Below are 57,671 nucleotides of genomic sequence, written 5' to 3'. Positions count from 1 at the left end.
TGGTTGCTCCCGCGTCGCGAACCACGCGATCCTCGATGATCACGCCGCCCATATCGTCGCACCCGTAAAAGAGAGCGAGCTGCCCCATCTTCAGGCCCGGCGTGAGCCAGGATGCTTGAAGGTGGGCGAAGTTGTCTAGATAGAGGCGCGAGATCGCGAGCACACGCAAGTACTCGAGCGCCGTCGCTTCCTTTCCGCGCAGCGGCGTCTTGAACGGCACGTAGAACCACGGAATGAAGGCGGTGAAGCCGCCTGTCTCATCTTGCAGGTCGCGAAGTACATGCATATGCTCGATACGTTCTTCATCGGTCTCGATCGAGCCGTACATCATCGTCGCAGTGGTCGGCATGCCGAGATGGTGCGCCTGACGCATCACGTCGAGCCATTCGGCGGGCGTCACCTTGCGCGCCGAAATCCGCTTGCGTACGCGCTCGACGAGAATTTCGGCTCCCGCGCCCGGAAGCGACTTCAGCCCGGCGGCCTTCAATCGCTCGAGCACGGCGCGAGGCGTCATTCCCTCGACTTTCGCAAGGCCCGTGATCTCGGAGACCGAGAGCGAATGAATATCCACGTTCGGAAACTCGGTCCGCACGCAGATGAAGAGTTCTTCGTACCAGCTCAGCGGTAGATCGGGATTCACGCCGCCTTGGATCATGATCTGCGTCGCGCCCTGATCGGCCGCGTATTTCACGCGCGCGAGCACCTGCTCGTGCGAGAGCGTGCGGCCTTCTTTGTGATGTTCGGGCCGGAAGAACGCGCAGAAGGTGCAATGGACGTTGCAGACGTTGGTGTAATCGATCGTCGTGTCGATCACGTAGGTCACGACGTCGGGCGCGTGGAGCTGCATCCGGCGCGCGTGCGCAGCCATACCCAATTCGTGCAAGTCGGCTTCACGGTAGAGCCGCAGCCCTTCGTCAAATGAAAGGCGGCCGCCGGCTGCGGCGTGCTCGAGCAGACTAGCGAGAGACGACACCGATGACCTCCGGAAGCGAATGCGGAACCGACGGGATCGCTCCGATCGCGTGCAGCTCGCGACAAAACGCGCTCAGACCGCTCTGAGCGGCCGAGTGGAACGTGAAGTTCAATTTGCCGTAATAGGCTTCGTAGAATCCGGGTGGGCGCGCTTTGGTCCGCTGCGCCGTGGCGATCACCTCACTCATGTGCGAACGCGACCAGGTGTAGCTATCGGTCAGCGCGTGCATGCAGGCTCGAATCGCCTCGGGATCACGCTCGTACGCGTCACGGCGCGCCGCCCAAACGGCGAAGACGGTTTGCTGTCCGGTCCACTCATGCCACAGCGTTCCCAGGTCGTAGACGTGCTCGCGCGGGAAGCGTTCGAGCGCGTCGATCGCCGAGTCGCCGATGAGCAGCGCCGGACGACCGGACGCGGCGACTTCCAACGGAAGGGCCTCGTCGGCATATCGCGGCTGCACTCCATAGCGCCGCTCGAGCAAGACCCGCAACAAATTGCGTCCGCTGGCCGACTCGCTGGTGAGCGCAACCTCGACGCCGCCGAGCAGCGCGGGAGGCGTTTGCGAAACCAGGACCACCGACACCACCTCGTCGCGCGCGCCGATGCACAGATCGGGGAGCAGCACCAGCTCCTGGGCATGTTGCGCCCAGGCGAACGCGCTGACCGGACTCAAGTCGAGGTCGCCGCCGATCAGCATCGCGTTCAGGCGCGCCGGCACGTCGGCATGCAGCGTCCCCGGATAGTCGATGACGCCCGCATCGAAGGCCGTGTAGACCGGCAAATCGTTCGTGTACACTATCCTACCGCAACGTAAGCTCATCTTGTCATCCTGAGCGTAACGAGCGCAGCGAGTGTAGTCGAAGGACGACCGCAGCGCAAACTCATCTACGCGGTCACCAGTTCTTTCGGCGGCGTCCAGTCGTACGGGAATGTTTCGTAGGTGCTGTTGCGGCGGACCGGAACGTAGCCCGCGGCTTCGATCAGACGGCGGAACTCGCGGTCGTCGACGTATTGACCCGACTGCGTGCCGGCCGAGTGATAGATCATCTCCTCGTCGGTCGACCCGTGCGTGCCGTCCATGTCGTCGGCGCCGTAGTGGAGCGCCACCTGGCAGACTTTCAAACCCTGGATCATCCAGTAGGCTTTGATGTGGTCGAAATTGTTGAGCATCAGCCGCGCGACCGCGAACGTGCGCAGATCGTCGAGGCCGCTGGTCCAGCCGCAGTACGAGAGTTCGTTGCCGTCGGGATGAAACGCGAGCGGAATGAACGCGTTGAAGCCCGGCGAGCGTTCCTGCGATTCCCGCAGCTTGATGAAGTGATCGACGCGGTCTTCGAGCGATTCGACGTGCCCGTAGAGGATGGTCGCGTTCGAGGCGATCCCCTGGCGGTGCAGTTCTTCGTGGATCACCAACCAGTTTTCGCCCGAGACTTTATTGGCGCAGATTTTCGAGCGGGTCGGCTCACCCAAGATTTCGGCTGCACCGCCGTTGACGTTGTCCAAGCCGGCTTCTTTGAGCGCTGCGATGATATCGGGGAAGCTCAGGCGATGGCGCTTGGCCATGTATTCGATCTCGGCGGCGGTGAAGAGCGAGAGCTGCACGTGCGGCAGCGCTTCCTTGAAGCGGCGCATCAGCGGCAGCCAGTAATCGAGCGAGAGCTGGCGCGGATCGTGTCCGCCGACGATGTGGAGCTGGTTGAAGTTGGTGCCGGTCTCGATCGCCTTCGTCCAGACCTGATCGGCCGTCATCCGAAAGACGCGCTCGGGCTCCTTGAACTCGTCCGCCGCAAACGAGCAGAACTTGCAGTTCGCAAAGCACACGTTGGTCGAGTTGATGTAGCGGTTGAGGACGTAGAAGACATTCTTCCCGCTCTTGCGTTCCTTGGCGCTGCGCGCGATCCGACCGAGATTGTGGATGTCGCGCGTGCGGTAGAGCGTGAGCCCGTCTTCCATCGAGAGCGGCGTGCCGGCCTCGACCTTGCGCTCGATCTCGACCAGGGCGGGATCCATCGGGTATGCCATCGTCGCCCTATTCTAAAGTTGAGCGCGCCTGCCCCTCAAGGATATTGGTGGGCCAGCAAGCGGCCAAAGCCGCCACGATCGCACAGCCCCAGAGGACCCCTCCCACGATGTCGGTGAGGTAGTGCGCGCCGAGGTCGAGCCTGGACCACATGATGGCGACCGCCAACACGGCAACGGCGGAGCCGATCCATGCTCTGCCCGGCAGAGTGCTGCGGAAGACGAAGGCCGCGAGCAAAAGATAAAACGCGGTCGCAATCGTCGCGTGCGTGCTCGGATACGAAAACGAGGCCTCGTGTTTCACCACCCAGTCCAGCCGCCGCGGCCGCGCGAAGAATCGCTGCAAGAGATCGGTGCCGCGCCAGGCGATCAGCAGGCAGAGAATCGCAAAGGTCACACGCGAGCGCCACGCCGGAAAGCGGATCGCGAGAACGACCAGCACGATGCAGAGCGGCAAGAGAACGTCGATCCAACCGAACCACGTGATCCACCACGCGATCAGCGTCGAATGATTCACCCAGGCCGCTTCGTACGTCATCAACCACGCCGGATCGGGCGCATGATCGACGGCGTGCCCCAAAACCATGACGAGAACCAAGGCAGCGAGCGCAAGCGCGATGCGCATCGCTCGACTCCGCTTCGCTACTCTCGGGATGGCAGGGGTCCTCAAAAGAGCTCTTGTTGCGCGTCCTCGGACTTTCCGAGGCGCGGGGCGATCACTTCCAACTCGGCGAGTCCAAGTAAGATCTTGCGCGGCTTCGTGCCCTCGTGCGGACCGACGACTTTGAACTCCTCGAGCTGCTTCATCACCCGCACCGCGCGCGGATGGCCGATCGAGAATTGCGATTGCAGCTGCGCTGTCGACGCATACTGCGTTTCGATGATGAATTTCGCCGCCTCGTAGCAGAGCGGGTCGGCGCCCTTGCCGTTGCGCTCGTCCTCGTCGGTAACCGGCTGAACTTCGACGTTGAGCAAGTTCTCCGGGCGCGCCTGTTTCGCCCAGAAATCGACGAGCCGGTTCACCTCGTGGCCAGTGATGAACGCGCCCTGCGCACGGATCGGTTTGGGAGCGTCGATCGGCAGGTAGAGCATGTCGCCGCGCCCCAACAACCGCTCTGCCCCGTTCATGTCGAGAATCGTGCGCGAGTCGACCTGCGAGCTGACCGCGAAGGCGATGCGCGAAGGGATGTTCGCTTTGATGAGCCCCGTGATCACGTCGACCGACGGACGCTGCGTCGCGACGATCAGATGGATGCCGGTCGCGCGCGCCAGCTGCGCCAGCCGCATGATCGTCGTCTCGACTTTCGCCGGCGCGACCAGCATCAGATCGGCAAGCTCGTCGATCACGATGACGACAAACGGAAGCTTCTCCTCCGGGAACTTGGCGTTGTACTCTTCGATCTTGCGAACGCCGGCCTTGGCGAAGCGCTCGTAACGCGAATCCATCTCCTTGGTCATCTCGAAGAGCGCGCCGGCCGCCATGCGCGCGTCGGTGATCACGTCTTTGATCAGATGCGGAATACCGTTGTACACGGTGAGCTCGACGCGTTTGGGGTCGATCATCAGGAGTTGCACTTGGTCGGGCGTTGCCGAGACCAGCAACGAAGCGATGATCGTATTCAAGCAGACCGATTTTCCCGAGCCCGTCGCGCCGGCGACGAGCAGGTGCGGCATCTTGCCGAGGTCGCCGAAGACCGGGCGCCCGGTGATGTCTTTGCCCAGCGCCATCCACAGCGGCGGGATCGTTCCGCGATTGGGCATCGCATCGAGAATCTCGCGAACGGCCACGATCGCGACGGTCGAATTCGGGACCTCGATCCCCACCGCGGACTTGCCGGGAATCGGCGCTTCGATACGCACGCTGGTGGCGGCGAGCGCAAGTGCGAGGTCGTCGGCGAGCGAGGCGATCTTCGAGATCTTCACCCCGCGTTCAGGCCGCAGTTCATAACGCGTGATCGAGGGCCCGCGCTCGATGTGCGTGACCTTTGCGCCGACGCCGAAACTCGCCAGCGTATCCTCCAGCACGTGGGCGCGATTCGAATCATCGACGATTTGCGCTTGCGGCGGATCGAAGAGCGCGAGATCGGGAAGACGGTACGAACGCGTTGCCGCGACCAGATCGGCCGATTCGTAGTCGCCGGCGACCGGCCGCGGCGCAGGTGTCGTCGGCACCAGGATCAACGGCGGTTCTTCTTCCTCCTCTACCACGTCGAACGCCGCCTGACCCGTGCCGGCCGACGTATCGAACGCGCGCGGCAGCGGCTCCGGCGGACGCGCCATGTCGGTCTTGGGCAGCGCAAAGGCGTCGCGCAGCGAGGCGTGTCCTTCAGGCAGCGCTATCTTCGGAATCTTCGGCAGACGAATGCGCGCGAACACGCCGAGGACGAGCCCGATCAGTTTCTTCAGGCTCACCTGCGTCAGCGAGAGCGCAAGCGTGAGCGCTCCGAGCCCAAGCACGACCCACGCGCCCGCGGTACCGAGCAGCGCGTGGAGCGCGAACCAAATTCCGGCTCCGACGATACCGCCGCCGCGCGGGCCCGCCGCACCCAGCGCCGCGTCGATCATCAAAAAATAAGAAAGCGCCGAGCTTCCAAGGTTGGCGACCATCCGCGGCACGTTGATCTCGAGGAAGACGATCGCGCCGAGAAGAGCGATCAGCACCGGGAATAGCGGCGCGCCCCCTCCAAAGAGACCGCGCAGCCCGCTCGCCACCGCGCGGCCGGCGTTGCCCGCGTGGCCCGGGGTTGCCAGCGCGATGCCAAGAAGGAGCGCCACGGAGAGGGCGGTGATCCCGACGATCTCGAGATTGAGCTTCCTTGCGCTCGCCTTACGGCGTACCCTGGCCATCGATTGATTTGTTTCGTCGTTCTACGAGGAGATCACTTGCAGAGTCCCACCATCGTCGTCCTCGACGGCGACCAAACCGGAGAAGAGTTGCTCGTGGAGTCGCTGCGCGTACTCGACAAGTCCGTCATCGACGTCGAGTTGACGTTCGAGCACTACGATCTTTCGCTCGAGAATCGCCGCGTCACCGACAACGCCGTCGTTCACGAGGCGGCCGGCGCCATGCTGGCGCATGGCCTCGGTCTCAAAGCTGCGACGATCACTCCCGAGCAACATGGCGACGTCGGCTCGCCCAACGCGATCCTACGCGCTGAAATCGACGGTAAGGTCATCGTGCGTACCGGACGTAAGCTGCCGCGCGTACGGCCCGTGGCCGGCATTCACGCACCGATCTCGATCGTTCGCATGGCGGTCGGAGATGCCTACGGCGCCAAAGAGTGGCGAGAAGGCGCGGGTCTCGAGGAGGTCGCTTATCGTACGGAAGCCATCTCGCGCAGCGTCTGCCGCTACGTGGCCGAATACGCATTCATTCACGCCAAAAAAATGCACGCGCGCGTCTTCGGCGGACCGAAATACACGGTCAGTCAGATTTACGAGGGCATGCTCAAGGAAGAGATGGACGCTGCGGCGGCACGACACCCCGACATTCCGTACGAACCGCAATTGATCGACGCGACCTATGCGCTCTTGATATCGAACGCCGGCGACAATCCGTTGGTCATTCCGGCGCTCAATCGCGACGGCGATTGTCTCTCCGATTTCGTCATGCAGCTCTTCGGCTCGATCGCCGGCGCGGAATCGGTGCTGCTCTCGTTCGATGAAGAACTGCGGCCGAGGGTGGTGATGGCCGAGGCGCCGCACGGCACCGCGCCGCGGCTGTTTGGAAAGAACGTCGCGAACCCGATGGCGATGATCCTCGCTGCGGCGGCGCTTCTTTCGTACATCGACGATCGTCGTGCCGCCAATGCGTCACGCGCCATCTACGAATCTGCTCTGGAAGCCGTTGCCGAAGGAATTGCGACCGCGGACCTGGGTGGACAGTCGACGACGAGCGAATTTACCGATGCGGTGATCGAAGGCGTCAAGCGTAAGCTCGACGTGTGGTCGACGCTCTAGCCGGGGACTGTAAAGTTTCGCCAAAACCAGGACTCCCGACCCATGATTCCTTCGTCTATGGTTAAGCAGCCGTCAACCAGAGACCGATTTTATCAAAAGGATGATGCTTATGGCCTGGGGACGCCGTACCGAGCAAGCGATTGAGCGAAACAATCAGCGGCGTACATATCGGCAGTCGATCGAACTCCCGATCGCGGTCGAGGTCGCGGGACTGCCTGCACCGGTATATGGAACCCTAGTCAACATTTCGGAGACCGGTTGCCGGCTGCGCTCGCTCATTCTGATCGACCGCGACCGCGATGTCAGCTTCGAACTCAAGCGCCCCGGTCACCGGGCGCTTTTGCTTCGCGGCCGTATCGTCAGCCGGAGCACCCCGCCGTCCGGCGGCGGTTTCGAGTATGGCGTCACCTTTGCGCTCCCCAAGTCCGACCGCGAGATCCTTCTGCGGGAGATCCAGGAGATGCAGCGCCGCGAGGCCGCGGCGCGAGCCGAGGCGCGCACGGCAACGCCGGCGCCCCAAGCGGCGACCGGTAAGCAACGCCGCGGCAGCGTCCGCACGTTGGTCGGGTTCCCGGTCCGCTTCCGCCTCTCGGGTAAGGCAAATGTCGCGGCCGAAGCCAACGACGTTTCGATGGGCGGGCTGCGGCTGATCACGGAAGAGAAACTGGAGCTCGGCGTGATGGTCGAGCTGCGCTTCACGCTGCCGGGCCATATGCTCTGGGTTTATCCGCCGGCCGAGGAGCGCACCGAGATTACGCCCTTTGGCCCACGCCGGATTCGCATTCCCGACAACCGCCGTCCGTTCGAAGAGATGGTCGTGCGGGGCCGGGTCGTTTCGCGTTTCGCGCCGCAGCGCGGCCGCGAAGTCTACGGCGTGCAGTTTACCGACATCGACGGCTACCAACGCGAAGAGGTCGCGCGCTTTACGCACGCGGTTCAACTCGCCAAACTCCGGCTGGAATTAGACCGGGACAACTAAGGAGAGGCTACCCACCATGAGCTGGATTCCCAAGAAGCCGACCACCGCGAGCGCATTCGTTCCGAGCGCGACCGCCGCGGCGCCCGCCGCGTTGACGCTGGCCAAGCCGCGCTTGCAAGGCTTCTCTCTCGAGATGCCGGTGGTGATGAGCGTACGCCGTCTACCCGCTCCGGTTTATGGAACGCTCATGGAAGTCAACGCGAACGGCGCCCGGATTCGCTCGCTCGTACTGATGGAGCGCGGAACGGAAGTCGAGTTCGACCTCAGCCTTGCCGGCAATGCGCCGATCACCGTCAACGGCCGCGTGGAAGGACGGCGCAACGCCTCCTCGGGCGCGCGCTTCGAATATCTTCTCTCGTTCGAAACGATGGCCGAACCGCAGGTCGACGCGCTCGCGCGCGCAGTCGGCGACCTCGATCGCCGCGCCGCCGCCACGCGCTCGATTCAACGCTCGCTCGATGCGATTCCGACGACCGATCGCGAACGGCGCGGCAGCTATCGCGCGCTCACCGCATTCCCGGTTCACTTCCGGCGCGAAGGCGATGAGTGGAATGAAGGCAAGGTCGGCGACATCTCGGCAACCGGGATCCGTTTGACCTGTGCGGAGCTGATCGCAATCGGAACCGTGCTCGACATGCGATTGACCCTACCGGCCAGCGTGCTCGACGTGTACCCCGAGGAGACCGCGGTGCTCGATATCTCGCAAGGCGTTCCGCGCCGCGTCGGCGGTCGCGCCGACATGCGCCGCCCGTTCGAAGAGATGCGGCTACGCGGACGCGTGGTCACCCGGTTCCAACCGGTGCGCGAGCGCGAAGTCTACGGCGTCGCCTTCATCGAAATCGACGGCTATCAGCGCGAAGAGATCGCGCGCTTCACCCACGCGGTTCAACTCTCGAAGATCCGCAGCAAATAGGACGGTTCGGCCGGCCTTCGGCCGGTCGCACATCCTGTGCTCCGAACCTTCAGCCGCATCGTGCGGCGGACGATTCGGCCGCGTCGTGCGGCTTACCGTATCGAGATCAGCAGGACACCGGCGAGCGCCACCGCGACGCCGGTTTTTTGCGTCCCTGACAGGCGTTCGTCGAGCACGAAGCGCGCGAGGAACACGGTGCTCGCCGGATACAGCGAGGTGAGCACGGCGGCGATCGCAAGATAGCTGTGGAAGGTCGCCAGGACGTAGAGAACGTTGGCGCTCATATCGAGTGTCCCCGCCCCGAGAATTAGCGGCCAGTCGCCGCGCGTGGGTACGAAGCTCGTCCGCGTGATCAATCCCGCGGCGATCAACAACGCAATCGAGGCGATGCGCGCGCCGACCAAATTGTGCAAGCCTGCCGCCGGGTGCGTGTAGGAAAGCAGAATGAAGAAGGCGCCGAAGGCAAAGCCGGCCACGACCGCTTCACGCACGCCGGCGGTGACGATCTCGCGTTCGCCCGAATTTTCGGTCGAAAGCGAGATCAGCACGATCGCGACGAGCGCGAAGAGCAAGCCGAGAATCTGAGCAGGCGTCAGATGCTCGCCGCGAACGATCCCCACGACGAGCGGCAATATCGGTGCGATAACCGCCGTGACCGGTGAAACGACCCCCATCTTTCCGACTGAGAGCGCGTGATAGAGCAGCGCGATCCCGAGCGCTCCGAAGATGCCGGCCAGCACGCCGAAGAGATAATCGCTCGGCACGACGTGCGCCGGCGTGAACGGCAGCACGGCCAGCAGCAACACGAAACCGAACGCCTGCGAAATGACCACGACCGCGATCATCGGCGTGCGGCGGGTCGCAAGACCGCCCAAAAAATCCGCGGCGCCATAGGTGAACGCCGCGAGCAGGCTCAGCGCAATCCCGCCGATGGCTCGCTAGACCTCCATCACCACCGGGATGACGACCGGGCGGCGCTTCGTGCGCGCGTGGATCGCGCGGGTGAGCGTGCTGCGAATGTGTTCCTTCATCGTGTTGACGTCGCGGAGGGCATCGACGGAGACTTCCGCGATCGCGCTGCGCAACTCGGCGCGCAGTTGATCGAGAACCCCATCGGATTCGGGCAAGTAGAAGACGCCCTTCGAGATGAGATCCGGTTCGCCGATGACGTGCGCTTCCTCGGCGTCGATAGCAACGACCACAATCACGATGCCGTCGTTCGAAAGTGCTTTGCGATCGCGCAACACCGCTTCACCGACGTCGCCGATGCCCGACCCGTCGACCAACACGTTGCCGCCGTACGTCTTGCCGATCTTATCGCCGTATTCACGGGTGAACTCGAGCACGTCGCCGTCCTCGGAGACGAAGACATTACCGGCTTCGACACCGGTCTGCACCGCCAGCTTCCCGTGCTGCATGAGCATGCGGTATTCGCCATGCACCGGGATGAAGAATTCCGGCCGAACGAGATTGAGCATCAGCAAGAGCTCTTCTTGCGAGCCGTGTCCGGAGACGTGCGATCGCCCGTCGGTACCGTGAATCACGGTTGCGCCGAGCTTCGAGAGGTTGTTGATCGTCCGGTAGACGCTGCGCTCGTTTCCCGGAATCGGGGTCGCGCTTACCACGACCGTGTCGCCGGGGACGATACGAAAGCGTTTGTGATCGCGCACCGACATCCGCGCGAGCCCGCTCATCGGCTCGCCCTGCGAGCCGGTCGTCATCACCGCGATGCGCTCGGGCGGAAAATTATCGACGTCCTCGATTTTGATTGCCGTGTCGGGCGGGATCCGCAGGTAGCCCAGTTCGCTCGAGAAGTGCACGACGTTCTGCATCGAACGCCCGAGGAAGGCGATCTTGCGGTCGAAGCGCACGGCGTGGTCGACGGCCTGCTGGATACGCGGGACGTTCGATGCGAAGGACGCGATGACGATGCGGCCCTTCGCGCGCTGGAAGATCGCCGTGAACGCTTCGCCCACGATCCGCTCGGAGAGCGTGTGGCCGGGCCGCTCGGCGTTGGTCGAATCGGAAAGCATGCACAAGACGCCCTCCTCTCCGACGCGCGCGATGCGCGCAAAATCGGCGGGCCGGCCATCGATCGGCGTTTGATCGAACTTGAAATCTCCGGTGTGAAAGATCGTGCCGACCGGCGTACGCAGCGCGAGCGAGCACGCCCCGGAAACCGAATGATTGATGTGGATGAATTCGGTTTCGATCGAACCGTGCCGCACGCGCGCGCCGGGTTCGACGGTTACGAATTCGATCTCGCCGAATTTGTGCTCGCGCGACTTGGCCTTGATGAGGGCGATGGTGAGCGCCGTGCCGACGATCGGAACGTGCGGAAATTCCTTGATGAAGTAGGGCAGACCGCCGATGTGATCTTCGTGACCGTGCGTCACCAGCACGGCGCGCAGCTTGTGCGCGCGCTCGCGCACGTAGGTGAAGTCGCTGATCACGATGTCGACGCCGTACATCTCCTCGTCGGGGAACATCAATCCGCAATCGACCACCACCAAGTCGTCATTGGTCTCGATCACGGTCATGTTGCGGCCGATCTCGCCGCAGCCGCCGAGCGGAACGACCCGGGTGTAGGGCTCGCCGGGCGGGGCGGGCACGATCAACGTGTCAGGATTCAAACGGAGCCACTTTCCGCGCCGGGCCCGGCGCGTGATGGGAGTTCATGCTCAACCGTTACCTCGTGCGGGTCGTCCTGACCTCGCTCGCCTTAGCCGCCTCCCTTGCGGCGGCCGCACCGGCGCCGACGTTCACACCCGGCGCGTGCTCGGGCGTGCGAACGCAGCTTTATTCCGCGCGCGCACTGCGCCGTCTGCGCACGCTGCTCCAATTGCGCCTGCTCGAAGCGCGGCGCCGGCGGCTCGCCGCCGTGCAGGCCGCGATCGAACATCGGGCGACGATCGATCAGTTACTGGCGCTGCCCGACGACGCGGCGGTGGTCGAAGGCTCGGACGACCCGCGCCTGAAACATTTGCGCATCGCGAGCACTAGCAAGTGTTTGTAGCCGATTACGACGCTTCATTGAAAGAGGTGCCAGAATGGCTGTAGAGAGTCCACCACCCGCCAACGGTCTGAAGACCGCGTGGGACACGGTCGTTGCCCCCAAGGCGGCGTTCGAATCGATTCGCATCGCGCCCACTTGGGGCTGGGCCTTGTTGATTGCACTCGTCTTATTTGGGATCGGCTATTACCTCATGGTTCCCGCCAACCAGCACGCGCTTGCAACCGATTGGCCGAACATGGTCGCCCAAAATCCGATCATCGCCGGACTGAGCAGCGCCGAGCAGCAAGAACGCCTCCAGACCGTGCTCGCGATCAGCGCCTACGGCTGGATCTTCGCGATCATCTTCGTGCCGATCGGCATCTTGATCTCGGCGGTCGTCTACTTGATTTTCGATCGGATCGGACATGGCGAGGGGTCGTTCGGCAAATACTGGGCGGCCGCGTGCAACATCGCGGTGATCCCGGGCTTGGGTATCGTCGTAAACGCGCTCATCGTGCTCATTCGCGGCGCCGACAGCTTCGCCAAGCCGATCGACGTTCCGGCGGCGATGCCCTCGCTCATCATGCTCGCACCTCAAGCCGGGCCGAAGCTCGCCGTCATCTTGGCCTCGATATCTCCGTTTTCGCTGTGGGCGACCGGCCTAGGCATCGCGGCGATCTCGTTCGTCGGCCGCGTTCCACGCGTGCCGGCCTGGCTCGGCGGTATCGCGGCCTTCCTCGTGCCGGTGCTCATAGGCGCTGCATTTGCTCGCTAGTCTCCTCGCGATCGCGATGACGCTTCCCGGCGCGATCGCGTACGCGCTCAACCACAACCCGACGGTGGCGCAGCAGTACGCGTCGGTGACGGCGGCGCAGCATGCGCTTGCTCAAGCGCGCGCCAACGCATTTCCTACCGTCAACGGCGAACTGCAGAATTACGCGCAGAAGAACTCGAATTACGGCGGTATCTACGAGATCATCGGCCAGCAGCAACAAAGTGTGTTCAGTCAAAATACCGCGCAGATCGGAACGAACTACACCCTCGATACCGGCGGCCTCTCGTTCCTGCAACTCGCGTCGGCGCGGGCACAGGCCTCACAAGCCGAAGAGACCCTCGCGAATACCGAAGACCAAGTCGCCGCCAACGTGACGAACGCGTTCTACGCAGTCGTGCAGAAACAAGCGATCGTATCGGTTGACGCGTCCGACTTGAACTATCAAAACGTCCTCGTCGAAGCCGCGAAGGCCAAAGCGCAGGCGGGCGTCGCAGCCGGCGTCGACGTTCTCAAGGCCGAGGTCGGACAGGCGAAGAGCGCCTCGACGTTGATCGGCGCACGCGCCGACGTGGCGGATGCGACCGAAGACCTGGCGCAAACGATCGGCGCACCGCTCGATCAAACCTTCGCGTTTCCGCAAACGATCGCGCAGCCGAATCTTCCGGCGCAGCCGGTGAGCACACTCGAAAACATCGCGCTGAACGAGCGTCCCGACGTCAGGGCCGCCGACGACGCGGTCCTTGCCGCGCAGGACACGCGCAAGGGATGGAACCGCGAACTCTTTCCGCAGATCCAGATCGGCGCCGCATTCGGCAATCAATTCGCTCCGACGCTGGCGGGCGAAGTGATCGGAGTTACCAGCACCGGGGCACTGGTGACGCTCCCGCGCGGCGCGCCGGGATTCTGGACGCTCTCGGCGACCTCGACGTTTACGTTGCCGCTGGTCGATTACGGACAGCGCCACGCGGAACGCGTCAACGACGACGCACAGATAACCTCGGCGGAGCGTGCGCTCGACCAGGCGCGCACGCAGGTTGAAATCGACGTCCGCCAGAGCTATCGATCGGCGCAAACGGCGCTTGCCCAGCTGAGCTATGCGCGCGACGAGTCACGGCTCGGGACGGAGTCGGCCCGCATCGCCGAACTGCAATACCAGCACGGCCTCATCGCCCTCGCGGACGTCATTCAAACCCAGCAGCAATCGGTCACGGCGCAATACGACTTGGTCAGCGCCCGGGTCAATTACGTCGAGGCCATCGTCAAGCTGCGCGTCTCGCTCGGTACGTATACGGCGACGAGCGCGGTCGCCGACCTTTAGTGTGGAAGTAAGGATCGCATGAATCGTACGCGCAACACGTTGATCGTCGTCGGAGCAATCGCCGCAATCGTCGCTCTCGCCGTCTTTGCCGGACGGCACGGCCACGACTCGGCACTTCCGGTCAAACTGCAGAAGATCGCCTATTCGGCATTCACCATAACGCTCCCCGAAGAAGGTGTCGTCATGAACCCGACGACGGTAACGGTGCCGACGCTGGTCGCCGGGAACCTCGGTCAGATTTATGTGAAGGCGGGAAGCCGCGTCAGCGCGGGCGAGTTGCTCGCGACGATCGAAAATCCGACGCTCGACTATAATGCGGCAAGTTCGCAGGCCGACTACACCAACGCGGTTGCGAACGTCTCGACCGCCCGTATCGACGAGCAGAACGCCCGCGTGCAGTATCTCGCACAGGTCGATACCACCAAGAGCGCGCTCGATGAAGCGCGCCGCGTGTACGAGGCGGACGCAGCGCTTCTCGCGCAAAAGGCGATCGCGCGCAGCCAGGTCGACGCCGACAAGGCTAAACTCGACCAAGCACAAGTCGCCTACGACCAGGCGGTGCAACAACTGCGGCTCGGCGCCGTCTCGGGATACGGTATCGACAGCGTTCAAGCGGCGCAAGCAAATGCCGAGAAGAGCAAGATCATCAACGCCCAGAACCAACAGCAGGTTGCGTTCACCCGCATCGTCGCCCCGATGAACGGTATCGTACAGACGGTGGCGGCGCAAAGCAGCAACCCGCTGCGCACGATGCAACCCGGCGACGTGGTAACAGCCGGAGAAGGCCTCTTCACGATCGCCGCCGAGAACCGCTTCGTCGTCAAGGCACAGGTCGACGAGCAGGACATCATCAACGTACATCTCGGGCAGACCGCGAAGATCAGCGGGCAAGACTTCCCCGGTCACGTCATACTCGGTCACGTGGTACGGATCGATCCGGCTGCGCAGAAGTCGACCGATGCTTCGAGCACCTCGATGCAAGTTCTGACCACGATCTCCCTCGACCGCTCGCCTTCGTTTCTCAAAGACGGCATGAACGCCGACATCGACATCCTCACGACCGATATCCCGCACGCCATCGCCGTCCCGACCGAGGCGATCCAAAAGACGGGCAAGATGTCGTTCGTCTACCTCGTGAACGACGGCGTCGCAACGAAGCGTACGATTTCGACCGGTCGCGTCGGCAACGGCATGACCCAGGTGCTCTCCGGGCTGGCACCCGGCGACGTCATCGTCGCCGCCAAGGTACCCGCTCTGGCCGCAGGCGCACGCGTCACACCGATGCCCTCCCCTTCCAGCTCACCCTGAGCGTTCGTTCGATGACTCGTCTGGCGGAATACCTGTCGGAAGCGTGTGAATCGCTGTGGCGCAACAAGGCCCGCTCGATGTTGACCATGCTCGGGATGATCATCGGGAGCGCTTCGATCATCGCGGTATTCGGCGTCAGCAAGGCGGCGACGAGCGGCATTGCCGGGACGTTTACCTCGTTTGGAACGTTCCCGATCGTCGTGCAGGTCGACGATTCGCAAGATTTTCCCGCACGCGCACAATTCCGTTACGGCGACGCGGCCGCGATTCAAGCGGCGCTGGGCAATCAGGTGCACGACGTGCAGCCGTCGTGGCAGCGAACCTGGAGGGTGCTCTACGGGACGATCAACGGCTATTATACCGTCTCGACCACCGGATCGTATCAGGACGATTCGCTGCGCATGAGCGCCGGCCGCAAGATCGACGCAGAGGACGTTGCATCGGCCGCGCGTGTCGTCGCGATCTCCCAGAGCGTCGCCGGCAAGTTCTTTCCCGGAGGCGACGCCGTCGGGAATGAGCTGACGATGAACGGTGCGCGTTACACCGTGGTCGGCGTGTACGCGCCCATCGCCTCTCCCTGGATAACCTCGATCGCCGGCTCCGATTTTATCGTCATTCCCTATTCGACATTCCATCGCGCCGTAGACGAGCCGGCCGACGACCTCGAGATCTACCCCGTCAAAGGCGCGAACGCCGACTCGCTCCGAAGTCAGATCGTGCGCGTATTGCAACACATTCATGGACCGCAGGCCCAATACGTCGTCACCGACAGCGCGGCACAAATCGGCATCTTCGAGAACGTCCTCAATATCGCCGGCGTCGCCCTCGGGGCGATCGGCGCCGTGGCCCTTCTCGTCGCCGGCATCGGGATCATGAACATCATGCTCGTCACCGTCACCGAGCGCACCCGCGAGATCGGCATCCGCAAGGCGATCGGTGCAAGCCGCAGCGACATCATGACGCAGTTCCTCATGGAATCGCTGGTTCTCGCGCTGGCCGGCGGAATCAGTGGTATGTTGCTCGGCATCGGCGTGACCGCGCTGGGGGCGCAGGCGCTCAGTCGCGAGTTGGGCGCGCTCGTCGTTCCGTACGTCCTCGTGGTTTCGATCGCCCTGAGCTTCTCCGGCGCGACCGGCATGATCTTTGGCCTCTATCCGGCGTATCGCGCGGCCACGCTCGATCCGATCGAGGCACTTCGCTCGTGATGTATTTCGATGAGGCGATTCGCGTGCTGCTCGCGAATAAAGCGCGAACGTTCCTCACGATCATCGGGCTGATCATCGGTGTGTTCGCCGTCATTTCGATCGAAGTGCTGGGCCACAGCATGGCGGGATCGATCGACGAATCCCTCGGCGCATTGGCCGACAATAGCTTCATCATCTTTCCTGGCTCGTTCCAGCGCGACTTCACAAAGGCGGCGCTGCGGCTCTCGGACTTGAGCGCGATCGTGGCCGAGGTCCCCAACATTACCGCGGCCGTACCCGTGGGCGGAACTCGCGTCCTGATGCGGCACGATCACAACCTCGGGAACCTCATCCTGTTCAGTGACTCGAGCGATCCGTTCGCGCGGCAGCCGCTCGCCTACGGCCGCAATTTGAGCCCCGACGAGATCTCGAATGACGCCGATGTCTGCGTCATCAACTGGAAGACCTATCAGCGCCTCTTCCCCGAGGGCGGCGATCCCACCGGAGAGAGCCTTTACGCGGGACCGTATCGCTACGTGATCGTCGGCGTGCTCGCGCAGCCTCGTCAAGGCGCGATCAACGCAACGTTCGGCGGCGACGTCGCGATCCCGTACACGACGTATCTGCGCAAGTACGTGCACGGAAACCGAATCTTCGCCGCGCGCTTCACGGTCGCGAACAGCGACACGATGAGCGCGACGGAAGTCGCGGTGATCGACAAGATCCGCGCGTTGCGTCAGGTTGGCGGAAACGTTCGCTATCAAACCTTCGACAAGGCGCAGTTCACGCAGCGCGTCAACGGGATATTCGGCGGCATCACCTTGGTGGTCGCGCTGATCGGAGCCGTTTCGCTGCTCGTCGCCGGCATCGGCGTAATGAACATCATGCTCGTTTCCATCGCCGAGCGAACGCGAGAGATCGGGACGCGAAAGGCGATCGGAGCGCGCCGAGGCCAGATCTTGTGGCAATTCCTGATCGAGGCAGCCCTGATGAGCAGTCTCGGATGCTTCATCGGAATGGCCGCCGGCCTCATCGTCGGCGGCACGATCAACCAACTCTATATCGTAAAGCTCACCGGATACACCGCGTCGCCGCCGTACGTTCAAGCCCTCTTGATCACACTGAGTTTCGCCGCGGTCGTGACGTTCGCATTCGGGCTGTACCCGGCGTACCGTGCCGCGTCGCTCGATCCGATCGAGGCACTTCGGTATGAGTGAGGGGATGCCGCTCGCCATCGAGCTGCAGCGTATCACGAAAACCTACGAGATGGGTTCGCTCGAAGTACAAGCGCTGCGCGGCATCGATCTGCGCGTTCAGCGCGGCGAATACGTCGCGATCATGGGTCCGTCGGGCTCCGGAAAGTCGACGCTGATGAATCTGGTCGGCTGTCTCGACCGTCCGAGCAGCGGCACGTATCATCTGGACGGAGAGGACGTTTCGCACCTCGACGATAACGCGCTGGCGGCGATCCGCTTGCGCAAACTCGGGTTCGTGTTTCAAGGGTTCAACCTTCTGGCGCGAACCGACGCGCTCAAAAACGTCGGCCTCCCGCTCTTTTATGCGGGGGTGGGGGCGCGCGAGCGCGCGCGGCGCGCGATGACGACGCTCGAGGAGGTTGGACTGGCGGACCGCGCGCACCACAAACCCAGCGAACTCTCAGGCGGCCAGCAGCAGCGCGTCGCGATCGCCCGTGCGCTGGTCAACAACCCGGCGGTCCTTTTAGCCGACGAGCCGACGGGGAACCTTGACACCAAGACCAGTGCCGGCCTGATGGCCCTTTTCGACCAGTTACACCAAGGCGGGCGGACGATCATCATGGTGACGCACGATGAGAACGTGGCCCGTAACGCACGCCGGATCGTGCGGCTGCTCGACGGACTGGTCGTCGCCGACGAGAGCACGGCAAGCCCTCGCTCTTTTACCGGCAAGTGAGGAACGCCATGCAACCTCATCACCGTTATTCCGGTAGAGGATACCCTCAAAGAAACAAACGCACTAAAGTTTAGGAGAATGGTGAAAAATCGGTTTTTGCCCACGGTCATCGTCGGTTTGGTGGGCGCAATCATCGGCAGCTTCGTGATGATGCTCTACGCGAGCACGCACTTCCCCGACATCGCCGGGCCGAATCATACGCCGCCGGCCGTCGCTGCTGCTCCGCTGACCGGCGTGAGCGATCAAGACCGGATCGTGAGCGCGGTCAAGCGCACCAAGGCTTCGGTGGTTGCAATCACCGAGCAGGTCAACGGTCAGGAGGTCGTCCCGATCGACCCGCTGATTCAGCAGTTCTTCGGGCAGCAAGGACCGGGCGTCGTCCAACACTATAAGGGCCAGGCCTCCGGCTCGGGCTTCGTGTACGACGACCGCGGCGACATCGTCACCAATGCGCACGTCGTGAACCCGCCGAGCAATGCAAAGCTTTCGAACCTGACCGTGATCTTTGCCAACGGCGACCATGTGCCGGCGCACGTCGTGGCGATGAATATCGGGGCCGATCTGGCGATCATCCGGGTAGACAACTACCGCAAGCTGCCGCCCCCGCTCCACCTGGCCGATTCGGACAAACTCGAGCAGGGCCAGTGGGCGATCGCGATCGGCGAACCGTACGAACTGCAGCAGACGGTAACGCTGGGCGTGGTGTCCGCCTTCAACCGCAAAGAGGAGGTCCAGGCCGAGGGCGGCGGAGCCGGCTACTTCGACTTCACCGGCCTGCTCCAGACCTCGGCGCCGATCAACCCCGGCAACTCGGGTGGCCCGCTCATCGACATGGACGGCAGCGTGATCGGCGTGAACCAGCTCACCGACGAGGCTGCACAGGGCATCGGGTTCGCGATTCCCTCCAATACGGTGAAGAGGGTCATCCCGCAGCTTCTGAGCAACCCGGGCGTCCACCAAGGGACCGATACCGGTTTTGCCGGGTTCGCCCCGGCCGATCTGACGCCGGGATTGCGCAACCAGATCGGCTACAACGGCCGGGGCGGCCTGGCGGTAGTCGAAGTCGAGCCCGGCACGCCCGCCGATAAGGCCGGACTCGAACCGGGCGACGTGATCCTCCAGGCCGACGGCAAGGCGTTCAACACTGCCGCCGCGCTGCGCAAGTACATCGGCAGCAAGAAGCCGGGCGACGTGTTGCGGCTGGACGTCTGGTCCCAGGGGGTAAAAAAGTTCGTCGCGATCACGCTCGAGGAACGCCCGGCCGAGCAACCCGGCCAGCCCCAGCAGCAGCCCTGACTTGCTGCTACAAGCCCTGGAGGCCGGTCCTGCAACCGGCCTCCTTTGGTGCGGGTTGGAAGCTATAGACCCGGCCATCGTGTATGATGGTCGGGAGTAACTACTGCACCAGCCCGTAAGCGGCAAGGCAGATCTTCGCCCTCGTTCGCATCGCCGGATCCTCGCGACCGCTGCACTCACCTCGGTGTACGGGCGCCTCGGCTAAGGTTGCGACGAGCGACTGCAAGAGAAGCTGGTCCGGGGCTTAGGCAGATCATACTGAGAGGTAAGAACATTTATGGCTAAAGTGGTCGGTATCGACCTCGGAACGACCAATTCGGTCGTTGCCGTGATGGAGGGCTCATCGCCCGTCGTCATTCCGAACTCCGAAGGGTCGCGTACGACCCCGTCGGTCGTCGCATTCACGAAGACCGGCGAACGCCTCGTGGGCCAACTGGCGAAGCGTCAAGCGATCACCAATCCCGATCGCACGATCTCTTCGATCAAGCGGCACATGGGCGAAAGCGATTATCACGTCAAGATCGACGGCAAGGACTACACGCCGCAAGAGATCAGCGCGATGATCTTACAAAAGCTCGTCAACGACGCGAGCAACTATTTGGGCGAACGTGTCACCAAAGCGGTGATCACCGTGCCTGCGTATTTCAACGACGCACAGCGACAGGCGACCAAGGACGCCGGCAAGATCGCGGGACTCGACGTCCTGCGGATCATTAACGAGCCGACGGCTGCGGCGCTCGCTTACGGACTCGACAAGAAGGGCAACGAGACGATCCTCGTCTGGGACCTCGGCGGCGGCACGTACGACGTGTCGATCCTCGAAGTCGGCGACGGCGTCTTCGAAGTCAAGTCGACCAACGGCGACACGCATTTGGGCGGCGACGACTACGATCATCGTGTCGTCGAATGGCTCGTCTCCGAATTTCGTAAGGAGCAAGGCATCGACCTGAGCAAGGACAAGCAGGCGATGCAGCGTCTGACGGAAGCCGCTGAAAAGGCGAAGATCGAGCTTTCCTCGGTCGTGCAAACGTCGATCAATCTGCCGTTCATCACGGCCGATCAAGAGGGCCCCAAGCATCTCGACATCACGCTCACCCGCGCGAAGTTCGAGGAGCTCACCGCCGACTTGACCGATCGCTGCATCGCACCGTTCAAGAACGCGCTTGCCGACGCGAAGATCGACATCTCGCAGATCGATGAAGTGGTGATGGTCGGCGGTTCGACCCGCATGCCCGTCATCCAGGAACTGGTCAAGAAGCTCACCGGTAAGGAACCGAACCTCACCGTCAACCCCGACGAAGTCGTGGCGGTCGGTGCGGCGATTCAAGCCGGCGTGCTCGCCGGTGAAGTGCGCGACGTCGTTCTGCTGGACGTGACGCCGCTCTCACTCGGTCTGGAAACGCTCGGTGGCGTGATGACCACGCTGATCGAACGCAACACGACGATCCCGACGAAGAAGTCGCAGATCTTCACCACCGCGGAAGACGGTCAGACCTCGGTCGACATCCACGTGCTGCAGGGCGAACGCCCGATGGCCGGGGACAACAAGACCTTGGGACGCTTCCGCCTCGAAGGCATTCCGCCGGCTCCGCGCGGCGTGCCGCAGATCGAAGTGACCTTCAACATCGACGCGAACGGCATCGTCAACGTCGGCGCCAAAGATCTGGGCACCGGTAAGGAGCAGCAGATCACGATTACCGCGTCGACCAACCTCAGCAAAGAGGAGGTCGAGCGGATGGTCAAAGACGCCGAACTGCAAGCCGCGGCCGATAAAGCCAAACGCGAAGAGGCCGAAGTGCGCAACCAAGCTTCGAGCCTGATCTACTCGACCGAGAAATCGCTCAAAGAAGTGGGCGACAAACTCGACGTGGGTGCGCGCGGTGAGGTCGAGGCGGCGCTCGAAGAGCTCAAGCGCATCAGCGAGAACGGCACGATCGCCGAGATCAAACCGGCGATCGACAAACTGCAGCAAGCCAGCTACAAGATGGCGGAACTGCTGTACAAGGCCGCCTCGCCGAACGGCGAAGCCGCGGGCGCGGCGCAAGACGGCGCGGCCTCCGGCGCGGGCGCGCAGACCAACGGCTCTGCGCAACCGGACGATGTGATCGACGCCGAGTTCAAAGAAGCGAAATAGCAGCGTAGAGGGGTGAATTGCTTCGTCGAGGATTGGTGCAGCCTAGCGTACTAGCGCTGCACCATCCTCTCCTCGCACTTCATCCCCTCTACTTGCCATTTCACGAAAATATTTATGATGAACGATAACGAATTATTTACCGAAGCGGGCGAGGCGATGCTCGACGGGCCGGCGACGTCGAACGGCGACCTGCGCGCCCAACTCGATGCGGCCAACGCCAGGGCCGACGAGAATTATCAGAAGTTTCTGCTGGCGATGGCCGATTTCGAGAACTACAAGAAACGCATGCAGCGCGACATCGAATCGATCGTCACGTCGCATCGGCGCAAGTTGCTCGAGCGCTTTCTGCCGGTGATGGATAACCTCGAGCGCGCGCTCGCGTTCGACACGAGCGGCGGCGACAAGCTGCGCGGCGGAATCGAACAGACGCTGCGCGGATTCGAATCGATTCTGGCCGGCGAAGGCGTCAAAGCGATCGACGTAAAGAACAAACCGTTCGATCCGCGCATCGCCGAGGCGATCGGCACGCTGCCTGCGCCGCCCGGCGTCGACGACGACACGGTCTTGGAAGTTGCGGAAAAGGGCTACACGATCGGCGATGAACTGCTGCGCCCGGCCAAGGTGCTCGTCGCCAAAAAATACGGATGAACTACAAAGACTATTACGCGGTCCTTGGCGTTCCGAAGGGCGCGGCCGAGAAAGACATCAAGTCGGCCTATCGCAAGCTGGCACGCAAATGGCATCCCGATGCGAATCCGGACAACGCCAAGGCGGCCGAAGAAAAGTTCAAGGAGATTTCCGAGGCGTACGAGGTTCTGGGCGATCCCGAGAAGCGAAAGAAATACGACGCCTTGGGATCGGATTGGCAGCGCGCGGCGCAGCAGGCCGAGCAGCAGCGCCAATACCGGACCCGATACGGCGAGCAAGATTTCTCGTTCGATTTCGGCAACGCCGGAACCGGCGCGGGCGCCGGACCGAGCGGCTTCTCCGATTTCTTCGATATGTTCTTCTCCGGCATCGGTCGCCGCCAGAGCACGACACAGCATCACGCCAGTTTCTCGCAGCGCGGGCAAGATCTCGAGACGACGATCGAACTCGGGCTGCGCGACGTGTACGACGGCGGCAAGAAAGCGGTCGCGCTGCAGGTCGAAGATCTCTGCCCGAGTTGCCACGGCACGGGGACGCTCAACGGACGGCTGTGTCCGCAGTGCAGCGGCACGGGGCGCGTGCTGGTCACGAAAAAATTCGAGGTCTCCATTCCCAAAGGGATCGGCGACGGCCAGCGCATCCGGCTCGCGGGACAAGGCGGCGTCGGACTCAACGGCGGCCCCAACGGCGATCTGTACCTGATCGTCAAGCTGCTCGACGACTCGACCTACAGGCGCAAAGGCGACGATCTTTACGTCGATCTTCCGGTCAGCATTTACGACCTGGTGCTCGGCGGTGAGGTCAAGGTGCCGACGATGGCCGGCCAAGTCGCGATGACGATTCCCGAAGGCACGCAGAACAATCGCTTGCTCCGCCTGGCCGGCAAAGGGATGCCGAAGGTGAAGGGCAGCGGCGCGGGCGATCAGTTCGTCCGCCTCATCGGGCAGCTTCCTCAGAGTCTCTCCGATAAAGAGAAGAAACTCTTCAAGGAGTTGGCCGGTTTGCGCAATGGAAAGAAGAGTTCGTAGCTCGAGAGAGGATCTGCCGTGATTACAGACATTGCGTTCACTGCTTACCCGTCGAACAACGTGAAATCGACGCGCGAGTGGTACGAGAAGATGCTCGGGCTCAGGTTCGCCAGCGGTTTCAAAGAAGACGGCATCGAACAATACAACGAGGCCAACGTCGGACCGGCGTGTTTTGCGCTTATGAAGTCACAATGGCTTGCTCGCGAGCCGGGCACCGGCGTCGGCGTTACTTTCGAAGTCGACGACATCGAGACCACCGCCAACGCGCTACGCAATGCCGGTGTTGCGGTCGAAGATATTTACACTACCCCCGTGTGCAAAGTTACCTCGTTCGAAGACCCCGAAGGCAACAAGGTCACGTTGCATCAGAGAACAAGATAGGCGAGGTCCCGATACCCAGCTTGGCACACGAGATAACATTGGTTAGGGCCGCCCACGGGGAATCTCGGCCCGCCGACGATGTTTATGCGGCCCATAATTTGGGGGCCCCACGAAGTGGGGGGCGCGTAGCCTGGGGCGGAGCGCCTTAGGATGTTCGCCGGCCACGGGTTGATGTGGTCCAACGTTTACTCGTCCGATAAGCCGCAGATTCGGCGCCGCGTCGAGTGGCGGCGTATCCTCGCGCTCTTCAGGCCGTACTGGAAAGAACAGTCGCTCGTCCTCGCCTTTATCGTGGTGACGTCGAGCCTGGGCCTTGTTCCGATTTACTTGACCGCGCAACTGATCGACGTGGCGCTCCCCAAGCATAGCTTTCGCGACCTGGTCATCTTTCTCGCGATATCGCTCGTTGCAACGCTGGTCTCGATGGCTCTGAACGTTGCGCAAGGGTATCTCAACTCGCTCGTCGGCGAAGGCATCATGCGCGATATTCGCACAAGCCTCGTCGCGCATCTCCACAAGATGCCGCTCTCGTTCTTCACCGGCACCAAGACCGGCGAAATCATGAACCGCGTCTCGAACGACGTCGACAACATCGACAACGTCGTTACGGGAACGATTACGACGATCATCACGAACGTGGTGATGATACTCTCGACGGTCGTCGCGATGTTTATATGGGATTGGCGAATGTCTTTGATTTCGCTCGCCGTCGTCCCCTTCATGATTTACCAATTGGGCCCGGTCGGGCGGCGCATGTACGGATTGCGGAAGCAGACTCGCGAGAAGCGCGACCAAATCGAATCGATTACGCAAGAGACCCTCTCGATCTCGGGAATAACGCTGATCAAATCCTTCACGCGCGAACGCTATGAGAAGTCGCGCTTCTACGCGATCGGCACCGCGCTCATGCACATCGAAATCCAGCTCGCCACCGTCGGCCGCTGGTTCCTCGCGACGCTGCAGGCGATGGCGACGATCGGCCCGCTGATCATCTGGCTCTTCGGCGGCTGGCTTGCCGTGAAAGGGGAGCTCCAGGTCGGCGTCATCGTCGCGTTCGTCGGGTTCGTGGGCGGCCGCCTGTACGGCTCGGGGGCCGCGCTCGTCGGCATACAGGTGCAGATCGTCAGCGCGCTCGCCGTCTTCGAGCGCATCTTCGACTATTTGGACATGAAGACCGAAGAATACGATCCGCCCGATGCGGTCGCGTTAACCGACATTCGGGGCGACGTGCGCTTCGATCGCGTGACCTTCGGTTACGATCCCGATCACTCGGTCCTGCACAATATCTCGTTCGAAATCAAGCCGGGCCAAGTCGCGGCGTTCGTCGGCCCGTCGGGCGCCGGAAAATCGACGATCACCCAGCTCGTGCCGCGATTCTACGACCCGCAGGACGGCCGCGTTCTCATCGACGAGCACGACGTGCGGAACCTGACGCTCGAATCTTTGCGCTCCGCCATCGGCGTCGTGACGCAGGAGACCTATCTCTTCCACGACACGATCGCGGCGAATCTGCGCTACGCCAAACCCGAGGCAACCGACGACGAACTGATCGCCGCCGCGCGCAGCGCAAACATCCATGACTTCATCGCAACGCTGCCCAAGGGCTACGAGACCGTCGTCGGCGAACGCGGGCACAAACTTTCCGGCGGCGAGCGTCAACGGCTCGCGATCGCCCGCGTGCTGCTCAAGGACCCGTGTATTCTCATTCTGGATGAAGCGACCAGCGCGCTCGACTCCCATAACGAGGCGGCAATCCAGGGAGCGCTCGACGTGGTGATGCGCGGACGAACCAGCCTGGTCATCGCGCATCGCCTCTCGACGATCGTCAACGCCGACGTGATCTTCGTCGTCGAGCACGGCCGTGTCGTCGAGAGCGGCTCACACGCCGTCCTGCTCGCCCGCAACGGGCCCTACGCGCGTCTCTATCGGACCCAGTTCCGGGATACAGCCATCGCAACGTAAAATAGAGCGGGCGTGCTCAGCGTTCGCAACCTTACCAAACGCTACGACAATCAGCTTGCCGTCGCCGATCTCACGTTCGAACTCGCGCCGGGTGAGATCATCAGCGTGCTCGGTCCCAACGGCGCCGGCAAGACCACGACCTTCCTCATGCTCTGCGGGCTCGTGCGCCCCACCGCCGGGACGATCCTCTGGAACGGCAGCGCGATCGGAGCGCAGCGCGGCCGCACGATCGCGCTGATTCCCGAAACGCCCGAGGTCTACGGTGCGCTCACCGTTTGGGAGCACGTCGTTTTCGTAGCGCGCAGTTGCAACGTGCCGGGAGGTTGGGAAACGCGCGCGGAGGAGTTGCTCGAGCGTTTTCACCTGAGCGATCAGCGCGATACGGTGGGTGCGCGCCTCTCCAAGGGCATGCAACAAAAAACACTCATCGTCGCGACGTTGATTGCCGATCCGCCGGTGTTGCTCTTCGACGAGCCGATGATCGGGTTGGATCCGGCCGGCCAGCGCGAACTGCGGGAAGTGATCGCGGATCTGGCTCGCGGCGGTAAAACCGTCGCCGTCAGCACCCACATGCTCGACGCGGCGCGCGCGATGAGTGAGCGTACGCTGATTTTGAAAGCGGGCTCGAAAATTTTCGACGGATCGCTCGCCGGGCTCGCCGGCGAGGGCGAAGACCTCGAAAGCGCTTTCCTGCGGATCACCGCGTGAATTCGCTCGGCGCGCTCTGGTATCTCGATTCGAGGCGCGCGCTGAACTTGGCGCGCACGATCGTGCGCACACCCATACGCCTGATCACATGGGTCTTCTTCGGGCTTTGGCTGGGCTTCACGTTGTGGCGGCGCACGAAGACGATGAGCGGCGGCGCACTTCCCGATTTGGGCGAGCCGTTTGCAACCGGTTTCGCCGGCGCGATCCTCGTATTCGCCGGCGTCTTGTGCGCGATGGCCGTGCGCACCGGTCGAGTCCGCGGCTTCGTCGAACCGGCCGACGCGCTATTTCTGGTTCGTTCGCAGATCCCGGAACGGCTGGTCGCAACGTGGATCTACGGCCGCTCGTTCATCTTGACGTTCGGCCTGAGCGTCTTTTTCTTGGCGTTCATGGTCGCATTCTACGCTCGCAGCCACGTAGCGGGCGCCATCCTGGGCATCGCAGGCGTCCTCTTGTCCATCGAGATGCTGCGCATCCCGTTGTCCTGTCTCGCGCGACGCGCTCCGTGGCTCGCGATCGTCTGCTACGCAATCGCCGCCGCGGGCTTTTTGATTATCCTAGCCGATGTGGCGCCGCTGCTTTCCCCGAGCTTCGCACCACTTCAAATCCGCGTCGTTGCGTTCGGCCTCGGCAGCATGCTGTTAGCGCTCTGGCACGGCGCACCGGCGATCGTCCTCGGCGTGTATCTCTTCGCGCTCGCGGCGCTGGCGATCGGCTGCGCGTTGGCAGTCGACATCTACCCGGATCTCTATACGTCGGGCGTGTTTGCCGCTCGCGTGCGCTCGCGCATGCGGCGCGGAATCCCGGAGATCGGCACCGCGTACGCGGGCAAGCCGGCGAGGTCGGGAACGACGCGCCTGAGCGGCCCATGGGTCGAGATCTGGAAGCAGCTCATCTTCTTTCGGCGCGGCCGTGGCCCGACGTTCACCGCGATATTGTTCGGCCTGGGGATCGTGTGCGGTCTGGTCGCGGGCATCGCCGGCTGGAGCAATCCGGCGAATTGCGTCGTTCTCTTTTCAACGGTGATGCTGATCGTCGCCGTGTTTCTCTCCACCTGGAGCATCTCGCTGGGTTCGGACCTCTCGAAGCCCATCTGGTGGATGGGTAGCGGCAGCACGTTTTCCAAACTTGCGGCATGGACGATCGGAAGCACGATACCGGCGATCGTTCCACTCGTGTTGGCAGCGCTCATCGGCGGCGCAATCGGGAACCGGGCCGCGCTGCTTCCGATGGCGGTGGCTGCCTGTGTGATCCCGCTGGTGATGCGCGGAATCGGAGCGCTCACCTACAGCTTCTTGCCGAACAAAGGCGATCAGCGAGGCATCGTCGCCATCTTGCGAATGGTGATCGTGTATGCGGTCGCCATCCCGGCTGGTGTCATCGGCATCGCTGTTGGAATCGTGGTTCGCTCGGCAACGGTCGGCGGCGTGACAGCGATCCTCGTATGCGGCCTCGAAGGCGCGCTCGCGCTTGCGATCGGGGCGTGGCGCATCGGCGGGCGAGGCGTCGAATTCGCGCTCGCCGAGTCGACGTAACGTACACGTAATTTATGTGTAGAGCGGTTCGATCGCGCCCATCTTTCCGGAGCGAAAGTCCGCGAACGCCTGCTGCAACTCCTCGGGCGCGTTCATGACGAAGGGACCGTAGCGCACCATGGGCTCTTCGATCGGTTTTCCGGTCAGCATCAGAAACTCGAGCGGCTCCCGGCCCGGGTTTTCGACGGCAATCTGCTCGCCGCCGCGGTCGAAGACGATCGCCGCACGCGCCGGATGGACGCGTTCGCCGCCGAATCGCGCCTCGCCCGACATCAGATACGCGATCGCGGTGTAGCCGTCTTCGACCTGATGCTCGATGCGCGCTCCCGGCTCGAGGCGATAGTGAACGAAGCCGATCGGAATGCGCGTTTGCGCGGCGCCCGCGACACCTTGCGCCTCGCCGGCGATCACCCGCGCCCACGCACGTCCGTCGTCACTGCGCCAAAGCGGAATCTGCGCGCTGCGCACGTCTTGGTAGCGCGGCCGCACGAACTTGTCGGACTTGGGCAAATTGATCCAGATCTGGAAGCCGTGCTGGCATCCGCCTTCACGCATCATCCGGTTCGAGGGCATCTCGGAGTGCACGACGCCGGCACCCGCCGTCATCCACTGAACGTCGCCGGGGTGGAGTTCGCCGCGGTGTCCGCCCGAATCGGCATGCGCGGACTCGCCCTCGATCATGTAGGTTACGGTCTCGAAACCACGATGCGGATGATCGGGCGCGCCGATCGCTTCGCCGGGTGCATACTGCACCGGGCCAAGCTCGTCGATCAGCAAGAACGGATCGACCTGCATCACCCCTTCCACCGGAAAGGGCCGATGGACCAAGAAGCCGCCGCCCTCGTGGAAGTCCTGGGCCGGCAGCACCAGAGAAATCTTACGCTGTGTCATACCTCTCATAACCCGCCGCCGGTTGCGGCGGGTTCTTAGGCGACTGCGGCCGGCACCTTCATCTCGTGCGGCGGATGCGGCACGTGCAATTTGGCGCCCGTCGCGGCTTGCACGTCGTCGACGGTCAAGCCCGGCGCAACCTCACGCAAGACCAAGCCTTGCGGCTCGACGTCGATCGACGCCATGTCGGTGATGATCTTCTGCACCACGCCCTTGCCGGTAAGCGGGAGGTCGCAGCGCTCCACGATCTTGTGCGCATTGCCCTTGGCGACGTGTTCCATCATGACGATGACACGCTTGGCTCCATGGACGAGATCCATCGCGCCGCCCATCCCTTTGACCAGTTTGCCCGGAATCATCCAGTTCGCCAGATCGCCATGCTCGGAGACCTGCATCGCGCCGAGGACGGCGAGATCGATGTGACCGCCGCGAATCATCCCGAACGAGAGCGCGGAGTCGAAGAACGACGCGCCGGGCAGTACGGTGACGGTCTCTTTGCCGGCGTTGATCAAGTCGGGGTCTTCCTCGCCTTCGTAGGGATAGGGCCCCATGCCCAGGATGCCGTTCTCGCTTTGCAGCGTGACCGTCACGCCGGGCGGCACGTAGTTGGGAATGAGCGTCGGCAAACCGATGCCGAGGTTGACGTATTGGCCGTCGCCCAGTTCGAGCGCAACGCGCGCGGCTAGTTGAGTTCTAGTTAGAGGCATGGTGGTGAATCCTTCGACAAGCTCAGGATGACAGGTTTCACGATAGCTTTTTGCGTGTCGTCACGCGTTCGATACGTTTTCCACCGGGACCGACTTTGACGATTCGCTGCACGAAGATACCCGGCAAGTGCACCGCTTCCGGATCGATCTCGCCCGGCTGAACCAGCTCCTCGGTTTCAACGATCGTGATCTTTCCGGCCATCGCGCAGAGCGGATTGAAGTTGCGCGTCGCTTTGTGAAAAATCACGTTGCCGGCCGTGTCGGCGATCGACGCACGCACCAGCGCAAAATCGCAAACGATGCCGAGCTCGAGCACGTAGTCGCGCTCGCCGAAGCGGCGCGTCTCCTTCTTCGGCGACGGCAGCGCCACCGAGCCGTCGGCATTGTACTTCCACGGCAGTCCGCCGTCGGCGACCGGCGTGCCCACGCCCGCCGGCGTGTAAAACGCCGGGATGCCGCACCCGCCCGCGCGCAGGCGCTCGGCCAGCGTGCCCTGCGGAACGAGTTCCACCTCGAGCTCGCCGCTCAAAAACTGGCGTTCGAACTCCTTATTCTCGCCGACGTACGAGCCGGTCGTGCGGCGAATGCGCTTGCGATCGAGCAGTACGCCAAGGCCCCAGCCGTCGACACCGCAGTTGTTCGAAACCGTTACGAGGTTGCTCGCGCCTTGCTCCAACAGCGCTTGAATCAGGTTGTGCGGAATGCCGTTCAAGCCGAAGCCGCCGACGGCAAGCGAGGCACCGCTTCGAATGTCCGCGACCGCCTCCGCGCAGCTCTGGAACACTTTGTTCATGACGGGCTATTGCGCCGAGGGACGGAACGGCTCCCTCCCGCGTGGAAACCTGCTCCATGAGCATTGCACCCCCTCGCACCACCGCCTCCGATGAAGAGGCCATGATCGAAGAGGCCATGATCGTCGCCATGGTGCGCGAACTGGTTGCGGAAAAAGTCGCTCCGCGCGCCGCTGAGATCGACGAGAGCGGCGAATTCCCAACCGACATCAAAGAACTCTTCGCGCAGAACGACCTGCTCGGCATTCCGATTCCGGCTGAATACGGCGGACTCGGCGGCACGTTTTTGACCTACGTCAAAGTCGTCGAAGAGATCGCCAAAGCATGTGCCTCGAGTTCGCTGATCGTCGCCGTTCAGGAGCTGGGGATGCTGCCGATTTTGATCGGGGGCAGCGAAGAGCAAAAGCAGCGTTTCCTTCCCGACATCGCTTCGGGCAAGAAGATCGCCGCGTACGCGCTCACCGAGGTTTCGAGCGGCTCGGACGCACTCGGTTCGATGCGCACGCGCGCGGAACGCAAGGGCGATAGCTATCTGCTCAACGGCCAAAAGATTTGGATTACCAACGGCAGCGTTGCCGACGTCGTCTGCGTTTTCGCGGTGACCGATCCGCAAGCGGGATCGCGCGGCGTTTCCGCGTTCGTCGTCGAAAAGGGCACGAAGGGTTTTAGCGTCGGGAAGAAAGAGAAAAAGATGGGTATCCGCGGTTCGCCGACCGTGGAACTCGTCTTCGCCGATTGCGAAGTACCGGCCGCGAATCGTTTGGGCGAAGAAGGCGAAGGCTTCAAGATCGCGATGAAGGTGCTCGACAAATCGCGGCCCGGCATCGCGGCGCAAGCGCTCGGCATTGCGGCCGGCGCGCTCGACTACGCGACGAATTATGCCAAAGAGCGGATCGCTTTCGGCAAACCGATCGGGCAGCATCAGGGCGTCGGCTTCATGCTCGCCGACATGAAGACCGAGGTCGAGGCCGCGCGCCTGCTGCTCTACGAAGCGGCGCGCAAGTGCGACGAAGGCGCGTCCGACGTTTCGCTCTGGGCCTCGATGGCCAAGCTGAAATGCGGCGACGTCGCGATGTCGGTCACGACCGACGCGGTGCAGGTTCTGGGCGGCTTCGGGTACTCGGCCGAGTACCCCGTCGAGCGTATGATGCGCGATGCCAAGATCACGCAAATTTACGAGGGGACGCAGCAGATCCAGCGCCTGGTGATCTCCCGCGCCATGGTCGGCAAAGGAAAGTAGCAGCCAAGCGGCCGAACTTCTTCGGCCGCTGTTGCGTTTTAGGACGTGACGGAGACTCGGTGCGGCGTTCGGACGCCGCAAGACGCTCCCGTAATTTGCTACGGAAGGAGGTTTCCCATGAAGAAGACCCTCGCAGCGCTGCTGGCGGCCGCATTCCTCATGACGGTGCCGGCCCTGGCTGCGCCGTCGCCCAAGCCCAGCCATCGACCGGGCCACTCGAATAGCTCGTCGTCGCATTCGATGAAGTCGAATTCGATGCACTCGATGAAGTCGACGCATCCGACCCCGAAACCGACCAAGAAACCGTAACCCCGTTCTCATCCATCCCTATAGCGGCGCAGTCGTACGACTGCGCCGTCATTTTTTGGTAGCCTAGAGGCGATGGCCGACCCTCTGAAGCCCGAGTTCACCGCCCAGAATCCGATCGTCGAAGCCGCATCGCGCATCCGCGCACGGCGCGAGATCGGCAAGGTTATCGACGCCGAATCCGGCGCGCAGCTGCCCGCGGCCGAGGACGCGGAAGCGGCGCTCGCGCTCTTCCACCGCAGCTTGCAGGACGGGGCCAAACGCCTCAACGCAATCCTCGGCGCGGGCGCAGTGAGGGTCGTGCGGCTGGAGCGGCCGCTGCGCGTACGGGTACGCTTCGGTGAGAAGCGCGTTTCGCTCGATCTCGAGCCGGTGCAGCAGCTCGTGCAGGTCAGCGGCCTGGGCCTCGACGGCGAATATCAATTCGACTTGAGTTCGCCCGTCCCGTCGCTCATCAATATCTCCAAGATCTCGACCGAAGCCGGTTACGGAGAGGCGGTCACCGCTTCTTCTTTGCTGAAGTCGATCGCGCACGACGCCGAACTTCCCCGCCCGACACACCTGGGCGGGTCCGGCCCGCTGCAGTTGTAGCGTTCATCTTCGCGATGATCGGCGGCGTCGGACAGATATCGTTCACCGGACACTGACCGCAGAGCGGCGTCGGCGCTTTACAGATCGCGCGACCGTGCAGAATCAGCCAATGCGAGGCAAACCGCCACTTTTCGCGCGGCACGAGCGCGGTGAGGGATTCTTCTACGCCGAGCGGCGTGGTCGCAGTCGTCAGCCCAAGCCGATGCGCGACGCGAAAAACGTGCGTATCGACGGCCAGCGCTGCGTCGCCGAAGGCGACCGACATCACGACCGAGGCGGTCTTGCGGCCCACTCCCGCAAGCGATTCCAGGGCTTCACGATCGTTCGGAACTTCGCCGCTGAATTTGTCGATCAGATCGCGCGCCATACTCACGATGTTCTTTGCCTTCATGCGAAAAAAACCGGTCGACCTGATGATGCGCTCGACGTCGGACACCTTCGCTTTGGCCAGGGCCTGCGCCGTCGGATATTTCGCAAAGAGCGCCGGCGTGGTGATGTTCACACGCGCGTCCGTGGTCTGCGCCGAGAGAATCACCGAGACCAGCAATTCGAAGGGGTTGGTATAGTGCAGAGCCGTCACCGCGTGCGGGTAGGTGCGCTCCAAAATCGCGAGCTCTTGCTCGGCAATCTTGCGTGGGACGACCTTCTTCGGAAACGGAATCTTCGCCATAGCCGCAGACGGTTTTTCCGCCTCTAGTTCGAATCCCATGCCCAAATGACGTTTTCGGGACCGGCCGAGGCAAACGCTCGAGCTATCGAACTACGCGCACGAGGGCGTCTCCCCGAAGCGGTCGCCACGCTTCGCGAGGCCATGACGCAGTTCTCGAAGGTCGTCGCCCTTCATCAAAACCTCGCGCAAATGCTCTACGAGTCCGGCGATACCGCCGGCGCAATCGCCGAACACCGCGCGGCGCTCTCGATCGGAGAGAGCGCTGCATCGCATCTCGCGCTCTATGAATTGTTGCAGATCACCGGCGAGAGGACGGCGGCGCTCGAACATCAGCGCGCCGCTCTGCGGACCCAGCGCCTCTTCTCCCGCGTTGCCCCGCGAGAAACGCGCAGCGTGCTCTGCCTGTGCGCCCCCGGCGATTGGCAAGCCAATATCCCCGTCGATTTCCTCTTCGATCCCGAAACGACCAGCGTCCACAAGCTCTATCTGCTCGACGAAACGCACGTGCTCTCCGACACCGTTCCGCGTTACGACGTCGTTTGGAACATCATCGCCGAGTCGCCCGAAGCGCTGCAGTATCTGGCGCTGGCCAACTACTTCATCCGCAAGCAAGTCAAGCCGGTTATCAACGCTCCGGCCTACGTGATCCGAACGGCTCGCCCGCTGCTTGCCGACACGCTTGCGGGAACCGGCGCGCGCGTGGCGCCGGTAACGATCGTCGAGCGGGGGCGGCTGGCGAACGGCCCGTTTCCGTATGGCTTTCCGGTCATCGCGCGTCCGGTCGGTTCGCACGCCGGTCACGGCCTCGCGCGCCTCGACGCGCCCGAAGCCGGGTCGCCGTACGTGAAGGAGCATCCGGCCGAACGCTATTTCGTGAGCCCCTTTCTCGATTATGCCAGCACGGACGGCTATTACCGCAAGTACCGCCTGGTCTTCGTCGACGGTGTGCCGTACCCGGTACACCTCGCAATCTCGCCGCAGTGGATGATTCATTACTACAACGCGCCGATGGCCGAGCACCAGTGGATGCGCGATGAGGAAGCGGTGTTTCTCGAAGATCCGCGGACCGTCTTCGACGGGCCGCGGTTCGAAACGCTGGTGAAGATCGGCGCTGCGGTCGCGCTCGAGTACTTCGGTATCGACTGCGGCATCGATCGCGACGGAAACGTCCTGGTCTTCGAGGCCGACGCCGCGATGCTGGTGCATACCAGCGATCCGGTCGACCTCTATCCGTACAAACATCGCTTTGTGCCGCGCATCTACCGCGCGGTCGAACAGATGATCGACCGCCGCAAAGCGAGCTGAGCGAGCCCGCGCCGTCTGCCGATACCTAAAGAACCATGAAGCCGGCCGACCTCGCCGTCGTGGGCGGAGGACTCTCCGCGACCGCACTCGCCTGCGCGCTTGCCGCGCGCGCCGGCCCCGCATTTCGCGCGCTCTTCTTCAACCGGGGCGACCTCGGCCCCGGTACGGCGTACGCGCCCCAGTCGGCGAGCCTGTTGATGAACGGCCCCGTCCGCGCGATGTCGGCGGTTCCCGGCGACGATCGTCATCTTGCGCGTTATCTCGTCGACGAGCCGGGCGATGCGCTGATCTGCCGGGCTCGCTTCGGCGCGTATCTGCGCGCGACCGGTGCGAACGCGCTCGCGGCGCATGCGGGCTTACGCCATGAACGCGTCGAGATCGTCGATATCGAACGCGCCGGCGAGGGTTATCGCCTCACCGACGAAGGGGGGCGTGGTTACGAAGCGCGCAACGTCGTGCTCGCGCTCGGCAATCTTCCACCCGACGACCGCTTTCTGCCCGAGCCGGTGCGCTCGCATCCCGGCTACGCCGGCGATCCTTGGACGGTCGACATCACGCGCTTCGATCCCGCCTGCGAGGTCATTGTGATCGGCAGCCGCTTGACCGCGATGGACACGATCGCGCTGCTGGACGAACGTGCGTTTCGAGGACGCGTGCATATCGTCTCGCGCCACGGGCTCTTACCGCTGGTCGAAGACACCAGCGTGCGCGGCGTCGATGCGGCATCGCTCGATTTGGATGCGCGTACGCCATATACGTTGCTTCGCTCGCTGCGCCGCGCAGCCGCCCGTCATCCCGGTGACTGGCGCGCGATCGTCGAAGGTTTGCGCCCGATCACGCCGGCGATCTGGAGCGACTGGAACGTGCGCGAGCGCAAGCGCTTCTTACGCCATCTGCAATCGATGTGGGCGATTCACCGCTACCGCGTGCCGCCGGCCACGCATGCCGCGTACGCGCGCATGAAAAGTGAGGGCCGCATCAACCTTTTACGGGGACGCGTTTGTGGCGGGAAGACCGACGCTCGCGGGATGACGCTGACCATCGCAACCGCTTCGGGTTCGCTCGATTTGCACGCGGACTACGCGATCAACTGCACCGGCCCCAACGCCGACCTGCGTTCGGCGGCTCATCCCTTCGTACGCAATGTACTCGCCCGCGGTCTGATGCGTCCCGATCCGCTCGCACTCGGCGCGGATGTCTCGAGCGAGTATCGCGTGCTCGATGCAAACGGCACTGCCCAGCCGCATCTCTTCGCGATCGGACCGCTCCTGCGCGGCTTGTGGTACGAGACGACCGCCGTCAACGAGATCCGCAGGCACGCCGCCGCAATCGCCTCCGCGCTACTTGAGGTAGCTCTCGATCCAACCGGACCACCGCCGGAACACGTCCAGCTGCCGAACGGGATCGCCCGGAAAGTGTCCTGAGACCGGATAGGCCCAGAACTGCACGGTGGTTCCCCGATCCTTCAGCGCGTGAAAGAACTTGTACGACTGCACGATCGGCACGCGATCGTCACCCACGTCGGCGAGGATAAGCGTCGGCGTCGTCACCGACCATGCCGCGCTGATCGGCGACTGCGCGATGTAATTTTTCGCCAAGCCTCGCACGAACGGTGAACCGAACATCTGGAAGCGGTCCTGGACGCCGTTGTCGGCCAGCGCGTATTCGTCGATGAGATCGTCGACCGCAGCGCCGGAGACCGCGGCTTTCCAAATGTGATAGTGGCCGATCATCCACGATGTCATGTAGCCGCCGTACGACCAACCCGATACGGCGATGCGCGAGGAATCGACCTTATAGCTCCGCTCGACCGCGGCAATTCCGGCCATCACGTCGCGGCCCGGACCGGCGCCCGAATCATTGACGATGCCGTACCAATACTTCGCGCCGAGGTTGTCGCTGCCGCGATAATTGGGATTGAAGACGACGTACCCGCGCGCGGCCAGCACCTGATTGAACCCGTTGAACGCGGTGATCGACGCCGAGTTCGGGCCGCCGTGGATCACGAGCACGAGCGGATACGCTTTGGCGGGATCGTATTGCGGCGGCAACGTCACCACGCCGTCTTCGGCGTAGCCGTCGTTGTGCCAATCGATCGCGTGCACGGCGCCGAGATTCAAGGCGGCGATCGCGTCGTTGTAGCCGGTCAAGCGCTCCGGCGCCGCATCCGGTGCGCGCATGTAATAGAGCTCGCTCGGATGATCGGCCTCGCTGCCGGCAAACGCGATCGCTCCCGTCTTGGAGACCGACGCGTCGAGCCAGAAAAACTGCGAGGGCTGGACACCGTGCAAATCGAGCTGTTCTGCTTTGCCGTCGAGCGATTTGATCCAGAGCGCGGCGTCGGTGGCCTTGTGCCCGGCGATCAGCAGGCTCTTCGAACCCGGCATCCAGATCGCGCGCACGACGTTGGTATCGATGACGTCCGAGGTCACGTCCGAACCGTTGCCGCCGCTCGCCGGCGCGACGTAGATCTCGTTGACCGCGGCCGGGTCGCCCCCTTGCGGATACCAGTAGTCGACGTATTTTCCGTCCGGCGAGTACTCGCCGAAACTCTCGAGCTTACCGTGCGTCGTGAGCGTGCGGATTGCGCCGCTACGCACGTCGAGCGCGCAAATGACCGCGCCGTCGGAATCGGCGTCGTAGGCATTGGGCATCTTGGTGAAAACGATCGTCCTTCCGTCGGCCGACCATGAGATCGGCGGCCCGGGCGAACTTGGCGGCTGCGCCGACGGCAAACTCCAGCTTCCGCTGGTGAGACGTTTGGACGCGTGCGTTCCGTCGGCATTGAACGCGACCAACCAGATGTGGTTGCTGGTGGGCGCCGCGCGATCGGTGTAGGCTTGATCGCCGACCGTGAACGAGTCGAGGTGCTTTGCGATCGACTTCTTGTTAGCCGGTTCATCCGGAGCGACGAAAGCGATCGCACCGCCGTCCGGACGCCAGGCAAATTCCTCGACGCCCTCCGGCGCATCGGTTACGGCGATCGGGTCGCCGCCCCGCATGTCCATCACGAAGATTTGCTGGTGCGCATCGTCGCCGCTGCCATAGCGGGCCAGAAACGCGAGCTTGGTTCCATCCGGCGACCAGGCCGGAGACGAAAGCTGCTTGCGCTCGAAGGTGAGCGGACGCGTCGTCTTGCTCGCCAGGTCGTAGAGTTCGAGGGTGGCGTCGTTTTCGTCGGTCGTGAGATTTTCGCGGGTGAGGATGAACGCGATCTGCTTGCCGTCGGGCGAGATCGCAACGTTCGAGACGCTCGCGATTTTTGGGAGATCGTCGAGCGTTATCGTCCGCGGCGCCGCCGAGCCGGTCGCCGCCGTCGCCAGCGCGAGCAGCAGTGAAGTAACGAGCCGTTTCATTCTCTCTCCTCTCACTTCAGGTACTGCTCGAGCCAAGCGAGCCAATGTTTTTCCACGTCCTCCGCGCGCACCGGGTCGGACGGAAAGTGGCCCGCAACCGGGTAGGCGATGAACTTCACCGTCGTGCCGTTGTCCTTGAGCGCGTGGTAGAGCTTGAACGAGTTCGTGATCGTGACGTTGTTGTCGCCGATATCGCCCATGATCAGCGTGGGCGTGGTGGCCTGCGGCGCATAGGCGATCGGCGATTGCTCGCACCACTCCGCCGTGTTCGCCGGATTCCAGGGTTTGCCGCGGAAAAACGGCACGTCGGTGTCGTAGTAGAACGCGACGTCGTAGTCGTCGAGCCAATCGTCGAGCGACGCGCCGCTCACGGCGGCTTTCCACACGTGATAGTGGCCGATGAGCGACGAGGTCATGTAACCGCCGTACGACCAGCCCGAGACGCCGATGCGCGCGGTATCGATCGGGAACCTACGCTCGACCGCTGCCAAGCCCGCCATTACGTCCTTGCCGGGCCCGTCGCCGGTGTCGTTTTCGATCGCATGCTGATACGCATCGCCCAGGTTCGTGCTGCCGCGATAGTTGGGCGAGAACACGAAGAAGCCGTGAGCGGCGAAAATTTGCGCTTGGGCGTTCCACCCCAGCGTCGATGCGCCTTGCGGACCGCCGTGGATCAATAAAATGAGCGGCGCCTTGCCGCCGCGGTAATGGAGCGGATACACCAGCACGCCGTCTTCGGCAAAATTGCCCTTGGTCGACCGCCAGTCGACGCCGACTTCGCGCGCGATACCCGTCTTTCCCGCGAAGGCGTTCTCGTCGGTCAGCGCGACGGGCTTCGCGCCGGGCGAAGCGAGCAGATAGATCTCGAACGGTTTGCTCGCCGAAGACGCGACGAAAACGAACGCGCCGTTCCTCGCGCTATTCCCCAAAGACATGGGTTGCAGCGCCCCGAGGTCGACGCGTGCGATATGCCCGCGCAGCGGCCAATACCAGAGCGACGTGCGCGTCTTGTCCGGCGTTGCGATCCAGAGCGCGTCGCCGCTTGCATTCCACGACGCATCGTCGGCGTTGCGGTCGAGTTGTTTACGCAGATCCGCGAGCGGCCTCCCGGCGGTGTTCACCACGTAAACGTCGTTGCCGTTCATCGCGTCGCCGCCGGTGTTGCGAATGTAGGCAACCAGGTCGCCGCGCGGCGCGTACTGCGGAGCCATCTCCATCGACTCTCGCGGGGTCAAACGCCGCAGGTTGCCGCCGGCGGCGTCGAGCACGTCGATGTACGAGGTGAGCGAATCACCGACGAAGGGCGTGGGAAAGTGCTCGATCGCGATCGCCTTGGAGTCGGGCGACCACGAGAGATCGCCTCCGCCGTCGGGATCGACGTCCGCCACACTCCAGGGACCGCTCGTCAAACGCCGCGCGTGCGAACCGTCGGCATTGCAGATCCACACGTGCACCGGCGGCGTGGCGGCACGGTGCAGATAATCGTTGTCGTGTACCTGGAACGCATCGAGGTGCGTCTTGGCCGCGGTGGGATTGGGGTTATCGTCCTGCATCGTGTACGCGAAGCGGCGCCCGTCGGGGCTCCACGCATAGCTGATGACGCCGTTTTTGGCGTGCGTGATCTGGCGGGCGTCGCCGCCGTCCATCGGCAACACGAAGATTTGGTCGTGCGGATCCTTCGTCTCGCCGTCCAACGCCGTAAACGCAATCGCCGTGCCGCCCGCCGACCAATGCGGCGAGGATACGCCCTTGCGATCCCAGGTGAGTTGACGCTGCGCGTGCGTACGCACGTCGATCAGAACCAATTGGCGATCGATGCGATCGTGCGCGAAATCCCGGACCCCGCGCACGTAGACGACGCGCGTGCCGTCCGGCGAGATCTGCGGATCGCTGAGCGCGACGATCCGCCGCGCGTCAGGAAAATCGAATGCTGCGGCGGGAAGTGCGCTCGCGCACACGGCGACGCAGAGAACAGTCCCAATCAAACGCATCGGTAACCTCGCTAGTCGCGCAGCGCAACGGTCTCCCCATCGCGCGCAATCAGACCGTCACGCTCCAGTATTGCCAACAGTTCGATCACCTCCTCCAGCGATCGATCCGGCAGGACCGGCTGCAACGCTCCGTGCAGGTCGAGCAAGGAGATGCGTTCGCCCGGCGGAAGCGCGCGCAAACGATCGACGATTCGCCCGCGTGCGAACCGCGTTGTGCGTTCGAACCGGATCGCGTTCTGCGGTGACGGAGTTTTGGCATGCCGCTTTCGAGCGGCATCGAGGCGCGATGAATCGATCGGTGCGGCGGCGCACGCCCCGCGCAGCGGGCAGATCAAACACTTGGGTGCGCGCGCCGTGCAGATCGTCGAACCCAAGTCCATCAGCGCCGAATTCCAATCGTGCGCGCGGCCCGGAGCCGCGATCCGGCGCGCGCGCTCGTCGAGTTCACCATGTGCGGCGAGCAGAGGATACTCGATACCGTAGAAGAGGCGATGCATGATGCGCCGGATGTTCGTGTCGACCGGCGCATCGTCCAGATCGAATCCGAAGGCGCGAATCGCGGCGGCGGTGTAGGGACCCACGCCGTCGAGTTCGCGCAATGCACCGGAATCCGAGGGCATCGCACCGTTGTACCGGTCGACGATGACGCGCGCGAGCGCATGCAGGCGGACCGCGCGTGAGTTATATCCGAGTCCTTGCCAAAGCCGCAACACGTCGGCAAGGCTCGCCTGCGCCAACATCGCGACGGAGGGAAAGCGCGCGACGAACGCTTCGAACTTCGGCACGACGCGGTCGACTTGCGTCTGCTGGAGCATGAATTCGCTGATCAGCGTGTAGTACGGATCGCGCACGCGCCGCCACGGCAGAGCGTGGCGCCCGCAGCGTTCGTACCACGCCAACAGCTGAGCTCGCAGAGGTCCGCTAGTAGAGGCCATGGCGGGCCTTGAAAGAGGAAACGTGGCCCTGTAGCACCGAGTACCTATCTGTGCGCATTTCTCGCGTCCAGGTCTTTAACTACAAATCCCTACGGGACGTGACCTTCCTTCCTGGCGGCCTCAGCCTTGTAATTGGTGCTAATGGCGCCGGGAAAAGTAACCTGGCCGACTCGTTCGATTTTATCGGCGAGATTTTCCGCGACGGACTAGATATTGCGATAGCCCGGAAGGGCGGCTTTGAAAACATCGCCCATAGAAAGAAGCGCCGGACAAAGACTCCGCTGGGATTTGAGATCGAGATCCATCTGAACCAGGATGACGTTTCGAGGTACGGATTCTACCTTAATCCAAGCCAGCGCCGCCAACAGCTTCGTTTCTCCATCAGATACAAGCTACTAATTAAGGCCGCATCCGAGGCGATCCGGGCCGATTATGCAGTGTACGAAGAGGAGATCGATTTTATTGACCTAACGGACGACGCTTCGCGGCCAGTATTTTCGATCACTCGAGACGCGGGTGGGAAAGTCGAGTTCGCTAATGCTCCAGAAATAACGGTGGACCAAGGAGCGCTCCGCGTTCACATCCCAAAGTCAGCGAGCTTTCTCGAGCGACTCATTTTCACCACCGGCGAATTTCCGCTCATAGCGACAGCGCGGCCACCCATAAACAAGGACGAGCTCGCCGCTAGCGCTTTATCGCGATTCATACCGATGCTTCGCGTCCTGCGAACCATTCTGGCTCGCATTAGGGTCTATCAACTCCATCCACCGTCGACTCGCAAATACGCATCGCCTAATCCGCGGCCCGAGCTAGCACGCGACGGCGAAGCCCTCCCAAGCGTTATCTTACAAATACAGCGTCAGTCGGAAAAAAGCAGTGCATGGGAGGCTATTCTCGCTGCGATGCGTGAGGTACTGCCAGAGCTCGATCGCATTGAAGTCCGGAACACTGCCTCGAAGACTCTGGAGCTTGTATTCTACGAACGCGGCATGGAGCGAAGGCCATGGACAGTCGACGAGATATCGGATGGAACAATTCAAACGCTTGCTGCCCTTGTTGCTATATCCGATCCGGGACCGTCGTTCATTTTCCTTGAGGAGCCGGAGAACTCTGTTCATCCGTGGATCATAAGGAGTTTGATCAGAGTGTGCCGGAAATCGTTGCGTAATCATCAAATAGCGATCACGTCACACTCGCCCGTGGTCATGGACGAGTTCTCGCCGGATGACATCACTGTGTTGTGGCGTTCACACGGCGAAACGAATACGGACCTCCTTAGCACCCTTAGTCCGCGTATCGCTAAGCAGTGGAAACGCGGTGCAATAAGCACATTTGACGCCATCAATTCGGGCATCGTCGTCGAGGCGATTCCTCCGGCGCCGCAACTCGAGCTGGAACTTGCTCCTTGAGGATTGGCCTTATAACCGAGGGTATCGCCGAGTTTCGGAGCATGGGCGTATTTCTGCGCCGTATTGTGCCTTCAGCTTCTGTCTCCGGACCCACCAGAGTCAAGGCGTCGCCAGAAGCAAAGCCTGAGCTTACAGCTGGCGAAATCGCCCGCCAACTTCCAACTCTCGCGGCGGATGAGGCAGCGGCAGTTCTCGTCATCATCGACCGTGACCGCCAGGTGCTTTGTCCGCCTTCGTATGCGCGAAGCGTTGAGGAGATCCTCCGCCCTCGATGCAGGAAGCATGGGATCAGAGCCGTCCGCGTGGTTGTTAAGGATCCGATGTTCGAAAACTGGCTGGTTTCCGATCCTAGCGTCTTTCTGAAGTTTCCGAAGAGGTATCATCGCCACGTCGCCAATTCGATACGGTTCTCGGGAAATGCCGATTCGGTCGATGCTGGTGAACTCTTGCGGAGGCTCTGCGTCAAGGATTACGACAAGGTGATCGACGCCATGGTTTTAGCACGAGAACTAAACCCGGAGACCATGGCAAGGAATTCTCGCTCGTTCGACAAGTTTTTAAGAGAGCTCTACTCGCTAACGGGAGGCGCTAGGCGAAAGTCGCGGTCGCGGCGGTAGGTCACGGGCGCATGGTGGCCATGGCTTGACCGATCCGCCGGATGCCCTCGCCGATCTGTTCGCGCGTGACCGCGGTCAGCGCCAGACGAAAATGGTGATCGCCGCCGGAGTCCGCGAAGAACGCTTCGCCGAAAAGAAACGATGCGCCCAAACGCTCGGCGACGTCGAGCAACGGGCGCGCCCGCATTTCGCGCGGCGTTGTCGCCCACAGGTAAAAACCGCCCGGCGGCCCGGCGGCACGAACGCCGTGCGGCCAATGCGCGGCGATTGCTTCGTCGGCCAGCCTGCGCCGCAGCAGCAGTTCTTCGCGAAGTTGCGCGACGTGCGCATCGTAGCCGCGTTCGAGATAATCGACGATCGCGGCTTGAACGTACAGGCTCGTCGCCATGTCGTAGGCTTGTTTTCGCAGCAGCAACCGCTCGAGAATCATCCGCGGCGCGGCCAGCCACCCGACGCGCAGCGAGGGCGCGATCGTCTTCGAGAACGTCGAGATGTGGACGACGTGGTCGGGAGCGAGTGAGACCAGCGGAGGCGGCGGCTCGCTCGCGAGCGGACCGTACGGATCGTCTTCGATGATCGGCACGCCCGCGCGGCGCGCGATCGTGGCCAAGCGTTCGCGGCGGTCGGCGTTCATCGTCGTGTTCGTCGGATTGTGCAGCGAGGGCATTGTGTAGATGAAACGCGGGCGGCGCGTACGCAGAATCGCCTCGACGTGATCGACGCGCATGCCCTCTTCGTCGACCGGAACGGGGATCGCGCGCAGACCGTTGATCTGGAAAATCTGCAGCGCGCCGGGATACGACGGCGACTCGACGATGATCTCGTCGCCCGGTTCGGCCAGCGATTGCGCCACGATCATGATGCCTTGCGTCGATCCGGTCAGCACGATGACGCTCTTGGGCGCGATCGTGCCCGCGCCGCGCGCGTTCATCCGAGCGGCGACCGCGGCGCGCAGCGGTTCGTACCCTTCCGAGTCGCCGTACGAGAGCACGAACCGCGGATCGCGAGCGACGCGTTCGAACGATTTGGCCAGCTCCCCGAGCGGGGAGGGTTCGTCCGGCGCCACGCCTTGCACGAACGAGATGCGCCCGGCTTCCTGTTTGGCTGCCAGCTCGCCGAGAATATTCGGAAACTCGCCGACCCGCCAGGGGGGCAGCGTGATCCACCACGGCACCCCGGCCGCTCGCTCGGGCTGCCCTCCCCGAAGCTGCGGCACGACCCGCGATCCGGACCCGACCCGCTGTTCGATCAGCCCGTCGCCGACCAGCTCACGGTAGGCGTGAACGACGGTGCTGCGATTCACCCGCAGACGCTGCGCCATTGCCCGTTCCGGCGGCAGCCGGGTCGATTCCGGCAGCGTCCCGGCGAGGATGGCCTCCCGCAGATGCTCGTAAATTTGCCGGTAGAGTGGCACAATAGAGTCCCGGTCGAGTTCGGGAAGGAGTCCAGACCATCCAATGTTGGGCATTGAAGTGGTCCATTTTCGATGAACCCCGGCCTGACGCTTGCCGACATAGATAATACCGTGCTCGACTACAACGCGGTGGATACGCGCGTTCCCTTTGTGGGACGCGCTTACGAACTTCGTGCGCTGCTCGCTTTCTTGAAGCGAGGAGGCGCTCTCACGCTCGTCGGTCCCGGCGGCGTCGGAAAGTCGCGCCTAGCGCACGAAGCGATCACGCGTTTCGCGCGCGATTCCGCCGCCGAATGCATCTTCTTGCCGCTTGCCGGCGTCGCGCCGGAAGCCGTGGTAGGAACGGTGATGAGCGCGCTCGGCATTCCGGAAGAATCCGGGCGCGTGCAAACCGCGACGCTGGTCGATCGCTTACGCGATCGCCCGATCATCCTGGCGCTGGATAATTGCGAACATGCGCCGGATGAGACGTCCGCGCTCATCGACGCGCTGCGCGTGCTGCCGCACTTCACCGTCATCGCAACCAGCCAGCGCCGCCTCGACTACACCGACGAAACGGTTTTCGAACTCGAACCCTTCACGATCGACGACGGCATCGCGTTCTTTCTGGCGCGCGCCGAAATGGATTCCGCCCAGATCAACGACGCGACCGTCTCGACGGTCACCCGCATCGTGGAGCGGGTCGACGGCCTCGCGGTCGCGCTCGATCTGGCCGCGGCGCGGTTGGCCTCCCTCTCGCTCGATCTGCTGGCGGAAGAACTCGAGGAGCTTCGCCCCTATCAGCTGCGATCGACGCGCGGCTCGGAGCCCCGCCATCGCACCATCGGCAACGTGATCGCCTGGAGCCACTCGCAACTCGACGATCGGGCGAAGCGCGCCTTCGCGCAAGCCTCGCTCTTCGCTGACGAATTCGACGAAGACGACCTGTGCGCATTGGGCGATATGGACCGCGACGACGTGCGCGGTGCGCTGGACGATCTCGTGCGCAGTTCGCTCGTTGTTACGACCGAGTTCGGTTATCGCATGCTGCTGCCGATACGCGCGGTGGCGACCCGCATGCTCGTAACCGCGCGCAACCGTAAAGCGCTCGACGAAGCCTTCGCACGGCGCATGAACGACCTGGCCTGCGACCTGTGGTCGCAGATTCGAAGCGGCGACAACACAGCCGGCGCGATGGCGCGGCTGCAATCGCGATACGCGGACTTCTGCACGACCCTGATTTGGGCGATCAAACGTCCGGCGGAGCGAGTGGCGGTCATCGACGACGTCTTGACCGCAATGGTCACGATCTGGACCGAAGGCGGACGGTACACCGAGGGCGTGCGCTGGACGGAGCGTCTCGAAGGAGTAGCCCAGCGTTTGCGGCCCGAGATGCGCGGGCGTATCTACTACCTTGGTTTGTGCGTGGCGCACGCAGCCTCGGATTATCATCGCATGCTCGAGAACGGGCCCCTCACGATCTCGGCGTTCACCATTGCCGGCGATCGCCTCGGTCTTGCGCGCGCCTACAACGCGCTGGCGGCGGCCTCGCTCAACACCGGACGGCTGGACGAAGCGACGACCTACGTGGAGACCGCACTTCGCTTCTACGAGCAACTGGGCCATCAACGCGGCGTGGCGACCGCCTTGATCAATCAGGGCAGCGTGCTCTTCGAAGGCTACGGCGACGTCCAGCGCGCTCACGAGATTTTTCGCCGCGCGATTCGGATGCTCGCCGAGCAAGGTCCGAGCATGCTCACCGGCATCGCGCTCGGCGATTTGGCCGAAGTCGAATACGCGATGGCCGAATACGATGCGGCGGTCGAGCACGCGCAGGAGGCCATCGAGCGCTTCGAGGCGAGCGCAAGCTCGACGATGATCGCCTGGCAATACGAAACGCTGGCCCGCTGCTCGCTGGCGCGCGGCTATCTCACCACCGCCAACGAACAATTGCTGATCGCGTGCGATTTGCTGCGGCGCTCGCCGCAGCCGTTCTACACCGCACGCTTGGCCGAGGTCGCCACGCGCCGGCTGCTCTTCGGACACAATCCGCGCGCGGCGGCGCTGGCGGCGGCCGCCGCCCGCCGCTCCCGCAGTGAGCACGCGCTGGTCGCGTTCGGGATCTTCGCTCACGAGACCGAGAGCGACGAGGCGGCCATCGTCGAGGCGCTGGGGAAGGGCGCGCTGGCCGAGGGATCGCGGACGGTCGCCGGGTGGGATCTCGGCCGGCTCTGTTCGCGCCTGGCCGACCTGCTCGGCGCGGAATAGGTCGGCGCAGCGCCCGGCGAAGACCTGGTATAGTGGGCAAGCCCCCATTTCCCCACCATCATCCTTCAGGAGCGAGAGAGCAGTGGCTGAACATCAAGTTGATGCCGTCGTCATCGGCGCGGGCCCGGGCGGATACCATGCCGCGATCCGGCTCGGCCAACTCGGCAAGAGCGTGATCTGCGTGGATCGCGACGAGGTCGGTGGCGTTTGCTTGAACTGGGGATGCATTCCGACCAAGGCACTGCTCCACGTCGGCGAGATCATCCGGCAGATCGATCATGCCGGCGCGATCGGATTGAAGGTGCCCAAGGCCGACGTCGACCGCGAGGGCGTGGCAAAGTTCAAGACCGACGTGGTCAATGCCAACGTCAACGGCGTCAAGACGCTCTTCAAGGCCAATACCGTCCAGTTTCTTTATGGTGAGGCGAGCTTCAAAGACGCCGGCACGATCGTCGTCAAAAACAAAGAGGGCGGTACCGACACGATCAAGACGCAAAACGTCGTGATCGCGACCGGCAGCGCCCCGATCGACGTAAAAGCCTGGCCGCGTGACGGCGAAACGATCATCAACTCCGACGACGCGGTTCAGATGAAGCGCATCCCCAAAAATATGCTGATCATCGGCGGCGGCGTGATTGGGCTAGAGTTCGCGACCGTCTACAAACGGGTGGGCGCGAACGTGCTGGTGATCGAAGCGCTGCCGCAGATCCTCACCGGAACCGATCTCGAGATATCCAAAACGCTCGGACGTATCCTCAAAAAGCAGGGCGTCGACATCATGCTCTCGACCAAAGTCGGAAAACTCGAGAAAAGCGGGAAGAGCGTCAAGGCGACGTTCAACGGCGAGGGCACGAACGGCAAGGACGAGACGCGCGAGTTCGACATGGTGCTGGTCGCGGTCGGCCGGCGTCCGGTGACCGATACGCTCAATCTCGCCGCAGCCGGACTTGCAACCGACGACAAGGGCTTCATCGCGGTCGACGCGCAGTGCCGCACCAAGGTCGCGAGCATCTTCGCGATCGGCGACGTCACCGGTCAACCGTTGCTGGCGCACCGCGCGATGAAACAAGGCGTGGTCGCGGCCGAGGTGATCTCGGGCGATAAGTCGGCCGCATTCGATCCGATCGCGATTCCGAACTGCGTGTACACCGATCCCGAGGTCGCGACGATCGGCCTCTCCGAAGAGGAAGCCAAAGCCAAAGGCTACGAGCTGCGCATCGGCAAGTTCCCGCTCGCGGCCAGCGGCCGCGCGCGTACGATGAACGAGAGCGACGGCCTGGTCAAACTCGTCGGCGACGCAAAGACGGACTTGCTCCTTGGCATGCACATCGTCGCGCCGCAGGCCGAATCGCTGATCGGCGAGGGCGTGATCGCGCTCGAAATGGGCGCGACCCTGGAAGACATCGGGCTCTCGGTGCATCCGCATCCGACGCTGACCGAATGCATCATGGACGCGGCGGAGGCGGCGCACGGAAAGGCCATCCACATTGTCAATCCCAAGCCCAAGACCGCGGTCGCGGCAAAGTAGCGCCAAACCGGCGCGGCTGCTCGATCTAGGCACGCGTCCATATCGCGAGGTGTGGGAGATTCAGCACGCGTTGCACGAGGCGGTGCGCGAGGGGCGCGAGCCCGACACCTGGATCTTCGTCGAGCATACACCGGTGATCACGCTCGGCCGCAAAGCCAATCGCGAGAACGTTTTGCTCTCGCCGCAAGCGCTTGCCGCCCGCGGGGTCGACCTGGTGGAAATCGAGCGGGGCGGGGACGTCACGTATCACGGTCCCGGGCAGTTGGTCGTGTATCCGATTCGGCGTCTGGAGCGCTTCCGCGAGGTCGTGCCGCTCGTGCGCTCCCTCGAGAGTGCCGTCATCGAGGCCGTCGCGCAGTACGGAATCGCGGCGGAGCGTTGGAAGGAGCATGCGGGGGTGTGGGTTGGCCGCAACCAGATCTGCGCCGTCGGCCTTGCAGTACAGAAGATGGTTTCGCTTCACGGTATCGCGCTCAACGTGACGACGGCGCTCGACTACGATCGCTTGATCAATCCGTGCGGATTGACCGATCACGGCATCACCTCGATCGCGCACGAGTGCGGGAGGGCGGTAAGCGTCGACTCGGTCAAACCGGTCTTGATCGAAGAACTCGAAAAGGCGTTTGGAATTATCCTTCGACAAGCTCAGGTTGACACGTTGATATCGCAGTCCTCAGTCACGACGAGCGCAGCGCCCTCTGTCACCCTGAGCCACAGCCCCTCTGTCACCCTGAGCCTGTCGAAGGGTGCGGTTAACGATGGCAACTGAGATCGATCTGATCCGCAAGCCGGAATGGCTGCGCGTCTCGTTGCCCTCGGGCGAGGATTACGCGCGCGTGCGCGCGGCGGTAAGCGCACTGCAGCTCAATACCGTGTGCAAAGAGGCGGCCTGTCCGAACATCGCCGAGTGTTGGGGAGCCGGTACCGCGACGATCATGATTTTGGGTGAGACGTGTACGCGCGGGTGCCGCTTCTGCAACGTGCGGACCGGCAACCCGAGGGGCATCGTCGATTGGATGGAGCCGCTGCGCGTTGCCGACGCCGTCCGCGAGCTCGGCTGGAAATACCTGGTGCTCACCGCGGTCGATCGTGACGATCTTCCCGACGGCGGCGCCTTGATCTTCGCCAACACCGTACGCGCCATCCACGAGCGCGCGCCCGGGTCGCGGGTCGAGATTCTCAGCGGCGACTACCATGGCGATCTGCGCGCGCTCGATATCGTGATGGATGCGCGGCCCGACGTCTTTGCACACAACCTGGAAACCGTGCGGCGCCTCACGCCCACCGTGCGCGACAAGCGCGCCGGCTACGATCAGTCCTTGCGCATTCTCGAGCACGCGAAATCGCGCGCGCCCGAACGCTTCACCAAGACGTCGATCATGATCGGATTCGGCGAGTCCGAGGAGGAAATCGAACGCGCGATGGACGATGCGCGCGATGTGGGCGTCGATATTTTCACGATCGGCCAGTATTTGCAACCGAGCAAGAAACATCTACCCGTCACCGAGTTCGTGACGCCGGCGAAATTCGACCGGCTCGGTGCGCTTGCCAAAACCAAGGGATTCCATCAAGTGGTCTCGAGCCCGCTCTCACGCAGCTCGTACCACGCCGAACAAGCCTTTGAGGGTTAATGAGTAGCTTCTTCCTGCGGCGTCCCGTCTTCGCCGCCGTGTGCTCGATCATCATCTTACTTGGTGGTCTGATCGTGCTGCCCACGCTCGCGATCGATCAATATCCGCAGATCGCGCCGCCGGTGGTCACGGTTACCGCATCGTACGTCGGCGCGAGCCCGGAAGCGGTGGAAGCCCAGGTCACCAACCCGCTCGAAACCGCGGTGAACTCGGCGCAGGGCTTGCGCTACATCAGCTCGACCAGCGCCCAAGGCGTCTCCACCATTACCGCGACGTTTAATCTGGGCGTGAACCTCGATATCGCGGCGGCCGACGTGCAAAACCTGGTGCAATCGGCGATCGGCCTGCTGCCCGCGACCGTTCAGCAAGTCGGCGTCACGGTCGCCAAGAACTCCGGCGCCTTCGTGATGGGCGTCGCACTCATTTCGGACAACCCGAAGTACGACACGCTCTACCTGAGCAACTACGCGCAGCTCAATATCGTCAACGATCTGGCGCGCATCCCCGGCGTTTCGCAGGTGCGGGTCTTCGGCCAGCGCCAGTACGCGATGCGCATCTGGATCGATCCGCGCAAATTGGCCGGCCAGGGGCTCTCGACCGTCGACGTCGTCAACGCGCTCGAAGAACAAAACGTCGAGGTCGCAGCCGGCAGCGTCGGGGCGGCTCCCACTTCTGCCAACGTGAAGTACACCTATGCGATCGACGCGCTGACTCAGCTCTCGACGCCGCAGCAGTTTTCGAACATCATCCTGCGCGCGAATCCCAACGGCGGTTTCACCCGGCTGGGCGACGTTGCCCGGATCGAACTCGGCGCGCAAGACTACTCGTCGATCCTGCGCTTCGACGGTCATACCCGCGTGGTCGGCATGGGCATTCTCCAATATCCCGACGCCAACGCGCTGCAAGTGGCAAACGCGGTCAAGCAAAAGCTCAGCGAGCTCGCGGTGAACTTTCCTTCGGGCGTGCACTGGGAGGTGGCGTTCAGCAGCACGGCGTTCGTGAGCGAGTCGATCAAAGAGGTCGTGATCACGCTGCTCCTCTCGGTCGTCCTGGTCATTCTGGTGATCTTCTTGTTCTTGCAAGACCCGAAAGCAACGCTGATCCCGGCGGCGACGATTCCGGTTTCCCTGATCGGCGCGTTCTTCGCGATGAAGGTCTTCGGATTTTCGATCAACACGGTGACGCTCTTCGGCCTCACGCTCGCCGCCGGACTGGTGGTCGACGACGCGATCGTCGTGATCGAGAACATTGCGCGCCACATGGAGGCCGACAAGACCGACGGCATCGTGCCGACCGAAACGGCGATGCGCGAGATCCAGAGCGCGATCGTCGCCTCCTCGCTCGTACTCTTCTCGGTGTTCTTCCCGGTGGCGTTCTTCCCGGGCACGACCGGTCAGCTCTACAAGCAGTTCGCGCTGACGATCACCGCCGCGATCGTCATCTCGCTCTTCCAAGCGCTCACGCTCGCGCCGGCGCTCGCCGCGCGCCTGCTGCACGGCGACGTGGAATCGAATTGGGGCGTCTTTCGCTGGTTCAATACCGGCCTGCACAACTTCCGCGACTGGTACGCGCGTACGCTGCCCAAACTCTTCCGCCGGCGCTGGGCCGTCTTCGGAGTATTCGTGGCGGCGCTGCTGCTGACGGGATTCCTCTTCCGAACGACGCCGACGGCCTTCATCCCCGACGAGGATCAAGGCTATTTCATCACGCTGGTTCAGGCGCCCGAGGGAACCTCGCTCGCCGCCGAGCAGCAAGTCGCGATCAAAGCCGAGCGCATCATCCTCGCGCAGCCCGAAGTGATGCACGTCTTCAACGTCGGCGGATTCAGCTTTACCGGTTCGGCGCCGAACCGCGGGCTGATCTTCACGCTGCTCAAACCGTGGGGTGACCGCAAGGGACCGCGGCACTCGCTGGCGGCGATTCTCGGCCGGCTCAACTACATGTTCTACAAGAACATCCCCGAGGCGCAGATCTTCGCGGTAAATCCGCCGGCGATCAACGGCGTCGGCAGCTTCGGCGGCTACCAGTTCGAGTTGGAAGATCGCGCGAATCTAGGCCTACCGGCGCTGATGAACGCGGCGTACGCCATGATGGGCGCCGCCGCCCACGACCCGCGGCTCTCGCAAGTTTTCACCCAATTCCGGATCAACTCGCCGCAGCTCGAAGTCGACATCGACCGCAACAAGGTCAAGGCCGTCGGCGCCAGCCTGACCGACGTGTTCAACACGATGGAGGTCGACCTCGGCTCGCTCTACGTGAACAACTTCACCTACCTCAATCGTTCGTGGCAGGTGATCGTGCAGGCCGACGAGCCGTATCGCAGCGACCCCGCATCGCTGCAGTATCTCTATGTTCCCTCGGCCGCCACGCCCTCGCCGATCAGTCCGACCGCGAGCACGAACGCCGCGAACACCGGGCTCACGCCGCTCAGCGCGATGGTCACCGCGAAGATGACGCTGGGCGCACCGGTCATCACGCACTACAACCTCTATCGCAACATCGAATTGAACGGCAGCGCGGCTCCCGGTCACGGCTCGGGTGAAGCGATCGACGCGACGCAACAGATTGCCGCGCGCGTGCTTCCCAAAGGGATCACCTACGAGTGGTCGGGACTGCAGCTCGACGAGATCGCGGCCGGCGCACAGAGCGCGCTGATCTTCATGCTCGGCTTGGTGTTCGTGTTCTTGGTGCTTTCCGCGCAGTACGAGAGCTTCGTCGATCCGCTGATCGTGTTGCTCGCGGTACCGGCTGCCTTGCTCGGCGCGCTGCTTTTCATGAACTTTCGGCACATTCCGCTGCCTTTTCTCTACGCGAACGTTCAGCAGGACGCGTATGCGCAGGTCGGCTACGTGATGTTGATCGGTCTGGCCAGCAAGAGCGCAATTTTGATCGTGGAGTTCGCGAATCAGCAGCTTCGGGCGGGAGCCGACGTGTGGACCGCCGCGCTTCGCGCCGCGCAGACGCGGCTGCGCCCGATCCTGATGACGTCGATCGCATTCGTCATCGCGATGACGCCGCTCGTGTTTGCCAGCGGCGCGGGCAGCGCCGCGCGCCACTCGCTCGGCACCGTCGTTTTCGGCGGCATGCTGCTCTCGACGTTCCTCAATCTGGCGATCACGCCCGTGCTCTACGTGATCATCAAGGGGCTCGAGATGCGCGGGGTGCGACGGAGCGACGGCGGACAACGCGCTAGCTTCGGAGACACAGCGGTCGAGGCGCCGATCGGCGCCGAATAGACGAGGGTTTTAAACTTGTCCGGCCCGAAGTCAGGGCCAGCCGGAAGCTGATACTTTTAATAGTCCGGACCTCGAGTTTGGAGAGTAATCTATGCTCAAAAGCCTCTCCCGAACGAGCGCGGCACTTCTTGTCGCCGTCTCGTTCGGTCTATCCGTCGTGCCGGCGCAAGCCGACCAAAGCGAAGCCCTCGTCAACAGCGTGGTGAGCGGGGCCAACACCGCCATCCGCAACGCCATGGATCATCCGGCGCAACCCAAGACGCAGACGAAACGTCAAGACGGTCCGCAGTCGACGGTCGCGCAAGTGCCCCCCGTAAATCAACAGCCCGTCGGCGGCGCCGCGCAACAAGGACTCCCGACCGGCTTCACCTATTTCGCCGATCTCTCGGTCGCGTATCCGTTCGGGAATATCGGCACGGCGCAAGGCAAATGGCTGCAGGGCGGCATGGACGGCATGGCCTCCTACGGATTCAGCCCGACCTCGCGCGTCGTCGCATCGTATTACGAACTGCAGCACTATCCGTACGGCTTCAACAGCGGAACCGTTCCGGTGTATCTGCCGGCCGGCTTTCCCGCCGCGGGCTGCACGAACCTCAACGGCACGACCGCCGGCGGCTGCACCGCGACCAACCTCGATCTGACGACCAAGGACAAGTTCTTACTGCTCAGCTACGAGCAATTGTTCTTGCTCGGCAATATCAAAGGCCGCCCGGTTCCGGTAGTCGTCACGCCGACCTACGTTTCGCGCTGGTCGCAGATCGATGCATCGGGGCAACCGGGCAGCGACGTCGTACCGTTCGTCAATCCGGTCAACGGCTTGCCGGTGACCGGCGTTCCGACGCGCAGCGCGCAGTATGACTCGGTCGCGTTCACCTTCCCGTTCTTGAAGTCACCGCGCTTCTTCGGAACGTTTACCGTCGCGCCGACGTGGCTCACGCATCTGAACGGCGTCAACCAATCGAACACCGCGCAACTGTATCAAGTCCTCTATCTGGAATACGACGTGAACAAGACGCTGCGGCTGTTCTTCGAGCCGCAAAGTTCGCGCGATTACCTGCCGACCGATCCGTATCCCGAGCATCTGGCCGCGTACTTCCTGGGCGCGACGCAGCGGCTGGGCAAGAACGAATTCGTTCAGCTCGTGCTCAATAGCGGCGAACCGACCAACTATAGCCCCTACGGCATCAACTACCTGCAGTGCTACGCCCTGCCGTGCTCCGCCAATACAGTGCCGGCAATCGGCGGATTGAAGGCCACGCAACTTCAACTACAATTCGGCGTCGGTTCACCCGTCGTTCTTCCGATCTAAGGGTACGCAATGATGAAGAAATATATAGCGCTACTCATACTCGCTGCCCTCACCTCGCTTGCCGCATGCGGCGGCGGCGGTGGCGGCAACGTTCCGCAACTCGTCAAAGGAACGGGCCCCGCGACGGCGCCCACGCCGCTCGGCGGCCCGATTCTGGTCGGCGTCGGCGATAGTTTGACGGCCGGCGAACAAGCCGACGGTCTGCTCGGCGTGGAGGCGACAAGTTCGCTCTCCGGATATCCCGGCGGCGCCGTCTACCCCGGACAGGACAGCGGCTGGTGGGCGATCATGTACGACTGCCTCACCTCGACCGGCGGAACGTGCAATCACACGAGTTACGCCACGACCAACGCGTCGCTCGCGGTATTGCCGTTGATCAACGCGCCGGGCCTGGGGACGCAAATCGTCCTGAATGCCACGACGCTCTTTGCGAACACGCAATCGGGCTGCTCGTCGTTCAACGATGCGGCCTTCGGCGCGACGACGTGGGAAGAAACCCACCTCAGCCCGACGACCGGCATCGCCGATCTCGGCGTTCCCGGCATCACCATGCACGAAGCGGTGGCAATGACGGGTCCGTACGAAGGTCCGCCGACCCAAACCTCGAGCGGCTGCGGGTATGCGACGCTGGCGAACGATCCGACATCGGGCGGCTTGCAGAGTTTGGTCGAAAGCGAGAACCAACTCTTCCTGCCGATCCTCGGTGAGTTCGAGCCCGCGTACGGCAGCAATCTCACCATGCTCAACGTCGCGGCCGGAATGTCGCCGAAGCTGACGACGGTGTGGCTGGGTGCGAACGATCTGCTCAAGTACATCTTCTCGGCCGCAACCGCGCCGGCAAGCGACACGCCCACGCAAATGGCAACCGATCTCACCAAGATCATCAAGACGTTGACGGCGAGCGGATCGAAGGTGCTGGTCGCAGATCTTCCCACGCTGCTTCCGACGACCGGGAATCCGGTCCCGCAGTTCTTCCCGCAGACCAAACTCGCCGCGGATCTCGAAGCGCTGGGCATTCCGTCGGCTGCCGCGAGTGCGATCGTATCGTATGTCGGAACGCAGTACGGCGTGACGGCCGGTGGTTATCTGACCGAGAGCGGCTTCCTCGATATCGTCGAGGGTTGCAGCGAAGCGCCGGCGACGTGCGCCACACCCCAACTCGATCCGGGCGCGGCGGGGAGCGGTCTCGGCAGCGTCTACCTTACGCCCGCATTCGCGGCGCAAGTGCAAGCGGTCAACACGGCATATAACGAGGCGATCGACGAAGTCGCGTCCTCGTCCGGAAGCAGCGTTGCACTCGTTCCGATCAATGCGCTCTTCACCCAAGCCTCGCAAGCCGGCTACACGGTCGGCGGTTTCCCCGCACCGCTCAGCCTGCAGTTCGGCGGCGGGCTGGTGAGCTGGGATGGACTGCATCCCTCGAATCTCGGTTACGCGATCATCGCGAATCAGTTCATCTCGACGGCCGACACGGCGTTCGGAATGACGATACCTCAGCTCAGCCCGCTCCAGCTGGCGGGGATCGCCTCAACCGATCCGTACGATCCATATGTGGTCAAGGCCGGCGATCCCGACTCGCCGTTCCCGTTACCCTAGCGAAACCGAATTTCGCAAGTGAAGAGAGGGGCCCGATCACTCGGGCCCCTCTCAGCCACCCGCCTCCCTCGCGACCATCGCGCTCGATATTTGGCAGCAACGACAGCGCGACAGCGCACGAGCGCAAAACCAAGACCGACGACAAACATCGCCGCCAGAAACTAGAAGGCGGGGTTTGAAAATACGCGCACTGTAATCGTATTCAGTCGACGAGGCACCGGACATCCGGTGGCAAAGCCTTGCGCCCCTTCTCAGTGAGGCGATTTCGCGAATGTTTGAAAATCGAAGCCCGCGATTGTGCCTGAGCGATCAAGCGCAATCGCCTCAAGCACCCTGCCGTTGGGGAATTGCAGGATGAAATTGTAACCCAAAGCAGGCCCTGCCGGGGAGGTACCCATGAAGAAAACTGCTGATGGAGTCTTGTAGGGCCGGAGCGACGCAGCGATCTCAGAAACCCTCGGCCTCGTAAGCTCTGAATCGCATTCGTGGTCCAACTGCGAGCGATCAATGCTCCCCGACCTAAACCGATAGAACCACTCCCTTGCCGCAGCCTTGGCGGTTTGCGGTGATTTCGTTAAGGCTTGTGAGGTTGCCGTCGCCGCCCACGCTTGGATTCCTGAAAAAAGCAAAAAGCATGCTTACCGCTAGGCCGAACACTTCGCGAGCGAAAGGTCTTCTCATCTGTAGCAGAGCCGCCAAGTTCCGGTCGATGGATCCCAATCTGGACACGCCGTTTTGCCAATTGAATACACAATTCAGGTCCGAGCCCACCCGGTGTAGCGGGAACCAGTTCGGTTTCAACATGAAAATGACCCAGAACGCACTAAAAATGGCGCCACCGAGCAGCTGCGGCCACCCCTTCACTGGGCGCAGATCTCGCTCTGCGGTCTTCGTGCTAATCGCAGCATTGATCGATATCCCCGCCACCTGCCTCGAAATCGGCTTCAGGGTCACTCGGGCGCCCTTTTGGCTACTTTCCTCCGTCGCGACTATCGCGCTCAAGAAAATTCAGCGGGGCGTAAAGTATAATAGCGAGGATCATTAAGATGATCGCTGTTGTGCCGGTGTGATAGTAAGCCCCTACGCAAATACAACCGCAAGCAAGAGTCCAAAGGACCATATAGACGGCTCGATATTTCGGAGCGACGACGTCGCGACAGCGCACGAGGGCAAAACCGAGACCCGCGACAAAAATTGCCGTAAGAAGCCAGAAGGCCGGGTTGGAAAGTACGCCCATTACGGCTCCTTAGGTCCTCTGAGTGATGAAGCGAGTGGAGAGCGGACTTTGGTCGCCAATTATTTTGGCCCTCCACACGCCCCCTGGTGTATCAGGCGGCCATACGATCCCGAAATCCCCCAGCGCCCCCAGCCAAAACCGCCAGATGTTGTCATGCCGTACTGATTTCCTGAAACCTGGGCCCCTACACCATCGAAGAACCCGACACTGCCGGACAGCCCGGTGTAGATATTAAGCGCATTGCTGCCCGGGCGCGGGAATGCCATGCCCCCGCTTATTGACAATCCGGTGGGTCCCAGGCCGGGACTAACCAAGACATCCCCGCATAGATCGACCAACGCGCATCCGGCGTATCCGCCCCCAGCAAGACATCCCTGCACGAACAGGCTTTGCGGAGACGCAGTACAAAGCATGATAAGCAGCATACCGCCGGAGACGCACTGAAACTGAATTCCCTGCGTTGGGCGTGGCTTGGGATCGTGTCCCAGGCCGTGGTGTATGAGAGGACTATCCTGGCCGCATAAATGAGAGCGGCCACCGTGGCTTTCGGCGAAGGTTGTTTTTGCAGAAAACAATCGACACGAAAGGAAACCACGATGACCAAGCCTAGTATGGC

The 57,671-nt window shown here is 62.9% G+C and carries 48 protein-coding genes (1 of these 48 running past the window's edge); 32 read left to right on the top strand and 16 right to left on the bottom strand.

Annotated elements, in window-relative coordinates:
- The 5 genes from mqnC to VMF11_03115 form a co-directional block, all read right to left on the bottom strand.
- Positions 1-973, bottom strand: the 5' portion of a protein-coding gene (gene mqnC / locus VMF11_03135) for a cyclic dehypoxanthinyl futalosine synthase (GenBank protein ID HTU69292.1). Its footprint begins 113 nt before the window's first position; 973 of the gene's 1,086 nt are visible here — the first part of the coding sequence; it begins with the start codon at positions 971-973; its stop codon lies beyond the left edge, outside the window.
- Positions 957-1,793 carry a menaquinone biosynthesis protein gene (locus tag VMF11_03130; GenBank protein ID HTU69291.1) on the bottom strand — a complete coding sequence of 279 codons (837 nt, stop codon included), beginning with the start codon at positions 1,791-1,793 and terminating at the stop codon, positions 957-959. Before VMF11_03130 ends, mqnC begins: the two co-directional genes overlap by 17 nt.
- A 65-nt stretch (positions 1,794-1,858) precedes the next feature.
- Entirely contained in the window at positions 1,859-2,995 is a 1,137-nt protein-coding gene (locus VMF11_03125; GenBank protein HTU69290.1) for a CofH family radical SAM protein, read from the bottom strand.
- Positions 2,996-3,002: 7 nt separating this feature from the next.
- Positions 3,003-3,617 carry a phosphatase PAP2 family protein gene (locus VMF11_03120; GenBank protein ID HTU69289.1) on the bottom strand — a complete coding sequence of 205 codons (615 nt, stop codon included), beginning with the start codon at positions 3,615-3,617 and terminating at the stop codon, positions 3,003-3,005.
- A 41-nt stretch (positions 3,618-3,658) separates the two neighbouring features.
- Positions 3,659-5,839, bottom strand: coding sequence for a DNA translocase FtsK (locus VMF11_03115; protein HTU69288.1), 2,181 nt, complete (start codon positions 5,837-5,839; stop codon positions 3,659-3,661).
- A 36-nt stretch (positions 5,840-5,875) separates the two neighbouring features.
- Here VMF11_03115 and VMF11_03110 point away from each other — a divergent pair, with 36 nt between their 5' ends.
- From VMF11_03110 to VMF11_03100, 3 genes are all read left to right on the top strand, one after another.
- Positions 5,876-6,952 (top strand): isocitrate/isopropylmalate family dehydrogenase, encoded by a 1,077-nt coding sequence (locus VMF11_03110; protein ID HTU69287.1) that lies wholly within the window; start codon positions 5,876-5,878, stop codon positions 6,950-6,952.
- A 109-nt stretch (positions 6,953-7,061) separates the two neighbouring features.
- Complete coding sequence (locus VMF11_03105) at positions 7,062-7,931, top strand: PilZ domain-containing protein (protein ID HTU69286.1); 870 nt, start codon at positions 7,062-7,064, stop codon at positions 7,929-7,931.
- A gap of 16 nt (positions 7,932-7,947) precedes the next feature.
- Complete coding sequence (locus VMF11_03100; protein ID HTU69285.1) at positions 7,948-8,844, top strand: PilZ domain-containing protein; 897 nt, start codon at positions 7,948-7,950, stop codon at positions 8,842-8,844.
- 92 nt (positions 8,845-8,936) lie between these two features.
- Here the strand turns inward: VMF11_03100 and VMF11_03095 are convergent, their stop codons facing one another.
- Both VMF11_03095 and VMF11_03090 read right to left on the bottom strand, forming a co-directional pair.
- Positions 8,937-9,761: a DMT family transporter gene (locus VMF11_03095; GenBank protein ID HTU69284.1), complete on the bottom strand. Its 825-nt coding sequence runs from the start codon at positions 9,759-9,761 to the stop codon at positions 8,937-8,939.
- 21 nt (positions 9,762-9,782) lie between these two features.
- Positions 9,783-11,477, bottom strand: a complete 1,695-nt coding sequence (locus VMF11_03090; GenBank protein HTU69283.1) for a ribonuclease J — start codon at positions 11,475-11,477, stop codon at positions 9,783-9,785.
- A gap of 44 nt (positions 11,478-11,521) precedes the next feature.
- Between VMF11_03090 and VMF11_03085 the strand changes: the two genes are divergently transcribed.
- The 15 genes from VMF11_03085 (at position 11,522) to VMF11_03015 (ending at position 28,048) form a co-directional block, all read left to right on the top strand.
- Positions 11,522-11,860, top strand: a complete 339-nt coding sequence (locus tag VMF11_03085; GenBank protein ID HTU69282.1) for a hypothetical protein — start codon at positions 11,522-11,524, stop codon at positions 11,858-11,860.
- A gap of 34 nt (positions 11,861-11,894) precedes the next feature.
- Entirely contained in the window at positions 11,895-12,614 is a 720-nt protein-coding gene (locus VMF11_03080; protein HTU69281.1) for a hypothetical protein, read from the top strand.
- Complete coding sequence (locus tag VMF11_03075) at positions 12,604-13,932, top strand: TolC family protein (protein HTU69280.1); 1,329 nt, start codon at positions 12,604-12,606, stop codon at positions 13,930-13,932. Before VMF11_03080 ends, VMF11_03075 begins: the two co-directional genes overlap by 11 nt.
- Positions 13,933-13,950: 18 nt before the next feature.
- Positions 13,951-15,240: an efflux RND transporter periplasmic adaptor subunit gene (locus VMF11_03070; GenBank protein HTU69279.1), complete on the top strand. Its 1,290-nt coding sequence runs from the start codon at positions 13,951-13,953 to the stop codon at positions 15,238-15,240.
- Between the two features lie 77 nt (positions 15,241-15,317).
- A complete protein-coding gene (locus VMF11_03065) occupies positions 15,318-16,445 on the top strand; it encodes an ABC transporter permease (protein HTU69278.1) in 1,128 nt (375 codons plus the stop codon).
- The gene (locus VMF11_03060; protein HTU69277.1) at positions 16,445-17,641 is read left to right on the top strand and encodes an ABC transporter permease; all 1,197 of its coding nucleotides are present in this window, start codon (positions 16,445-16,447) and stop codon (positions 17,639-17,641) included. The genes VMF11_03065 and VMF11_03060 overlap by 1 nt, the downstream gene beginning before the upstream one ends.
- The gene (locus tag VMF11_03055) at positions 17,634-18,356 is read left to right on the top strand and encodes an ABC transporter ATP-binding protein (GenBank protein ID HTU69276.1); all 723 of its coding nucleotides are present in this window, start codon (positions 17,634-17,636) and stop codon (positions 18,354-18,356) included. The genes VMF11_03060 and VMF11_03055 overlap by 8 nt, the downstream gene beginning before the upstream one ends.
- A 96-nt stretch (positions 18,357-18,452) precedes the next feature.
- Entirely contained in the window at positions 18,453-19,652 is a 1,200-nt protein-coding gene (locus tag VMF11_03050; protein HTU69275.1) for a trypsin-like peptidase domain-containing protein, read from the top strand.
- Between the two features lie 277 nt (positions 19,653-19,929).
- The gene (dnaK, locus tag VMF11_03045; protein HTU69274.1) at positions 19,930-21,786 is read left to right on the top strand and encodes a molecular chaperone DnaK; all 1,857 of its coding nucleotides are present in this window, start codon (positions 19,930-19,932) and stop codon (positions 21,784-21,786) included.
- Positions 21,787-21,900: 114 nt separating this feature from the next.
- The gene (locus tag VMF11_03040; protein ID HTU69273.1) at positions 21,901-22,434 is read left to right on the top strand and encodes a nucleotide exchange factor GrpE; all 534 of its coding nucleotides are present in this window, start codon (positions 21,901-21,903) and stop codon (positions 22,432-22,434) included.
- Positions 22,431-23,462 (top strand): DnaJ C-terminal domain-containing protein, encoded by a 1,032-nt coding sequence (locus VMF11_03035; GenBank protein HTU69272.1) that lies wholly within the window; start codon positions 22,431-22,433, stop codon positions 23,460-23,462. The genes VMF11_03040 and VMF11_03035 overlap by 4 nt, the downstream gene beginning before the upstream one ends.
- Before the next feature lie 18 nt (positions 23,463-23,480).
- Positions 23,481-23,843 carry a VOC family protein gene (locus VMF11_03030; GenBank protein HTU69271.1) on the top strand — a complete coding sequence of 121 codons (363 nt, stop codon included), beginning with the start codon at positions 23,481-23,483 and terminating at the stop codon, positions 23,841-23,843.
- 150 nt (positions 23,844-23,993) lie between these two features.
- Positions 23,994-25,805 (top strand): ABC transporter ATP-binding protein, encoded by a 1,812-nt coding sequence (locus tag VMF11_03025; protein ID HTU69270.1) that lies wholly within the window; start codon positions 23,994-23,996, stop codon positions 25,803-25,805.
- A gap of 12 nt (positions 25,806-25,817) precedes the next feature.
- Positions 25,818-26,513: an ABC transporter ATP-binding protein gene (locus VMF11_03020; GenBank protein HTU69269.1), complete on the top strand. Its 696-nt coding sequence runs from the start codon at positions 25,818-25,820 to the stop codon at positions 26,511-26,513.
- Entirely contained in the window at positions 26,510-28,048 is a 1,539-nt protein-coding gene (locus tag VMF11_03015) for a putative ABC exporter domain-containing protein (GenBank protein HTU69268.1), read from the top strand. The genes VMF11_03020 and VMF11_03015 overlap by 4 nt, the downstream gene beginning before the upstream one ends.
- Before the next feature lie 12 nt (positions 28,049-28,060).
- On the opposite strand, the gene VMF11_03010 is transcribed toward VMF11_03015, so the two are convergent.
- The 3 genes from VMF11_03010 to VMF11_03000 are packed head-to-tail and all read right to left on the bottom strand — an operon-like array spanning position 28,061 to position 30,439.
- On the bottom strand, positions 28,061-28,915 hold the full coding sequence (locus VMF11_03010) for a pirin family protein (protein ID HTU69267.1): 855 nt from the start codon (positions 28,913-28,915) through the stop codon (positions 28,061-28,063).
- A gap of 59 nt (positions 28,916-28,974) precedes the next feature.
- Positions 28,975-29,646, bottom strand: a complete 672-nt coding sequence (locus VMF11_03005; protein ID HTU69266.1) for a CoA transferase subunit B — start codon at positions 29,644-29,646, stop codon at positions 28,975-28,977.
- 37 nt (positions 29,647-29,683) lie between these two features.
- A complete protein-coding gene (locus VMF11_03000) occupies positions 29,684-30,439 on the bottom strand; it encodes a CoA transferase subunit A (protein ID HTU69265.1) in 756 nt (251 codons plus the stop codon).
- Between the two features lie 56 nt (positions 30,440-30,495).
- Between VMF11_03000 and VMF11_02995 the strand changes: the two genes are divergently transcribed.
- From VMF11_02995 to VMF11_02985, 3 genes are all read left to right on the top strand, one after another.
- Entirely contained in the window at positions 30,496-31,677 is a 1,182-nt protein-coding gene (locus tag VMF11_02995; GenBank protein HTU69264.1) for an acyl-CoA dehydrogenase family protein, read from the top strand.
- A 117-nt stretch (positions 31,678-31,794) separates the two neighbouring features.
- Positions 31,795-31,986, top strand: coding sequence for a hypothetical protein (locus VMF11_02990; GenBank protein ID HTU69263.1), 192 nt, complete (start codon positions 31,795-31,797; stop codon positions 31,984-31,986).
- A gap of 72 nt (positions 31,987-32,058) precedes the next feature.
- Positions 32,059-32,574 carry a hypothetical protein gene (locus VMF11_02985; GenBank protein HTU69262.1) on the top strand — a complete coding sequence of 172 codons (516 nt, stop codon included), beginning with the start codon at positions 32,059-32,061 and terminating at the stop codon, positions 32,572-32,574.
- Here the strand turns inward: VMF11_02985 and nth are convergent.
- Positions 32,483-33,244: an endonuclease III gene (gene nth, locus VMF11_02980; GenBank protein HTU69261.1), complete on the bottom strand. Its 762-nt coding sequence runs from the start codon at positions 33,242-33,244 to the stop codon at positions 32,483-32,485. The genes VMF11_02985 and nth overlap by 92 nt on opposite strands.
- A gap of 45 nt (positions 33,245-33,289) precedes the next feature.
- Here nth and VMF11_02975 point away from each other — a divergent pair, with 45 nt between their 5' ends.
- Together VMF11_02975 and VMF11_02970 are read left to right on the top strand one after the other, a co-directional pair.
- Positions 33,290-34,549: a tetratricopeptide repeat protein gene (locus VMF11_02975; GenBank protein ID HTU69260.1), complete on the top strand. Its 1,260-nt coding sequence runs from the start codon at positions 33,290-33,292 to the stop codon at positions 34,547-34,549.
- A gap of 35 nt (positions 34,550-34,584) precedes the next feature.
- Entirely contained in the window at positions 34,585-35,973 is a 1,389-nt protein-coding gene (locus VMF11_02970) for an FAD/NAD(P)-binding protein (protein ID HTU69259.1), read from the top strand.
- Here the strand turns inward: VMF11_02970 and VMF11_02965 are convergent.
- Genes VMF11_02965 through VMF11_02955 form a run of 3 tightly spaced genes read right to left on the bottom strand, consistent with a single transcriptional unit; the run spans position 35,890 to position 40,831 of the window.
- Entirely contained in the window at positions 35,890-37,905 is a 2,016-nt protein-coding gene (locus VMF11_02965) for a S9 family peptidase (GenBank protein ID HTU69258.1), read from the bottom strand. The two genes, VMF11_02970 and VMF11_02965, sit on opposite strands and share 84 nt — an antisense overlap.
- Positions 37,906-37,916: 11 nt before the next feature.
- Entirely contained in the window at positions 37,917-39,890 is a 1,974-nt protein-coding gene (locus VMF11_02960) for a prolyl oligopeptidase family serine peptidase (protein HTU69257.1), read from the bottom strand.
- A 17-nt stretch (positions 39,891-39,907) separates the two neighbouring features.
- Positions 39,908-40,831: a hypothetical protein gene (locus VMF11_02955; GenBank protein ID HTU69256.1), complete on the bottom strand. Its 924-nt coding sequence runs from the start codon at positions 40,829-40,831 to the stop codon at positions 39,908-39,910.
- Positions 40,832-40,881: 50 nt separating this feature from the next.
- Here VMF11_02955 and VMF11_02950 point away from each other — a divergent pair, with 50 nt between their 5' ends.
- Together VMF11_02950 and VMF11_02945 are read left to right on the top strand one after the other, a co-directional pair.
- Complete coding sequence (locus tag VMF11_02950) at positions 40,882-42,240, top strand: AAA family ATPase (GenBank protein ID HTU69255.1); 1,359 nt, start codon at positions 40,882-40,884, stop codon at positions 42,238-42,240.
- Positions 42,237-42,857: a DUF4276 family protein gene (locus tag VMF11_02945; protein HTU69254.1), complete on the top strand. Its 621-nt coding sequence runs from the start codon at positions 42,237-42,239 to the stop codon at positions 42,855-42,857. The genes VMF11_02950 and VMF11_02945 overlap by 4 nt, the downstream gene beginning before the upstream one ends.
- A gap of 1 nt (position 42,858) precedes the next feature.
- On the opposite strand, the gene VMF11_02940 is transcribed toward VMF11_02945, so the two are convergent.
- Positions 42,859-44,325, bottom strand: a complete 1,467-nt coding sequence (locus tag VMF11_02940; GenBank protein HTU69253.1) for a PLP-dependent aminotransferase family protein — start codon at positions 44,323-44,325, stop codon at positions 42,859-42,861.
- An 18-nt stretch (positions 44,326-44,343) separates the two neighbouring features.
- Here VMF11_02940 and VMF11_02935 point away from each other — a divergent pair, with 18 nt between their 5' ends.
- The 7 genes from VMF11_02935 (at position 44,344) to VMF11_02905 (ending at position 55,818) form a co-directional block, all read left to right on the top strand.
- A complete protein-coding gene (locus VMF11_02935; protein HTU69252.1) occupies positions 44,344-46,518 on the top strand; it encodes a tetratricopeptide repeat protein in 2,175 nt (724 codons plus the stop codon).
- A gap of 82 nt (positions 46,519-46,600) precedes the next feature.
- Entirely contained in the window at positions 46,601-48,046 is a 1,446-nt protein-coding gene (lpdA, locus tag VMF11_02930) for a dihydrolipoyl dehydrogenase (GenBank protein ID HTU69251.1), read from the top strand.
- The gene (gene lipB, locus VMF11_02925) at positions 48,006-48,815 is read left to right on the top strand and encodes a lipoyl(octanoyl) transferase LipB (GenBank protein HTU69250.1); all 810 of its coding nucleotides are present in this window, start codon (positions 48,006-48,008) and stop codon (positions 48,813-48,815) included. Before lpdA ends, lipB begins: the two co-directional genes overlap by 41 nt.
- Positions 48,805-49,677: a lipoyl synthase gene (gene lipA / locus VMF11_02920; protein HTU69249.1), complete on the top strand. Its 873-nt coding sequence runs from the start codon at positions 48,805-48,807 to the stop codon at positions 49,675-49,677. The genes lipB and lipA overlap by 11 nt, the downstream gene beginning before the upstream one ends.
- Positions 49,677-52,913, top strand: coding sequence for an efflux RND transporter permease subunit (locus VMF11_02915; GenBank protein ID HTU69248.1), 3,237 nt, complete (start codon positions 49,677-49,679; stop codon positions 52,911-52,913). The genes lipA and VMF11_02915 overlap by 1 nt, the downstream gene beginning before the upstream one ends.
- A gap of 91 nt (positions 52,914-53,004) precedes the next feature.
- Positions 53,005-54,222, top strand: a complete 1,218-nt coding sequence (locus VMF11_02910; GenBank protein ID HTU69247.1) for a hypothetical protein — start codon at positions 53,005-53,007, stop codon at positions 54,220-54,222.
- A gap of 9 nt (positions 54,223-54,231) precedes the next feature.
- Positions 54,232-55,818: an SGNH/GDSL hydrolase family protein gene (locus VMF11_02905; protein ID HTU69246.1), complete on the top strand. Its 1,587-nt coding sequence runs from the start codon at positions 54,232-54,234 to the stop codon at positions 55,816-55,818.
- A gap of 519 nt (positions 55,819-56,337) precedes the next feature.
- On the opposite strand, the gene VMF11_02900 is transcribed toward VMF11_02905, so the two are convergent.
- A complete protein-coding gene (locus VMF11_02900) occupies positions 56,338-56,772 on the bottom strand; it encodes a hypothetical protein (protein ID HTU69245.1) in 435 nt (144 codons plus the stop codon).
- Positions 56,773-57,671 lie beyond the last annotated feature (899 nt).

Source organism: Candidatus Baltobacteraceae bacterium, from assembly GCA_035502855.1.
Lineage (GTDB): Bacteria > Vulcanimicrobiota > Vulcanimicrobiia > Vulcanimicrobiales > Vulcanimicrobiaceae > Aquilonibacter.
This window is presented reverse-complemented; position numbering and strand designations above follow the sequence as displayed.

Coding starts and splice junctions, on each gene's coding strand:
- VMF11_03115 (HTU69288.1), bottom strand. CDS start 5,839: ATGGCCAGGGTACGCCGTAAGGCGAGCGCAAGGAAGCTCAATCTCGAG.
- nth (HTU69261.1), bottom strand. CDS start 33,244: ATGGCGAAGATTCCGTTTCCGAAGAAGGTCGTCCCACGCAAGATTGCC.
- VMF11_03000 (HTU69265.1), bottom strand. CDS start 30,439: ATGAACAAAGTGTTCCAGAGCTGCGCGGAGGCGGTCGCGGACATTCGA.
- VMF11_02965 (HTU69258.1), bottom strand. CDS start 37,905: ATGAAACGGCTCGTTACTTCACTGCTGCTCGCGCTGGCGACGGCGGCG.
- VMF11_03065 (HTU69278.1), top strand. CDS start 15,318: ATGTTGACCATGCTCGGGATGATCATCGGGAGCGCTTCGATCATCGCG.
- VMF11_03080 (HTU69281.1), top strand. CDS start 11,895: ATGGCTGTAGAGAGTCCACCACCCGCCAACGGTCTGAAGACCGCGTGG.
- VMF11_02905 (HTU69246.1), top strand. CDS start 54,232: ATGATGAAGAAATATATAGCGCTACTCATACTCGCTGCCCTCACCTCG.
- VMF11_03085 (HTU69282.1), top strand. CDS start 11,522: ATGCTCAACCGTTACCTCGTGCGGGTCGTCCTGACCTCGCTCGCCTTA.
- VMF11_02985 (HTU69262.1), top strand. CDS start 32,059: ATGGCCGACCCTCTGAAGCCCGAGTTCACCGCCCAGAATCCGATCGTC.
- VMF11_03070 (HTU69279.1), top strand. CDS start 13,951: ATGAATCGTACGCGCAACACGTTGATCGTCGTCGGAGCAATCGCCGCA.
- VMF11_03025 (HTU69270.1), top strand. CDS start 23,994: ATGTTCGCCGGCCACGGGTTGATGTGGTCCAACGTTTACTCGTCCGAT.
- VMF11_03120 (HTU69289.1), bottom strand. CDS start 3,617: ATGCGCATCGCGCTTGCGCTCGCTGCCTTGGTTCTCGTCATGGTTTTG.
- VMF11_03105 (HTU69286.1), top strand. CDS start 7,062: ATGGCCTGGGGACGCCGTACCGAGCAAGCGATTGAGCGAAACAATCAG.
- VMF11_02970 (HTU69259.1), top strand. CDS start 34,585: ATGAAGCCGGCCGACCTCGCCGTCGTGGGCGGAGGACTCTCCGCGACC.
- VMF11_03040 (HTU69273.1), top strand. CDS start 21,901: ATGATGAACGATAACGAATTATTTACCGAAGCGGGCGAGGCGATGCTC.
- VMF11_03125 (HTU69290.1), bottom strand. CDS start 2,995: ATGGCATACCCGATGGATCCCGCCCTGGTCGAGATCGAGCGCAAGGTC.
- VMF11_02955 (HTU69256.1), bottom strand. CDS start 40,831: ATGGCCTCTACTAGCGGACCTCTGCGAGCTCAGCTGTTGGCGTGGTAC.
- VMF11_03130 (HTU69291.1), bottom strand. CDS start 1,793: ATGAGCTTACGTTGCGGTAGGATAGTGTACACGAACGATTTGCCGGTC.
- VMF11_02915 (HTU69248.1), top strand. CDS start 49,677: ATGAGTAGCTTCTTCCTGCGGCGTCCCGTCTTCGCCGCCGTGTGCTCG.
- VMF11_02935 (HTU69252.1), top strand. CDS start 44,344: ATGAACCCCGGCCTGACGCTTGCCGACATAGATAATACCGTGCTCGAC.
- VMF11_03005 (HTU69266.1), bottom strand. CDS start 29,646: ATGCCTCTAACTAGAACTCAACTAGCCGCGCGCGTTGCGCTCGAACTG.
- lipA (HTU69249.1), top strand. CDS start 48,805: ATGGCAACTGAGATCGATCTGATCCGCAAGCCGGAATGGCTGCGCGTC.
- VMF11_02910 (HTU69247.1), top strand. CDS start 53,005: ATGCTCAAAAGCCTCTCCCGAACGAGCGCGGCACTTCTTGTCGCCGTC.
- VMF11_02995 (HTU69264.1), top strand. CDS start 30,496: ATGAGCATTGCACCCCCTCGCACCACCGCCTCCGATGAAGAGGCCATG.
- dnaK (HTU69274.1), top strand. CDS start 19,930: ATGGCTAAAGTGGTCGGTATCGACCTCGGAACGACCAATTCGGTCGTT.
- VMF11_03060 (HTU69277.1), top strand. CDS start 16,445: ATGTATTTCGATGAGGCGATTCGCGTGCTGCTCGCGAATAAAGCGCGA.
- VMF11_02990 (HTU69263.1), top strand. CDS start 31,795: ATGAAGAAGACCCTCGCAGCGCTGCTGGCGGCCGCATTCCTCATGACG.
- VMF11_02975 (HTU69260.1), top strand. CDS start 33,290: ATGACGTTTTCGGGACCGGCCGAGGCAAACGCTCGAGCTATCGAACTA.
- VMF11_03035 (HTU69272.1), top strand. CDS start 22,431: ATGAACTACAAAGACTATTACGCGGTCCTTGGCGTTCCGAAGGGCGCG.
- VMF11_02940 (HTU69253.1), bottom strand. CDS start 44,325: ATGCCCAACATTGGATGGTCTGGACTCCTTCCCGAACTCGACCGGGAC.
- VMF11_03055 (HTU69276.1), top strand. CDS start 17,634: ATGAGTGAGGGGATGCCGCTCGCCATCGAGCTGCAGCGTATCACGAAA.
- VMF11_03100 (HTU69285.1), top strand. CDS start 7,948: ATGAGCTGGATTCCCAAGAAGCCGACCACCGCGAGCGCATTCGTTCCG.